The following is a 56847-nucleotide window of genomic DNA, read 5'->3' on the forward strand; positions in this document are numbered from 1 at the left end:
TGTCTTGCTCTGTAGAAACGCACTGCGCCCAGCCCAGAACTGAAACCAGGCAAAGTGTAAGAGATAGGAATAGCTTTTTCATAAGGACAGGTTTTCTCTAAAGTAGCAGATTTGCAGAAAGGGTTGCACGCTCACTTTGAAATCCAGGCGAAGGCTGGGAGCCACATATCTGTTTTTGGCCTATTTCCTGGAAAAGAGGCCGAAAACGAAGGCATGCCTTCCGAAGTCCGCTCTTGCGTTTCTACTTGCTTTGCGCTGCGGAATTGGCGTATTGGTAGGGCTTCCCGATGAGTTGCACCTCAAACTCGGTGCGCACGCCTTTTAGGCTGAGCATGGCGCTGTCAAGAGAGTATGGCGGGTTCTTGAGCAGACTGTAGGCCCGCTGTGAAATCACGAAGCTGTTGTTCACTTCCTTGGTGGCGGCTTGCAAACGGGCGGCAATGTTCACGGGGTAGCCCATCACAGTGAGGTTGTTGTTCAGCCCTATGCCCACGTTCCCATAGATGACCTTGCCCACGTGCACGCCAATGCCCACCTCAAAGTTGTGGTTGAAGTAGGGGCGCATATAGGTGTTGTTGAAGATTTTGACGTCTTCCAGAATCTTGAGGCCCGCCAACACCGCAGACTCGGTGGCTTTTCTGATTTTAGTTTCCATCCCGAAGACCGCGTACAAACCGTCGCCGGCGGTGTCAATGATTCTGCCGTCATACTGTTCAATGGCGTTGCGCGTAAGGCTGAACATACGGCGCATGATGTGGATGACGTCAAACGGCAAATGAGCTTCTATGAAGGGCGTGAAATTGCGGATGTCAATAAAGAATAAGGCCATCTTGCGGCGCTCGCCGGTGACTTCGGTGATGTTTTCTTGCTCTCCGTTGAGGAAGATGAAGCGGTCTGCATCGTCTTTGATGAGACGTTGCACCTGCACGTCTGGCCCTATGACCTGCGCCTGACACGCCAAGCGCACGTTGCCGGGGAAATGGCGGACTGCCCTAATGGTTTTCTCGGCATGGGTTTCTGGAGTGAGGTGTTCTTGGCCGGTCAGCACCCGCACCCTACAGGTGGTGCACTTCCCTTTCCCGCCGCAGGCATGGTAGTGCGGAATGCCTGCCTTTAGGGACGCATCTAATAAAGTCTGCCCTTCGGCCACCAGCACCAACTGCTCTCCTTTGAAATCAACGTGACAGGCCATACCAGACGGGTTAAGGTTACAACCTTGTTTTACGGCTTTACTAGATATTGGTACTCGGGGTGCTTTTTGAGATAAGCCGCCATGTACGGGCACAACGGCACCAGCTTGAGGTTCTCTTTGGCGATGTAGTCTAACACGTGCTTGGTCATGGCGCCAGCAATGCCCCGGCCTTCCAGCTCTTTGGGCACAATGGTGTGCAGAACGGTCATCACGCCGGGTTTTAATTTATACTCAATATGCGCGGTATGGCCCTCCACTTCGGTTTCAAACCGATGGGTAGCCTCATTGTTGGTGATGGTCAAGTCCATGAGAATTAGCTGACTGTAGCCGGTGACAGAATTTCTTTGGCTAGGTTAATCTCTTCTTGCAGAATGGTGTGCGGACGGCCTTTGTAGATTTTCTGGGTCACCTTCGCGCCCATCTTCTCCATCATGGCCACCGTCTCCTCCACCCGGCTTACGGGCACGTGCGGGTCTGGGTCTCCGGTGGTAATCAAGACCGGCGTGCCGGCGAAGTCTTCCTGGTAGTTACTTGTCTCCAGTTGCTGGCCAATCAATCCGCCGGTAAACAAAAGCAACCCGCCGTAGCGCTTGGCATGACGGGTGGCGTATTCTGAGGAAAGACAGGCGCCTTGGGAGAAGCCAAGCAGGTAGATGTTCTCGCTCTTCACGCCTTGAGCAAGCAGACTGTTCACCAAGTCATCTAGTTGCTCCAAGGCAGAGTCTAAAGCCGGCTGGTTCTGGTCAGCGGGGGCCATGAAACTGTAGGGATACCAGCTGTGCTGAGCGGCCTGCGGGGCGAACAAAGCGAACCCCTCTACCGGCAGATGGTTGGCCAGTTCCAGAATGCTTTGGGCCGTAGCGCCCCGGCCATGGACCATGACCAACACTTTGCTGTCTGGGGTCAAAGGCTGGCCGGCAGTGATGACGTTCTTCTGATGCGTGTACATAGCAGTGTGATGTAATAGATGTTAAAGCTAATCTTTCAAGGTGACAAATATGGAATGCCGGACGTGGGGCAACAGGTTCCTGGTCTTGTGGCCTTTGCCAGTGGTGTCTTCCATGAGCAGAATCTCGCCGGCTTTGAATTGCCTTTTCTCGCCCAGGGAGGTTTCTATCTCAATCTCGCCGTTCAAAAGAATGATGTACTGCCGGGCCGGCGCGGTATGGAAATCATAATCATAGCCCGGCACCACTTTCCTGAAACTGATGGTCTCTACCTGCTCGGGCTCGGACAGGAAGCCAATGTCACCCGCGTGGCGCAAGGGCTTGGACACCTCGGCAAACCGACTGTCTCCGTTTTGGTCTGCGTACACGCGGGTGATTTTAAAGTCTTCCATCTTAGTCTAATTTAGGCAACACGGCCTCAATTTTTGCCCGGCTGGCTTCGTACTGCGGAGGCAACAGCAGGCTGGAACCTAGTTTATCCCACTCCTCGTCAATGCCAAAACCCGGGTTGTCAGTGGCTATCTCAAACAACACCCCGCCCGGCTCTCTGAAGTAAAGCGAATAGAAGTAGTTGCGGTCAATCTTCTCAGTGATGTTATGCCCGGCGCTGGCTACCTTCTTTCTAAATTCCATCAAGGTGGCCTCGTCCTTCACCCGGAACGCGATGTGGTGGTTGGTCCCAGCCCCGCCGATGCCTCTGGCTTCATTGGGCAGTTCTACCAAGTCAATGATGGCGGCGTGCTCCACGGCGTCCGTAATGTAACGGTAGCGGTTACCGCTTTTCTCCTGCAAGGTGTAACCGAAGATGTCCGTCAAAATAGCGGCGGTCGCTTTGATGTCCTTCAAGGTCAGGGTCACGCTGTGGAAGCCTCTGGTGGCCACGTCGGCGCTCACTTCATCTGTAACCCAGGGGGTGCGGTTGTCCTGGTTTTTAGGGATAACCAGTTCCAGCTTGAGGCCGTCTGGGTCCAGGAACGTCAAATACTTCTCCCCGAACTTCTCCGAAGGCTTGTTGTAAATGACGTTGTGGTCCTCGAAGCGCTTCATCCAGAAGTCAAAGCTTCCCTCGGGCACCGAGTAGCCGATGTTGGTGGCCATGCCGATGCCGGCGCTTCCACGGCGGGAACCCTCATACGGGAAGAACGTGAGAATGGTGCCTGCGCTTCCTTTTTCATCACCGTAGTACAAGTGGTACGTACCGGGGTCATCAAAATTGACGGTCTTTTTGAGCAGGCGCAAGCCTAGAATTTTGGTGTAGAAATCAAGGTTGTTTTTGGCCTTGTCGGCGATGGCCGTGATGTGGTGCAGGCCTAATATTCTGTTTTCCATAGTAGTAAATGCTTAAAGCATATTTACATTACTGTTTTGCAGGCGAAAAAGGCCAGAGTAAGGTTCTGAGGAAGCGTTTTTTGAGAAGCGTAGCAGGGCTACGGGCCGATAAAAATGCGAACTCAGGTTCTTGCTATGGAATTTTGTAGCGCAAAAGAGTAATGTAAACATGCTGTTAATGGTTGATAGGTGTTTCTATGAGCAGAAACCTGCTCTCTTGGGTGAAGGCAAACTCCAGTTGCGCGGTGTCCCAGATGCCCAGGGCCTCGCGGTTGGTGAGTGGCTCACCGTTCACCTCCAGCGTTCCGCTGATGTTAAAGATGAACACCGCTTTGTTCACCGGGTTGAAGGCATAGCTAGCCGTTTGACCGGCCTCAAAGTAGCCCAGCGACAGCTTCGCGTTTTGGTTAATCCAGCAGTGGCCGGCGCCTTCCTCCTGGCTCACGATGGTGACCAGTTGGTTTTCGCGCTCTGCCTCCGGGAAGTGCCGGCGCTGGTAGCGGGGTGTGATGTTCTGCAGTTTGGGCTCAATCCAGATTTGCAGGAAATTGACCTGGTCTGCGCCCACGTTGTGCTCCTCATGGCGCATGCCACTACCGGCGCTCATAATCTGCACCCAGTCCTTATGCACCGTCTCTTTGTAACCCAGTGAGTCAATGTGGCTCATGGACCCGGCCAGCATCACAGAGATAATCTCCATGTTGGCGTGCGGGTGCAGCCCGAAGCCGTTTCCTGGCTGGACAAAGTCATCATTGAACGCCCGCAACAAGCCAAACCCAGCCCTTACCGGATTCTGGTAGCCAGAGAAGCTGAACACAAAATTGCTCTTCAGCCAGCCCAGGTCTTTAACGCCTCTATCAGAGGGGTTGAATCTTTCTACTTGCATACGGTTGCTGTTTGGATGGTTGTACGGACGCAGGTTTGGTCTGATGTTCAGGCTTTTCCGTTTTTGGCCTGTTTTCTCTGAAACAGGCCAAAAACGAAGCCCGCTTGGTCTTAGGCCTGCTTCACCAATTGGATTTCAGCTTGCAGTTTAATCTCATCGCTCACTACTACGCTACCGGCCTCTGTGACGGCGTTCCAAGTCAGACCGAACTCCTTGCGGCTGATTTTGCCAGTCACGGTAAAGCCGGCTTTGGTCTGGCCGTACGGGTCCACCACAATACCACCAAACTCTACGTTCACGGTCACGGGCTTGGTGATGCCTTTGATGGTCAGGTCGCCGTGCAACAGGTAATCATCGTCGCTCACGCGCTCGTAGGTAGTGCCTTCAAATTTGATTTGGCCGTGGGTTTCGGCGTCAAAGAAATCAGCGGACTTCAAGTGCGTGTCACGTTGCTCGTTGTTGGTGCTGATGGAGTTCACGTCTGCTGTGAAGGTCACTTTGCTGGCGCTGGTGAAGGTTTCATCTGCGGTCTCGGCCTCCACGTTAAAGGTTTGGAAATAACCGGTCACGGTGGTAATCATGAGGTGTTTCACTTTGAACTGAACCTCTGAGTGCATTGGGTCTACTGCCCATTTTGTAGTTGCCATAGTCGTGTGTTTTTATGTAGTTTTAAAAATCTCTTGTTGCTTTCGTCCTTCGAAATAATAAACAAATGTATGTACATTTATTGTATATACAAATATTAGCTTTTAAAAGTTTCAAAAGATTTCATTTTGGCTTTCAATTAGGGAGCACCTTGCTTAAACTGACCTCTCACATTAGCCATAAACACAACCCAACAACAACTATATCTTTTGTCATCCTGAAAGGACCTTGTGGGCGAACTAGACAGGCTGCTGCTATGAAACAACCAGAATTCTCTTGAAGGATAGATTCTATCTTCTCTCTTAGCAACTGATGTTACAACTTGCCCACAAGGTCCTTTCAGTATGACAATGGAGAGAAAATGACAAAAGAGGAATGATGACACAAAACGGAGGTGACATTAGAGTGAAAGTGATTGGAGAGGAAAGGTGACAGAAAAGTCAATGGGTAGTGCCTATTACCTTTTCAATTGAGTAGCTTATCTCAATAGACAAGACCCAAAAAGACCTCCCTCCGTTTTTGGCCTACTTCTCAGAAAACAAGCCGAAAACGGTTTTCTTAGCTGTTCAATTGACCGGTGATGTGTTCAGGCGTGAACGTGAGAGTGTCCGCTGGCGCACACCCTAACAAAATGCACCTGCGTTTTCCGTTGAATTTCAGTGGTTTACAAAAATGGCACAGCTATTGGATAAAAGAGAGTGACCCCTATTAGTCAACCCAAGTACCATGGACCGCATCATTGAGAAAAAACGCTGGACACCCAAGAAAATAGCCTTGCTCACCTTGGCCGTGGGCGTGATAGCTTTCTTGACCTACTACCTGGCCATCGCCGACAACAGCTCCAAGCTGAACGTGGAGAGCCAGAAGATTACCATGGCCACCGTGAGCCAAGGCTCCTTTCAGGAGTTTATTCCCATTGACGGCACCGTGCACCCCATCAAAACCATTGTGATACCAGCGGTAGAGGGCGGCACCGTAGAGGAGAAATACCTGGAGGGCGGCAAGCCCGTGAACCAAGGCGACCCCATCCTGAAGCTCAACAACAACCGCCTGGTCCTGGACTTCATGAACCAGGAGACACTCATGAACGACCTCATCAACAACCTGCAGAACTCCAAGCTGAGCTTACAGCAGAACAAGTTCAACCTACGCAGAAGATTGGCCACGCTGGCCGCGCAGGTAGACGCCGCCAAGGACCTGTACCAACGCAACATCTCTTTGTATGAGGCCAAGGCCGTGTCTCAGCAGGAGTTCTTCAACTACAAGAGAGACTACGAGCGCCTCAAAGCCGAGTACCAGATTGAACAGGAAAGCCAGAAGTTTGAGGAGAACAATGCCCGCCAGCAGATAGCGCAATTGGAGACCACCATCTCGCGCACTAGCCGCAACCTGCGCATGATGGAGGACAACCTCAAGAACCTGTACATCAAAGCGCCTATCTCGGGGCAATTGTCTTCCATTCAGGTGGAATTGGGAACGCCGGTGCAGGCGGGGCAAATCATCGGGCAGATAGACGACCTGAGCGGTTTCAAGGTGAAGGCAGAACTGGACCAGCACTACGTAAGCCGCGTGTTTGCCGGCCAGCGCGGGGAGTTCACCTACAACGGCCAGAGCTACCCATTGGAGATTTCTCTGGTGTACTCAGAAGTGACCAACGGCAAGTTCCCCGTGGACATGAAGTTCATAGGTAAGGTGCCCGAAGGCATCCGAAGAGGCCAGACCTTACAGATACGGCTACAGCTTTCTGACCCGGCGCCAGCGGTGCTGTTGTCACGGGGCGGCTTCTACCAAAGCACCGGCGGGGCCTGGGTGTACGTGCTGGATGAGTCGGGTAAGTTTGCCACCAAGCGGGACATCAGGTTAGGGCGCCAGAACCCAGAATACTACGAGGTCTTGGATGGCCTGAAGCCCGGCGAGCAAGTGGTTATTTCCTCTTATGACGCATACAACAATACAGATAGACTGGAGCTGAAGTAGGTTCGTTTTTGGCCTGTTTTGGTCAAAACAGGCCAAAAACGAACCTACTTCAGCTCCCAATTAAAAATTAGAAATTAAGAATTAGAAATTGTTCACGCATTTCGTCCCCCTTTGAAGGGGGTAAGGGATGACAAGGCAGTATCAAACTTGAAAAGACTTTCATTTGAAGCGGTTTAAAAAAAAGTAAAACGAATTTCTTAGCAAGAGTAATCATCCCCTACCCCCTTCAAAGGGGGACGAAAAAGAGAAAATATATCGTGCTACTTGATGCACGATACGCACTACCGAATAACAATTAGCAATCAACAATTAGCAATAGATAAAAGCTATGTTAAGAACTGTAAACCTTCAGAAAAAATACACCACGGATGAGGTAGAGACCACGGCGCTGGTCAACGTAAACTTGCACGTACGCAAAGGCGAGTTTGTGGCCATCATGGGGCCATCGGGTTGCGGCAAATCTACGTTGTTGAACATCATTGGCCTCTTGGATAATCCCAGCAGTGGCGAGTTCTACTTTCTGGACCAGGAAATCTCCAAGTGCAATGAGCGCCAGCGGGCCAACCTGCGCAAAAAGCACATCGGGTTTGTGTTCCAGAGCTTCAATTTGATTGACGAATTAACGGTGTATGAAAACGTAGAACTGCCCTTGATCTACCTCAAGATTGGCAACGCCGAGCGCAAGCAGCGCGTGGAGCAGGCCCTGGAGCAGATGCAGATTGCCCACCGCCGGAACCACTTCCCGCAACAGCTGTCGGGTGGTCAGCAGCAGCGGGTGGCTATTGCCCGCGCCGTCATTTCCAAACCAGAACTACTATTAGCGGATGAGCCGACGGGTAACCTGGACTCGGCGCACGGCCAGGAAGTGATGCAACTCTTGAGCGGCTTGAACGAGCAGGGCACTACCATTGTGATGGTGACCCACTCCCCCTCAGACGCAGATTATGCCCACCGCATCGTGAACCTGTTTGACGGACAGATCATCTCTGAGAACGTGAAGGAACTGGCTATTCTTTAAACCCTACCAGACATGTTAAAAAACTACTTTTTAGTGGCGGTGCGCACGTTGCGCCGGCACCTTGGGTATACTATGCTCAACGTGGTTGGGCTGGCGCTGGGCATTACCTGTAGTCTGCTCATCTTTTTGGTGGTGCGCCATGAGCTGAGCTTCAACGCCAACCACAGCAAAGCAGACCGCATCTACCGCATCAACGTGGACAAGATGGACCAGACCGGCCCAACTCACTCCTCAGGAACGCCTTCGCCCATGCTGGCTACGTTCAAGACCACTTTGCCGGAGTTTACGCCCGCCACGCACATCTACCGCGAGGAAGGTGGTACGTTCGCCATTGAGCCCACCACGGCCCAAGGTGCCGTGAAACGGTTTAGAGAAGAAGAGCCTCTTTTGTTTGTAGAGCCCGCCTTTTTTGAGTTGTTTGACATTGAGACAGACGGGGTAAATGCCAAAGAAGCCATCAAGGACTTGAACACGGTGTTGCTGACCAAAAGCATCGCAGAGAAGTTCTTTCCGGAGCAGAACGCGGTGGGCAAGACCCTGCGCATGAACAACCTCATCACGCTCAAGGTGACGGGCGTCATCCCAGATGCGCCCACCACCACAGACTTGCCTTACAGCATGCTGGTGGACTATGAGTCGTCTAAGAAGATTAACACCTTCATGAACGACTCCTGGAACAGTACCAGCAGTAACCAGCAAATCTACTTTGCCGCCCCAGAAGGCGCCTCTTTAAAACAAGCCGAAGACCGGTTAAACGAGGTGGCCGCCAAGTACCGGGCCCGCGCTCCGGGAGAAAAAGAACGTTTTGTGTTTCAGCCGCTGTCTGAGCTTCATTTTGACGAGCGCTACAGTACTTTCTCTGATCGTACCGTAAGCAAGACCATCCTCTGGGGCCTGGCCTTGATTGGCATGTTCCTGGTGCTGGTAGCGTCTATCAATTTCGTGAACCTGGCCACGGCCCAGGCCTTGCGCAGAGCCAAGGAAGTGGGCATGCGCAAAGTGCTGGGCGCCAGCAAAACCCAGCTAATGACCCAGTTTTTAGGCGAAACGGGCTTGATAACCTTACTGGCCGTCTTGTTGTCTGTGGTGCTGGCAGAACTGCTTCTCCCCTACCTGAACCAACTGCTGGAAGTAGAGATAAAGCTCTATGTGCTTCAGCGCCCAGACGTGCTGCTGTTCTTGGTTATACTACTGGTGACGGTGACGTTCTTTGCCGGTTTCTACCCTGCCTTGGTGCTGTCTGGCTTCCAGCCTATCTCGGCGCTTAAAAGCAAGGTGGCTACGGCGCGCACGGCAGGCCTTTCTTTGCGACAAGTATTAGTGGTATTGCAGTTCACCATTTGCCAGGCCTTGATCATCTGCACCATCATAGTGCACAACCAGATGGAGTACTTCAGGACCGCGGAGCTGGGTTTTGACAAAGAAGCCATTGTGACCATGCCTATGCCCGCGGGCCGGGCCAGTGAGTTGATGGCCCTGCGCTCAGAGTTAGAGGCGCACCCAGCCATTAAATCTACTTCGTTTGCCCTCACGCCGCCGTCTTACAACATGGACATGAAAATGTCACTGCGCTATGATGACTTCTCCATTGTGCGCAATTTTGACGTGAACGTGAAGGTGGCAGATGAGCATTACCTTAAGACATTTAACATTCCGCTCATTGCCGGGCGCATGTATGAGAAAGGTGACACGCTCCGTGACTTTGTGGTGAACGAGACCTTCCTGAAACGCGTAGGCGAAACCAATCCGCAGAACGCCCTGGGCAAGAAGATCCAGATCAATGGAGGCCAGACCGTGGGCACCATTGTAGGCGTGATTAAAGACTTCCACCTAACCTCACTAAGAGAGGAGATTGAACCGGTCTTGATGGGCACGTTCACGCGGTTTTACTTCTTCGCCAACGCCAAGATTGAGGCCAAAAACAGCAAAGCGGCATTAGCCCACTTACAGAAAGTATGGTCTACGGCTTACCCAGATGACGTCTTTGACTATGAGTTTCTGGATGACACCGTAGCCAGGTTTTATGAAGAAGAGGCGCGCCAGTCTTACCTGTTCAAGGTCTTTTCTGTGATTGCCATCTTGATTGGATGCCTGGGCTTGTATGGCCTGGTGTCTTTTATGGTGACGCAGCGCACCAAAGAAGTGGGTGTGCGCAAAGTGCTGGGCGCGTCTTCTGCCAGCATTGTAGGGCTGTTCTCCAAGGACTTTACCAAGCTGGTGCTGGTGGCCTTTGTGATTGCCGCACCAGTTTCTTACTACTTCATGGAGAAATGGCTGCAGGACTTTACCTACCGTATTGACATCTCTTACTGGGTCTTCTTAGCGGCCGGTGCCCTTACCTTATTAATTGCCTTGGCTACGGTGAGCGTGCAGGCCTTGCGGGCCGCCCTCTCTAATCCGGTGCATGCGTTAAAGACAGAGTAACTGGTTTTCTTGCCTCCCTATAAACTCCCTTTCAGAGCACCTGAAAGGGAGTTTTGCGTTTAAGGCAATCTACGTCAATAATCAAATCGTAAACATTGGCATTTACCCCCTTTTTTCTCTTTAAACTTCTTACTTTTACGCTAACTCTTATAGGGTCGTTTTTGGCCTGATTCCTGAAAAAGAGCCTAAAAACGAATTGCTCCATCAGCATTTATATTCATCTCTATGAACAAAGAAACCGCTACCTATTTAAAAGGTAAGAAAAAGCAACTGTTGGAAGCCTGGATGGGCAGCCAGATCAAAGACGCCGCCTTAAGAGATGACCTCATGAGCGTGTCTGAGCTACAACAACAATCAGACGAGTTGCTTACCTCCCTTTTGAAGGCATTTACTAGTACACAGGCAGACAACGTAGACTCTGAAGGGTATGAAAACACCCAGGACTTAATCAATGAGATTTCTATCTCCAGAGCGCGTCAGGGCTTTTCGCCGCGTGAAACCACCGCGTACATCTTAAGCTTGAAGGAGATATTGAGCAACGCCTTGGTAGAGCAGTTCTCCTCTAACCCAACGGTACTGTACCAAGAGATCATCTCTATGAACAAAATCATGGACAGCCTGAGCATTGTGTCCATGGAAACCTACATCAAGGGCCGCGAAGAAGTAATCATGCGCCAGACCAATGAGATGAGCGAAATCTCTACGCCGGTGATTCGTGTGTGGGAAGGCATCCTGGCTTTGCCTATCATTGGTACCCTGGACAGCGCCCGCACCCAGGTGGTGATGGAAGCCTTGCTGGAGGAGATTGTTGCCACAGGCAGCCGCATTGCCATTCTGGATATTTCTGGCGTACCCACGGTAGACTCCCTGGTGGCCCAGCATTTGATTAAGACCGTAAGCGCGGCCCGCTTAATGGGTGCCGAGTGTATCATTAGTGGCATTAGAGCAGAGATTGCCCAGACCATTGTGCACCTGGGCATTGACTTGACCAACATCTACACCAAAGCCTCTTTGGCCAGCGCCTTGAAAATGTCCTTCTCCATGTTGAACATACAGGTGACGCGCGGTGCCCAAGGCACGCAGATAGGCAACAAAGGTTTCGGGTTTTAACAGTACGCCTTTATGGAGAGAATTCCTATTTTAAAGATGGGCCCCTTTCTGCTGGTCACTATTCAAGTAGACCTGTATGATAGGCTGGCCCTCACACTGGAGAACGACCTCATCAACATGGTGAGCAAGACAGAAGCCAAAGGTGTATTGATTGACATTTCGGCAGTGAGTATTGTGGACTCTTTCATGGGCCGCATACTGGGCAACATTGCGTCTATGTCTAAGATCATGGACGCCGCCACGGTGGTGGTGGGCATGCAGCCGGCGGTTGCCATTACGCTGGTAGAACTGGGGCTTACGCTTTCTGGCGTACACACCGCCCTGGACGTAGAGCAGGGCATGGAACTGTTAAGAACCAAAATAGGCCAGCAGGATGCAGATGAAGAGGGCCTCTATGATAGTTTTATCTAAGGAGAAGATCCCAATCCAGAAAGAACAGGATGTGATTCTGTTCAGGAACCGCATCAAAGAAGTAGCCACCAAGATTGGCATGAGCCTGGTCAACCAAACCAAACTCATGACGGCTGCCAGTGAGCTGGTGCGTAACATGCTGCGCTACGGTGGCGGCGGCATTACGCACCTAGAGGTAGTGAGTCGTAACAGTATACCTGGTGTTAAGTTGTCCTTCATTGATGAGGGACCCGGCATCCAGGACATAACCTTAGCCATGAAAGATGGTTACTCTACTGGCAAGAGCTTAGGCTTGGGGTTACCAGGCGCCAAACGTCTGGTCAATGAATTTGACATTAAGAGCGAACCCGGCAAAGGCACCACTGTCACCATAATTCGGTGGAAAAATGGACTTTAATTTTAGCGCACATCAACACTTCCCGCTGTCAGACAGAAGCTTTCTAAACATTGTCAGGAGAGATATTGGCAAGGTGGCAGAAACTGCTGGTTTCACTGAGGTGGAGATTGGCCGGGTAAACCTAGTGGTCACTGAGATGGCTACCAACTTACTAAAGCACGCCGGGGCAAAGGGCGGCGAGCTCTTGGTCAAACCCATGCAGGAAGAGGACGGTCAAACCAGCGGCCTGGAAATCATCTGCCTGGACAACGGCCCAGGCATGTCTGACCCTCAGCGCATGATGGAAGACGGCGTCTCTACCTATGGCAGCATGGGGCAAGGCTTGGGTGCCATTAAGCGGCAGTCAGACTTTTTTGACATTTACTCTAAACGAGAACTGGGCACCGTTCTGTTATCACGCATTTACCGCAAAGGCAAAGCCCCCAAATCAGCGGCCAGGGCTGCGCACAGATTTCAGATGGGCGTAGTGATGGTTCCCAAACCGGGTGAGAAAGTGAGCGGCGACGGTTACTGCCTGCGTCTTTCACAGGAGGGTGCCTACGTACTAATCTTAGACGGATTGGGCCACGGAGAAAATGCGCATGAGGCGTCTAACCAAGGCATTAAGGTGTTTCTGCAACAGCCCAAAGAATCGCCGTCTACCATGCTGCGGGAGATTCATGCCCAAATAAAGAAGACGCGCGGGGCGGTGGGCGCCATTGCGCATTGGAACGCAGAGTCGGGCCAGTTGTTTTTTTGCGGTGTGGGCAATATAAGCGGGCGCTTGTTTCAGCCGGGCGTCACCAAGAACCTGCTTTCTTACAACGGTACGCTGGGCATGGCGGTCCCCAACACCATCCATGACCACCAGCACAACTGGAGCGGCCAGACCATGCTGGTGCTCCACTCAGACGGACTAAAAACCCGCTGGGATTTCACCAAATATCCAGAACTTACCCGGCATGACCCAACCATGGTGGCGGCCGTGTTGTATAAAGACAATACCCGCACTTTAGATGACACGCTGGTGATAGTAGTCAGGGCTACGGCATAACACACGCATGAACCAATCCATCATCACCATTAAACTGCAGAATGAACTGGACGTAGTGCTGGCGTACAATCGCGCCATGCAGTTGTCACAGTTTACGGGTTTGCCGGTGGCAGGCCAGACCAAGTTTGCCACCGCAGTGTCAGAGATCTGCCGCAACGTGCTGGAGCACGTGGGCGAGGGCAACATTAGGTTTAGCGTGCTGGAAAGCCGGGGCATTTTGTACCTGGAGGCATATGTGACGGACCGAGGCCGGGGCATACCCAACCTCTCAGAGATTCTGGACCGGCGCTTTATGCCCACGGGCAGCAAAGGGCATGGCATTCACAGTTCACGCAAACTGGTGGACGTCTTTCAGATTGAGAGTGATTTTGAGAAAGGCACCCGCGTACGCCTGCAAAAACAGATACCAGCCAACCATCCGCCCATCAACCCGGCTATCTTGAAAGGTTGGTCAGACTATTTTAACCTGGAGCCTGAGATCTCTCCGTACGCAGAGATCAAGCGCCAGAACATGCAGCTCATTGAGGTGATGGAGCAGCTGCGCGTACGCACCATTGAGGCCGAGTACCAGTTGCAGCAGATTCAGCACCTGAACGATGAACTGCAGACCTCTAACCATGAGATCAACGCCCTCTTACAGGAACGGGAACGGAACAACCTGCAGCTGCAACGCGTGAACAAGACCCTGGATGAGTTTGCCCACACCATCACCCATGACTTAAAGGCGCCGCTGCAAAACCTGATTGGCCTGACAGAGGCCATGTCAGATTTCCTGGCCGAAGAATCTAAGGACGAGGCAGAGGCCATCCTGCCCATGGTGCAACTGCAGATCACGCGCATGGACCACCTCATACGGGACGTACTGGAGTACTCCCTGACGGGCATGCAGCAGATACCCGTTAAACAAATCAACGTCCGTGAACTGGTAGACAGCGTTTTGGACGGCTTGGTAGTGCCGGCAGGTTTCAAGGTAAAAGTAGCCGAAGACCTGCCAGTAGTGGAGGCCGAGGAGATTTACCTTCGCCAGATCTTTGGCAACCTGGTAAGCAACGCCATTAAGTACCATGACAAAGAAACTGGCAATCTTACCATCACTGCCAAAGAGCAACCCTCTTGCTGGGAGTTTGTAGTGGCAGATGACGGCCCCGGCATTTTGCAAGAAGACCAGGAGAAGGTCTTTAACATGTTTGAGACCACCAGTGACGTGAACCACCCGGGCAGCACCGGTATTGGCCTGGCCATTGTCAAGAAGATAGTGCAGGAGAAGGAAGGCAGCGTATGGGTAGAGTCCCAGGGCCGTGGCACTGCCATGCATTTTACCTGGCCTCTGAGCAAAGAAGCCTAGTTGCTTACTTATGTCCCTTAAAACGAGAAAGCCGCAGAGGGTATCTGCGGCTTTCTCGTTTTAACAACTACCTTGGTTAGCGGTTGTAGTATTGAGACATGATGTCTTTGATGTCGTTTTCTGTAAGGGCTTTGGAGAAGTGCTTTTTCACGTGCTCATAATGCTTAAGGCGCTCCAGGTCATAGAAGCTAGCCGAAGACGTGAGCATTAAGATGATCATGCCCTTGCGGCGCTCCTGCTTGTGGTACTCGTCCAGAAACTTAAAGCCGTCCATCACGGGCATCTTAAGGTCCAGGAAGATCATGTCTGGATACGGATTCTTAGATCCCTCTTCTTCTGCTTCGCGCAGGTACTCTAGCGCCTCAACGCCATTCTTCTTCACCAGAATCTCCTTGGCAACCCCTAATTTTACTAGCAGACGCTTGTTCACAAAGTTGGTAGTGTCATCGTCGTCCACCAACATGACTAAATCCAACGGCTCGTATTGACTATTCATAGCAAATTTGTGTCTAGGGAAAATGAATGCCCACGTGTTATAGTGCAAATATAAGAAACTTATATGGGCTTTCTAAGTGCCCGCGCTTCTTGATAAAAAGATGCGTGACCGTTGCATTGTCTTGCAGGCTGGACCGCGTCTTTCTCATGCCTGCTCTTCTGGATTGATGATGATCCGCCATTTTTGGCTTACTTTCCAGAAAACAGGCCAAAAACGGATTCCATCATGTGACACGCCAGCGCGCATGAGCGTGGTGGCTGAATATAGCTACTTTAACATAGAACGGGCCATTTGCGTATGTACACAAAGGAACGGCCATGCACGCTGGTGGCAACAGGCCGTTTATGCTCCTACCTTAACCGCATAACGCCATGGCCATAAATTTACAGCAGATAAGCGCCCGTCTCAATTTTTACATGCGCATTAAAGAACTGGACGTGTACCAGTTAAGCGTGATGACGCAAACGCCGCCGGCCATGGTAGGCTGCATTGTGCAGGGTGAAGAATACTGCATGGATGATCTGCTGGCGTTTCTTAAACAGTTGCCAGACCTTAACTCGCGGTGGGTCATCTATGGCGAGGGAAATGTGTTTAAAGGCGAAGGCGATGCCCACCCAGAAGCGCACCTCAAGAAGGACCGCACCGCTTACCTTTCAGAGATGCAGAACCTACTGCACCAATTGGAAGAAATTGAGAAACACCAACAAGAGCAGACCCACCTGGACCAGCTCAGAAACCGCATCAGAGAGCTCACCAAACATATTTAGTTTTCACCTGTTTTCCTTAAAACGGGCCAAAAACGGTTGCCCTTACTCTTGCACGGGCGTGGTGGTGCGCAGACGGCTCTTGTCTTGACCGGTTAGGTCTTGGTAAAGCTGGAAACCAAAAAGACCCAATGCCAGTACAATAAACCCAAGCATGGCATACTGCCGGGGCGTTTTAACGGTGCGCTGCTCACCAGGAATTCTTTTCTCTGAGAGCATGACCGCAACGGCAAGACTGCCCCATGCGGCGGCGGCCAGGTAATCTTGGGTGAAGGCGAACTGCCCCGTTACCACCAGTAACAAGGCAACCGCAAGGATCCGTCCTATTTTAGTATTCATTTTAGTTTTGAAGGCGCGTTTGCCGGTCTTGTACCAGTATGTAGAACACCGGGCAGGCGTGAGTGTGCAAGTAAGGAAAAAATAGCCTACCGCGTAGGGGTGGCGCTATGGAATTTCCGTCTAACTAATACGGAGGACCTTTTTATGAAACACCGAAAACTTAAATTACCAATAGAGTTGCAGTACTGCAACCGGAATAAGTGGGGTTTTGTGGCAGGAGACAATCCGCCGTTGGTGTTGCAACAGACGTTGCCGCCGGTAGCCCCGCTAGCCGAGATCTATAATTTCTGCGGCTACACGTTTTCTGAGAACTAATGAAAGGGCCCAGCGGCAATAGCTGCTGGGCCCTTTACTTTTACAGATTCCTTTTCACACAGCATCTACGTCTATAAATGCTCTTACGCAGGAAGACCCTGCCTCCTTGTTCAAGATTGGCCAGAGGAACCTGTATCATAGAAAAGCCCCATCTGCCGTACACGTTACGCGCAAGGCAGATGGGGCTTTTAAAATTTTACGCTCTTAGTTAGAAGCTTGCATGTTCACACTGGTGCCGGCGTCGCCTTTCTGCACTTTTAGGCTAAGGTACTTTTGCTGGTTGCTGCCTCTGGAGATGACGGTATACTCGCCTTTCTTATAGATGGTCTGCTTTACGTCAGAGGCCATCAGTTTTTCTTGGCGGGTGAGTTTAAGAGCGGCGGCTTTTATGCTCTTCTGGATGTTGGCAATAAGCCCCGGCCTGAAGACGCTGTACTCCACGGCCTGCTGCCCGGCGGCATCCACTTCTAGGTACACAATAGCGGCTAGTCCTTCACCTTTGTCTGCGGCGTTAAAGCAGTAGCGTTTTACGTCACCGCTGCCGCAGTTGCCGTCATAAACCCAACCCTTTTTCTCTAGCGTGCCCTTGACCTCTTCCAGAGGCTTTGACTGCAGGTTTACCAAGTCTGTCACGGTTAGCGTTTGCGCGGTGGCCGCCTGTCCTATCAATAAGGTTAACACTAGAGTAGCCAACACTTTTACTACGTATTTGTACAAAGTTTTCATATAACTCAAATTAAAGTAGGTTCTAGGGGCTTATACGGCTAAAACCTAAGTAAGATTATAACTGGCGCACCCAAAACGCCTACACTGGTTGTCTATAGGCAGGTTACGTCTAGAACCTATTCTTGCCAACTGAACATTACCTGAACGACTCAATAAGCCCCATTTTACCACAATCATATATATAGAAATTCAACTACATTCAATTAATACAATTTCATTCTTTTATTATTACCGTAACACTCCCCCCTGCTTCTTAGTATAAAGACCATGTGAAGCATCTTGGAAATTTGATGTCACACAGAAGCATGATGGAGAGATTAAGAAGGATACGCTTAGAATTATTTAATTTAAAGACGAAGGCTAGAAAAATCTTCTCTAGGGCTTATGAAGATTTGACTATGCTTATCTATTACCATGACCTTAAGAAGAAGTTTCAATTACTGATAGTGGCCAGCAACAATCTTTTACTGGCAGACAGAGAGATTTCTAGAGAAGAGGCGTTTAGAATCATGAATACCAGAGCCAACTAAAAGCAGCTGTGTACCCTTTCATAGGGCTGTATATAGATCCGGTGCAAACCACATTTACCCCCAACAGGACTGGCATTAAGCCAGTCCTTCTTTTTTGCCTATTATTTTCTACCTGCACACTATCACCTCAGCGCAAACGTTTCCCTTCAAAAGCGCATATAGCTTTAACAGTATATAGAAGATTCCATTATTCAATTTATATACCTTAAACCCAATAGTAACATCTTATGAAAAAATTAACCCTTCTTATTACATTCTGCAGTCTAACTATACTGAGTTACGCTCAAGACTTTGGAAGAACCTTGGTTTCTGGTTCATTCTCTTATAGCTCAGGCGAGAGTGAAGCTGACCCAAGTAGTGAAGGTCATTCTTTTGGGCTTTCACCTAAAGTAGGCTGGTTTGTCAATCCCCGATTAGCAGTGGGTGCCCAGATGGGATATACCAATTCAAAATCAAAACTCACCTATTCTTTTGAGCCCTATGAAATGGAATCTAAGTTTAACAGTTTCTCTACAGGTCCTTTTGTTAGGGCATACCAACCGGTAGGAGAGCAATTTTCATTCTTCGCTGAAGCCTCTGCCTCTTATTCACAAGGAAAAGGCACCTCTTTTTCTAGCTCTAGAAACGAAGAGTACACGAGCAAAACAAAGGGAGGAAATGTAAGCTTATCACCTGGGATTGTCTTTTTCCCTAGCAACCAGATTGGTTTGGAGCTCGTGTTTGGGAGGCTAGGATATTCAAAATCAAAAGCAGAGTATGAAGGATCAGATGTCACTAATAAATACAGCGAATTTTCTGCCAACTTCGGACTAAGCAATACCTCTGTTGGCATTTCCTTCTACCTGGGCCGTGGTGCAAGTGAGCAACAATAGTAATTAAAATCACCCAGAAAAGAAGCCAGCGCTAAACCGCTGGCTTCTTTTCTTACCATCACCTTGAGCGCATCACTTTCATCCTGCTTGCCGTACGCCTGCCTATGACGCACTTGCACCGCCCTCTGTCCAGAAGCATCTGGCTTTTTCTGCTCACGCTACTTTCCTGCGCTACTGCAGACAACAACCAACCGACCAAGCACTCTTTTGCCCCAGCCAATGCCCAGACGCCATTAACCACGCTGGCTTTGGGCTCCTGCAGCTCTACAGAAAGGGAACAGCCCCTCTGGAAGGAGATTCTCAAGAACAACCCACAGCTCTGGATCTGGCTAGGCGACAACATCTACGGCGACACGGATGACATGCGCGTGCTCCAAGCCAAATACAACAAACAAAAGCAGCAGCCAGACTACCAAACGCTCTCCCAGCAGCTACCCGTCATTGGCGTTTGGGACGACCATGATTACGGTAGAAACAACGCCGGCAAAGAATATGCCTTTAAAGCCCAGAGCGCCCGCCTGTTCTGGGACTTTTTAGATGAGCCCGCTACCAGTCCCAACAGAAAGCACAAAGGCGTTTACAGCTCGCATACCTACGGCCCAGTTGGCAAGCAAGTGAAGGTTTTGCTTTTAGACGGGCGTTATAACAGAGACTCTTTAATAGGCAGAGAACCTGCGTACCATGAAAACCCAAAAGGAGATGTATTAGGCGAGGCGCAATGGCGCTGGCTGGAACGCGAGCTACGCAACAGCAAGGCACAGTTTCATTTGATTGGCACCGGCCTGCAGATTATTCCCAATGACCATGGCTATGAGCGCTGGGGCAACTTCCCCAAAGCCCGCACCCGGCTCTTCAACCTTATTGCCAAAACCAAGGCCGCCAATGTGATCTTGCTCTCTGGTGACCGGCACTTTGCTGAACTATCCCGTATGTCCTGGCCAGGAATCCCTTATCCCATCTATGAATTCACCTCCAGCGGACTTACGCATTACTGGATGGGCGGCATGGTCAATGAGTTCAACCGGTACCGCGTGGGCCAGATGCAGGACCGGCTCAACTTTGGCATCATGCGCTTCCATTGGGACAGTACGCCCATGGTGGTGGACTTTGAGATACGCGGTAGGAGTAATGAATTGCACCAGCTGGTCAAGGTGGAATATGCCAAGACAACCAACTTGCCCAAAGGAACCAATGCCAACTCTAAAAATTAAAGGCTTACCAGCCGAACCCAGCCCAATAATCTATGTTCTGGAATACCCCAAGCGTATGATATATTAGGAATAATTTCCCTGAAAAGAGTTACGGAAACAACAAGCCTAGTACTGCCCATCCGTTTTTAGGCTGATTTTCAAAAAACAGGCTAAAAACGAAAAGAGCGACCTTATGCGGGCCGCTCTTTTCGTTTTTTGGGTAAGCGCTTGCTTACTCTAAGCCAATCTGGATGATGGCAGATTCTTTACTGGGGTAGCGCTCTACAAAGTAGTTCTTCACCTTCAGGTTATTCTCCTCAGCGTAGTCAAACAGGGCTTCGTAGATTTTCTTGGGGGCAATCATCTGGCTGGCATTCAAGGTTCCCTGCAAGACCGGCTCACCCGCTTTCACCACGCGTATCTTATATCCCGCCGGCAAAGCCACGGTTGTATCTACAATGGCCACGCCAATAAAAGCGCGCAAGGTTTGACTCTGTTTCTCTGGGTTGTTGTAGTAAATGCCGGCCGCCTCGCCGTCTAGCTTCTTCTGCTCCACCAACTGCCCAACTTCCTGGAACAATGCTCCCAACTCTTCGGCATCGGCTTTTCCCTCATATAATTTACCGGCAATGAAAACCTGGCTTGAAGTGGTTTTGGTGATTTCTACCTGCTTAAAACCGCCCACATACGCATACACCGCCACCATGACGGCTACCACTATGCCCATGTAAATCAAGAAACGCTTGTTCATTTTAATATTGAGTGAATGAGAGAATGTGGTTAATGTGCTAATGGTTTAATGTGCTGATGCGCTAGTTGAGAATCTAAGAGGTAAGATTTTTGTTTTTAGCCTGATTTCCGGAAAACAGGCCAAAAACGCTCTTATACGAAGTTCTTGTACTGCATCTCATGCAACTGCGCGTAGTAACCGCCAGATTGCAGAAGCTGTTCATGGGTGCCGCTTTCCTTTATTTCGCCGTGGTCCAGGACAATGATCTTATCTGCCTTTTGGATGGTAGACAGGCGGTGCGCGATCACAATAGAAGTACGGCCCTGCATCAATTGGGCAATGGCAAACTGAATCAACTCCTCTGTCTCTGAGTCTACGCTAGAGGTGGCCTCGTCCAGGATGATGATTTTAGGGTCATACACCATGGCGCGCACAAATGAAATCAACTGACGCTGTCCCACTGATAGCGTTGCCCCGCGTTCCATTACGTTGTACTGCAAACCACCCGGCAAACGCTCAATGAACTTGTCGGCGCCCACTAAGCGGGCGGCTTCCCAAATCTGGCTTTCAGTGATGTTCTTGTTGCCCAGCGTGATGTTCTCTTGGATGGTGCCCGAGAACAGGAACACGTCCTGCAAGACCACGCCAATGTGCCGGCGCAACACGTCTAGGTCATATTCTTTGATGTCATGACCGTCTACCTTAATCACGCCTTTGTTGATTTCATAGAAGCGGCTGAGCAGGTTGATGATGGACGTTTTACCAGCCCCAGTGGCACCTACCAAGGCCACCGTCTGACCTGGTTGTACCTGGAACGAAATGCCGCGCAACACCCAGTCCTCGTCATTATAAGCGAACCAAACCTGCTCAAAGTCTACGCCGCCTTTGATGGTCTCCGGCCGGTATTCGCCTGTGTCTGAAATCAACTCTTTGCTTTCCAGCAGTTTCATGATACGCTCAGAACTCACCACGCCCAACTGCAAGGTGTTGAACCTATCGGCAATCTGGCGGATGGGCCTGAAGAACATGGCAATGTACATGATAAAGGCGATGAGCGTGCCCAGCGTGACATGGTCCTGCACCACGCCCTTCGCGCCGTACCAAACCAAGAGGCCCGTACCGGCCGCGCCAATCACCTCAGCCACCGGGAAGTACACCGAGTAATACAGCACGGACTTGACGTTGGCGCGGGTATGCTCCTTGTTGATGGCCTCAAACTTCTTCATCTCGCGGGCCTCATTGTTGAAAATCTGCACCACCATCATCCCCGTGATATGCTCCTGCACAAAGGCATTCAGCTTAGCCACGGCCCCACGCACTTCTTGGAAAGACGCCTTCACTTTCTCCTTGAACACATAGGTACTCAGAATTAACAGCGGGAACATGGAAAGGCTCACCAAGGTCAGTTCCCAGTCCAGCCAGAACATGTAGGCCAGGATGAAGACCAGTTGCAGGACGTCGCCAATCATGGCGGCCAGGCCTTCAGAGAAGACGTCAGAGAGGGTTTCCACGTCGCTCACGTTACGCGTCACCAGCGTCCCGATGGGCGTGCGGTCATAGAACTTGAGTCTTAGCTTAAGGATGTGCTCATAGAGTTTTACCCTGATGTCGCGCACCACGTACTGCCCCAGCCAACCCGCAAAATACGTGTGCAGGTAGGATACCAGCGTGTGCAGAATCAGGAGTACCACCAGCCAGATGAACATGCGGTTCACGCCAGCCCAGTTGTATTGCAGAATCTGCTTGTCCACCATCTCCTGAATCAGGAAGGGGCGCACCGTGGCCAGCACGGCGGAGGCCACCGTCAGGAAAATCACGAAATAAAACACCTTGTTGTAGGGCTTCACAAACCGGAAAATCTTCCTGAGCACCTCCCAGTCAAAGGCACTTCCTGTCTTACTGCCGCCTATTTCACTCATGTGGTCTTGTGCTTAATTTGATGGGCTCCTGAGAACGTGGTACGGAAAACAAACCTTTGCAGGTACCTGATAGTTTTGCGCCGCTTCCGTTTTTGGCCTGATTCCCGGAAAACAAGCCAAAAATGCCTATGCCTGAGCCTCAGGCAAAAGTACTCAATATTGCTTAATCATAAGCGGTCCTGAGTCGCGAGTCTTGGGTCCTGAGTGAGGAATGCGTTTTTGGGCTACTTTCTAGGAATCAGGCCAAAAACAGTTATTCCTCTTGATTGGGCGAAGATTTCATAGCTTGCAGGCGTTTCGCCTCTTGCTTGAACAAGATTTGCTGTTGCTCAAAATAGCCTGTGGGGTAGTCTACGCGGTGCAGAAAAAGGCCTTCTGAGGGAGCGGCCCCGCTGGACGAGCTTCTATCCTGCTTCTCAATGATTTCACGGAACCGATTAACGCTCAACTTCCCTTTGCCCACATCCAGCAACGTGCCCACAATCAGGCGCACCATGCCGCGCAGAAAGCGGTTGGCCTGAACAGTGAAGACAAGCTTGTTATCCCTTTCTTGCCAAAAGGCTTGGGTAATGGTACAGCGGTAGTGCTTGGTGTCTCCTTTTACTTTGGAGAACGTGGTGAAGTCCTCCAGTTCTAACAGCGCCTGCGCCGCCAAGTTCATCTGCTCCACATTTGGTCTGCGCGACAGGAAATAGGCATGCCTCACCAGAAATGGATTCTTCTCCAGTGTGATGTAGTACTCATATGTGCGTGAGATGGCGTCAAAGCGTGTATGCGCCTCTGGCCCTACTTGCTTGGCGTGCCGCACGGCAATGTCTGGGGGCAGAAGGCGGTTGAGTTTGTAGACTATCTCTTCTGGCGTGATCACCTGCGGCAAGTCAACGTGTACCCACTGCTGGCCCGCGTGCACGCCAGTATCGGTTCGGCCACTGCCAATACTATCTACCTGCGGCACCCTGAACACCTTAGAAATGGCATCATCCAACACCTCCTGCACCGTAAGGGCATTGGGTTGCGTCTGCCAGCCATGGAACCGCGTGCCGTCATAGGCCACCTCTAAGAAATACCGCATGCCGCAAAGATAGCAAATTGAGTTCTGAGTCTTGCCTCGCGAGTCTTGAGTCATAATAGAATCCCGCCCGCAGGGCGATGAAGGCATTGCAACACCTCTGTCATCAACTCGCCAGCCCTTGACCGAAGGTGAAGAGACTGGTCAATTTAAGTCTCTTCACCTGAGGGAGAAAGTAATGGATTGTCACTTGGCAGTGACATAAGTTTACTATGAAACAAAACCGGTGCACGGTGCACCTTTGTGAGCCCCCGCCCTGTCCGAGCGGTCAGCGAGTTCGGGGGCTCTTGATTCTTTTGGTTACTTTTCTCATCAAGGAGAAAAGTGACAAACGCCCGAACGGAGCGACAAGAGATAAAATTTAAGATGAAGGAGTTGGGAGGCAGAGGCGGAAATCAAGAATCAGATAAAGCATGTCATCCCCCTAACCCCTTCAAAGGGGGACGAAGAAGCTCCTTTCTTCAGAACATCGTTTTCAGCCTCATTCCCAGAAAACAGGTCAAAACCGACATCACGGGCACAAAAAAACGGCCTCCCTCTGGGAAGCCGCCTTTTCACCTTAACCTAATCAAAAACCAATATTCACATTCACTATCTATTGAAAGAAATCAAAGACATGTTGCCTCTGGACGCTTCCCAGTTCTGCTGGCGATTGTCACGGTCCTGCTCATAGCGGGCCTGCAAGGCGTCTTTTTCTCTTTCATAATTCGCTTTCATACGCGCCTTCTCCTGCTCATAGTCTGTTCTGGACAAACTGTTCTCATCTGCCCGGTAACGGTCGCGCAGCTCATGCTGACGGCGGTTGTATTCGTCTTTGAGGCGATCTTTGTCTCTGTTGTATTGTGTCTTGGCGCGAGCCATCTCTTGTTGGTAAGAAGACTCATCACCACGCTTGCTTTTCTTAACGTCTTTTTTGGCAGCCTTCTCAAACGCTTTGCGGTTTTGCTCAGCGGCTTTTTGCTGTTGCTTGTCTTTCTTGGCATCGGTCACGCCAGCGGCCATCGCCATATTCCCGAAAGACAAAACACTAATCATTGCGAGTAAAAAGTACCGTTTCATATCCGTGATTTTTAAGTTCTGACTGGTAGAATGCAACGTCCGTGCCAGAATCGTTTTGTTTTCGGACTAACTCTCAGGATACAGGCCAAAAACAGCTTCAACCCGCTCAAAATCAGGCATAAAAAAATAATCCCACCTCTGAATACTAGAAGCGGGATTATTCTGATACAAATCAAATGGCTAGGCTATTCGCATTTTTCATAGAGGACGGCCAGGCCTTGCCCCACGCCAATGCACATGGTCGCTAACCCGTACTTGGCCTCTGGACGGCGTTTCATCTCGTGCAGCAAGGTAGCCGTAACGCGGGTACCGCTGGCGCCCAGCGGGTGCCCGATGGCAATAGAACCGCCGTTCACGTTCACCTTGGCCGGGTCCAGACCCAGTTCCTGCGAGCAGGCCAAGGCTTGCGACGCGAAGGCCTCGTTGAGCTCCACCAAGTCCAGGTCTTCCACTTTCAGTCCGGCACGCTCCAAAACTTTGCGGGTAGCCGGCACCGGGCCGATGCCCATGTGCGCAGGGTCCACGCCCGCCACGGCGGCACCTACAATTCTGGCCATGGGCTTGAGGTTGTGCTTGCGCATGTAGTCACCGCTCACAATTAAAGCCGCAGCGGCACCGTCATTGATGCCCGAGGCGTTTCCGGCGGTCACCGAGCCGCCTTCTTTGACGAAGGCAGGCTTCAGTTCGGCTAATTTCTCCAGAGGGGAAAGGCGTGGGTGCTCATCGGTGTCAAACACCAGGGCCTCGCCTTTCTTCTGCGGAATGGTCACGGGCACAATCTCATCTTTGAACTTACCGGCCTTGGCGGCTTCCTGGTAACGGGTCTGCGACTGCACAGCAAAGGTATCCTGGTCTTCACGCGAGATGTTCCACTGCTTGGCCACGTTCTCCGCGGTCTCGCCCATGGAATATGGGTGGTACAGCTTGGACAGTGCCGGGTTCACGAAGCGCCAGCCAATGGTCGTGTCATGAATCTCAGGGGTACGGCTCCAGGCCGAGTCTGCTTTGGCCATCACGAACGGCGCACGGGTCATGCTCTCCACACCGCCGGCAATGTAAACCTCACCCTCGCCGGCTTTAATGGCGCGGCTCGCGTCTGCAATGGACTGCAAGCCCGAGGCGCACAGTCTGTTCACCGTCACGCCGCCCACCTCTTGCGGCAAGCCTGCCAACAGCCCAGACATGCGGGCTACGTTGCGATTATCCTCGCCGGCCTGGTTGGCCGCGCCAAAAATAACGTCTTCAATGTCTTTGGGTGACACGGCTGGGTTGCGGGCCATCAGTTCTTTGATAACCATTGCGCCCAGGTCGTCGGGCCGAACGGTGCTCAACGAGCCGCCAAATTTGCCTACCGGCGTCCGGATGATGTCTATGATATAAGCGTCTTGAGCCATGATTGACAAGTTTTATGTAGCTTTGTGTTACTGACTGCAAGTTAACTAACCCTGTTATGATACAAAGAATTCAAAGCGTGTTTCTGTTCCTTATTGTGATTGCCATGGTGGGCCTTTTCATTTTCCCTATCTGGGCGAAGACCAATCCTGCCACCGGCGTAGAATATGTATTGGATGCCTACAAATTAGGCCCTGAAACCGCCACCGACGGAGCCACTTCTCAAAGCACCATTTACATTGCTATCTTGGCCGCCGCCGCCGCCCTCATTGCGCTTTATGAGATTTTCCAATACAAAAGCCGTCTCACTCAAATGAAACTAGGCTTATTGAACTCTCTGATTCTGGCCGCTCTGGTAGGCGTGGTGTTCTACTTCTCTTCATATGTGGGCGAAGACCTGGTTGCCACCAAAGAACGCGGCGAATACCTTTCTGGCTTCTACTTTCCTTTCATTGCCATGCTCATGAACGTGCTGGCCAACCGCTTCATCAAACGCGATGAGGACTTGGTGCGGTCCATGGACAGACTGCGCTAAGCGCTATAGCCTTAGACATAAGACACAAGACGTAAGATTCAAGAGTTTCTTGAGGTTTGCCTGGCCTTTCGGTTTTAGCTTGGTTTGATGAAAACAGGCCAAAAACGGAAGGCCTTATTTCTTTAGGTCTCTGGCCTGCTTTAGTAATCCCTTCACTTTGTCTCTCCCTTGTCAACTTTCCTGTTGGTAACTCTCCCTCTTTGTCATCCTGAAAGGATCTTGTGGGCAAGCTGTAATAGCGTTTGCTAAGAGAGAATACCTCTATTGGTTATGAATAGACGAGGGGTGTTTCATTGTAACTGCCTGCCTAGTTCGCCACCAAGATCCTTTCAGGATGACAAAGAGGGGGTGAATAGATATTAGTGTTAGAAGAAAAACATTAGAACCAACAGAAGAGCCTCTGCATTGTGCAGAGGCTCTTCTGTTTTATAGGCTTTAGTTCGATTCAAAATCAAGTCTTGAATCTTATGTCTTGCGTCTTGTGTCTAACCAACTACTGCTTGTAAATAAAATCCTGCATCTCGCGCTTGTTGCTACTAAACTCTAAAGCATCTAGCACTCTAGGGAAGTTGCGGGTGTCGCACACGAAGGTGTAGGCGTATTTGGCTAGTTTTACTTTGCGGTCTTCAAAAGTGAGGGCGTCCATGAGGGCCATCAGGTCTTCGGTCATAATACCACCGGCTAGTTTTATCTCGCCTTTGGCAATCTCCAATTTACGGTCGTCCATGCCTTCTTCTTTCATGAATCGAAGCGCGCGTTCCAGTTCCCGCTCTTGCATGGCGTTCCGGCACACTACATCGTCCTGATCATAGGTATTGTCTGGTCTTGGGTTGGGTCTGGGAGTTGGTCTTGGGTCAGGACGGCGGCGCATGGGCTCCTCGCCTACTTTGCGCAGAAATAAGGCATTGCCTCTAGGTCCGCGGGCCAGTTCATAGATGCTTTCATAGCCTTCCTGCAAGAAGACTTCGGCGCGGATGTTCTGGGCCCGGCCTCTTCTGAGTATCCTTATGTCCAGCCAATACCGCCCCGCTGGCAAATCGCCTACGTCCACTCTGTTTGTAGGGGTACGGTTAATGACTCTGCCGCCAACGGTCAGGTAGAACAGTTCGCCGCGCACGCTGGCGATAGAGAGGGCCGCTTCTTGTCTGGGTCTGGCCTCTACCTGTGGCAGGGCTAGCAGCAAGCATAAAATCACGAAGGCGTACAAAGGTTTCATGGCTGATAATAGTTAGGTAAAACTCATGCAAAGCCTTATCCAAGTATTGTGCCAATTCTATATTTAAAGCAAGCGTGGGTGCTGTTTTTAGGCTGTTTTCATGAAAACAGCCTAAAAACAGCACCCACGCTTGAAGACGTTAGTAGTTAGACGCTAGATATTAGACTCTTATTTAAAATTAGTTACTCCAAAAGTCTAGCATCTAATATCTAGCGTCTAACGTCTAATCATAATAAAACTCACCGTACGGGCTCTTAATCGTTAATTCATTCCTCTCACTCGCTTCTACGCGGCCAATGATTTGGGCGTCAATGTTGAAGGACTTTCCAATGTTCACCAGGTCTTCAGCAATCTCCTGTGGCACGTACAGTTCCAGGCGATGGCCCATGTTGAAGACCTTGTACATCTCTTGCCAGCTGGTGTTGCTTTGCTCTTGAATGAGCCTGAACAGCGGCGGCACCGGCAAAAGGTTGTCTTTGATGATATGGACCTTCTCTGTGAAGTGCAACACCTTGGTCTGCGCCCCGCCACTGCAATGCACCATGCCATGTAGTTGGCTTCGGTAGTCTTTCAAGATGGCCTGCACCAAAGGCGCGTAGGTTCTGGTGGGTGACAAGACCAGTTTACCCACGGTCAGGCCGGTTTCTTCATTCACATCGGTGAGTTTGCAAGAGCCGGAATACACCAAATCTGAAGGCACTGCGGGGTCAAAGCTTTCTGGGTAGGCTTGGGCCAAGTAATGCCCAAAGACGTCATGACGGGCGCTGGTAAGGCCGTTGCTCCCCATGCCGCCGTTATACTCGCTCTCATAGGTAGCCTGGCCATACGACGCGAAACCTACAATCACATCGCCGGGCTGGATAGTGTGGTTAGAGATGACCTCAGAGCGTTTCATGCGGGCGGTCACGGTGCTGTCCACAATGATGGTGCGTACCAGGTCGCCTACGTCTGCAGTTTCGCCGCCGGTGCTGTAAATGCCAATACCGTTGTCCCGGAGCATCTGCAACACTTCCTCGGTGCCGTTGATGATGGCGGCAATCACCTCGCCGGGCATTAGGTTCTTGTTGCGCCCAATGGTAGAGGACAGCAAGATGTTCTCCGTGGCACCCACGCATAGCAGGTCATCGGTGTTCATGACAATGGCGTCCTGGGCAATGCCTTTCCAGACGGAGAGGTCGCCAGTTTCTTTCCAGTACAGGTACGCCAGAGCAGATTTGGTGCCGGCGCCATCGGCGTGCATGATGTTGCAGTACTCGGGGTCGCCTACCAGCAGGTCTGGGATGATTTTGCAGAAAGCCTTCGGGAAGAGGCCTTTGTCAATGTTCTGGATGGCGTTGTGCACATCTTCTTTGGAGGCAGACACGCCGCGTTGCAGGTACCGGTTTTCCATGTTGGGCTTCTCTGGAATGGTGGAAAGAAATGAACGCCTTTTTAGCGCTATTTTGACAGAAACAGGCCAAAAACGCGGCCGTGCCTTTGCTGAGGTAAAAATAAGAAAGCCTTCTGGGTTTGAAGGCTTTTATTCTGGTTGCTTTGAAAATAATCCTGCAAAGCCCTCGGCCAATGGATTATTCTATAAGCGTCTTACTAAAAGAAAGCTTAGGAGAAGCCGAGCATTTAAGCCGAGCTCTTCCGGATTTGCAATCCGGAAGCACCTAAAGGGGGATTTGTAATCCCCGTGTGGGCTTGAGTGAATGCACCTCTCCGCAGGCGGATTGCAAATCCGCTTCTCACTAGTTCGGGATTGCAAATCCCGAACAGCCACCGTTTGTATTCTCGCAAGCGGCAATTCCTTAGCTACTCTTACAACACCTTACTGAATGAAAGCTTAGGATAGGCCGTACAGCCAATGCTTTCCTTGAAGTCACACAGGCCGTAGTTGGGCACGCTGTCCTCGGTGGAATACCCCACGTCTATCACCTGTACACCTTTGTCCAAGTAGTATTTTACCAATTGGAAAGACAGGTAGTTCATGGTTCTGTTGCTGGACAACTCGGGCAAATCTCCCCAGTAGATAATCTGTACTATGTCTTTGGCTACCTGAAAAACGATGGCCGCTGCTACGGGCTCTCCCACTAATCGCACCAAAAAGAAATCAGAAGAAATAAGCTTAACCGTCTGCATCAACTGCTCGAACGGCATGCGTAGAGGTTTATTTCTAACAGTTCTGTTCTGCTGAATGATGGCGTAGGCTAACTGCTTTCCCGCCTCCGTTTCGCAAACCTCAAAAGTGAAGTCTTTCGCCAATGTGATGGCCAGGTTTTTCTGGGCGTTTCTTCTAAAGGTTTGTTGATAGCTTTCTAACGTGTGGCCTGCCAAATGAAGGGAATGATTCAACTCTAGCTGTGTCACCGCAAAGCCGTGACTGTACAACGAGTTATAGACCTTGCTGACAAAGCTGGGACTATAGAACAGCGGCGGAAGCGTGAATTCTATTTTTGAAACATCTTTCGCTGAGCAATACTCCTGCAATGCGTCCAGTGCCTGGTCCAGATGCTGGATGCGCACATCGTCCTTCACAAAAGAGAAACCGCCGAAGGGTGCTGAGAAAGGTGATTTAAAGACACCATCCTGCACAACTCCCAACAGACCCAGCCTATACTTCTTGGTTTTGAACGCGAGGCAGTGTAACTCCAGCCCCAGTCTATCGGCGTTGAACTGGTTGAAGGCCACGGAATTGTAGACATGGTAAGGCGCCGGAAAAATATCTGCGTATGCGTCTGCGCTTAGCCTTTGTAGCTCCATGGGCACTCTTAAAAACGTTTTCGGCCTGTTTTCTGGAAAACAGGCCGAAAACGACATCTTATCAAATCAATTGAAAAATGGGTGAAAGCTTACTCGTCAATGCGAGTCACCTTGAACTCCGTGCGGCGGTTGCGTTGGTGCTCGGCCTCGGTTTTGGCGTTCTTCACCACCGGTCTTGACTCGCCGTAGCCTTTGGCCGTGATGCGGTTCTTGTCAATGCCTTTGGAGATGATGTAATCTACCGCTGACTGCGCCCTGCGCTGTGACAAATCCTGGTTGTACAAATCGTTACCGCGGCTATCTGTATGCGAGCTCAGCTCAATGGTAATTTTAGGATTGTCCACCAAGGTCTGCACCAGTTTGTCTAGTTCAATGGCCGCGTCTGGCCGAATGTTGGCTTTGTCAAAGTCATAGAAGATGTTCTCCACCACAATGGCCTTGTTCTTCACAATCTTGGTGAGGGTGAGCGTGGTGGTGAGTCTAATCTCGGTGAGCGGTTGGGTCAGTTGGCTCTGCGGCGGCGTTTTGCCCTGCGTAATCACCGATTGGCGGGCGGCAAAATAGCCTTCGCGCTCTGCCAGCACAGAATACACGCTGGCCGTATCTAGTTTAAAAGTGAAAGCTCCGCCAGCGGTGGAGACCGTTTCAGCTACCTTCTGGCCCTGCTCGTTCTGCAAGGTCACGCGAATGTTGCCCATGGCCGTGGTGGCGTTGGTTTTGTCATTGCGCTCTACCACGCGGCCGTCCACGAAGAAGTTGACCAACTTAGGCTGGCGCTTCTCGAAACCATATATATCATCGCCGCCCATGCCACCGGCACGGTTAGAAGAGAAGTAGCCTTTCTGAGTATCAAGATTATATTCATTAAAACCATCAGAATGCGGCCCAACTGCTCTTTCTGTAAAGAAAATAGCAAAATCATCACCTACGGAATTCAAAGGAGTGCCTAGGTTGATGATAGAGTCTCCTTTGATTCTGAACAAGTCCAAACCACCCAAACCCGGATGCCCGTCTGAGGCGATGTACAAGGTACCATCTGGGGCTACGTGCGGGAAGGACTCATTGCCGGGTGTGTTGATGGGAGCTCCCAGATTGACGGGGCGCGAGAAACGACCGCCTTCATCTAAAGTAGTGCTCCAGATGTCATTGCCTCCCTGGCCGCCGCGACGGTCAGAAGAGAAGTACAAGGTCTTGCCGTCTGGCGAGAAGGCCGGCGTGGCATCCCAAGCGGCATCATCGTTGAAGCTCAACAAAGTAGGCTCAGACCATTTGCCAGTCTTAAACTGAGACACAAACAAATCCACGTCCTGGCGGCCGTTCTTCTTGCCGCTGTTACTTCGGGCGAAAATCATGGTGCGGCCTTCATTGGTGAACGTGGGCGTGGCTTCATGTATGCCGACCGAGTTCACCGGCTCTCCCAAAGAAACCGCACTGCCGGTGGTGTCATTCTGAGTCATCACATATAAGTCCTGGAAGCCTTCGCCGTTGCCTTTGTACACTTGAGATTCACGGGTAGAGGCAAAGATCAACTGCCCTTGGTGCACTACCGGCCCGAAGTCTGAGGCTGGAGAGTTGGCGGCTTTTAAAGGCTCTATGACTTGGTAAGTTGCGGTGTTTAGGATGGCCGGCACCTGCTTGAGGTTCTCTACCTCGCGGCTGGCAATGGCAATAAAGGTTTTGTTGGCGGCTACAGATAAGTACTGCTGGAGTTGCGCGGCGGCCTCATCGTATTTACCCACAGCTTTCAGGGCCATGCCATAGCGGAACAAGGTTTCCTCATTCTTCTGTCCAGCGTCAATGGCGGCTTTGTAGAAAGGTTCGGCCTGCGGAAGTCGGTTGGACAGGCGATAGGCCTCGGCTAGTTTAAAGTTGGCCGTTCTGGCATTGCGACTGTTCTTTAAAGCGGCTTGGTAGTGCTCAATGGCCAGTTGGTATTCTCCCTGCTTAAAATCTTTATCGCCTTTAGACAAAGACGATTTAAACGGGCCGCACCCGTTGAGAGCAACTAGAAGGGCCAGCGCCCCAAGCGTTTTGTAGTGTCGCATCATATGGTAAAGATGTTAGGACACAGGCTGAAAATAACGCGCCAGCCAGGTATCTTTTGCGGGAACGGGCCATTGCTGTTGCAGGCCGCCCACGGTAGAAACTAAGGTATCAAAATACAATGAGTCCGGCGACAGGGTGCCTTTCTCCACTTCGGCTTTTATCTGCGCCATGGGCACCAACTTCACGTCTCCGTTTTGCTGAAACGCCAGTTGCGTCCTGTCAAATAATTGAACGCGAAACTCCTGTTCTACTTTTCTCAGAAAGTTTACAGACTTGTCAATGGAACAACCACTAGCCGAGGCCACTTGTTCATTGGTCGCCAACACTACAAACTGCTTTTCCTTTATTTGGAAAGACGCTTGCAGGTCATTGCCGTGACTGCTCCACTCGGTTACAAATTCCTCCAGCTTTTGCTCCATGGCTTTTTCTTCCTGGTCAGAAAGCGGCCGGTCCAGCTGGTAAATCCAGAGGCGGCTATGTGGAGGCAACTGATGAAACGGAACGTACATTTGGTTAATGTGCTAATTTTTTAATGTGCTGATGTGCTAATGAAAGACACAGGACACAAGATGTAAGACGCAAGACTATTCGTTTTTGGCTTGTTTTCTGGAAATCAGCCTAAAAACGAAGCTCACTTTCTACCGCAAGCTTGTAGCTTATGGTTGTTGTTATGGTGGAAGTTTTCAACTTCCGCTACTGTCAAGTACTGTCATTTCAGCACCTCGCTCTCGTTCCTCGTATTAGAAATCTTCTCACTTCGCTCTTTCGGATTCTTCGCTCTTTCGGATTTCCTAATCCGAAAGTACTCTGTCGGGGATTTATAAATCCTCGGCTCACTGCACTATTTATAACGGGGATTCAGAAATCCCCTACAGAGTGGTTCGGGATTGGTAAATCCCGAACAGCTATTGAAACCCCGAACAGCAAAAGACTTATAAACTTCCGCCTCTCTACAATCTCAAAATGCAAGTTGAAAATTTGCCATATAGTCAGCTCCAAGTTAGAAACTTGAAGCAGGTTTTTAACTTACCGTTTTCGGCCTGTTTTCCAGAAAACAAGTCAAAAACGGCTTAGGTTTATTTCAGTCTTGCTACCTGATACGTGCTACTTGATACGCAGAACGCTAGGCATTCAAACCTTCGGCTTGAGCAATCAATTCTGCAATATCAAATACTTGTACGTTATCTTCTTGGTTTTGGCTTTTTACGCCATCAGACATCATGGTCATACAGAATGGACAAGCACTGGCAATGATGGTGGCACCGGTGCCTAAGGCCTCTTCAGCGCGCTCTACATTGATGTCTTTCTTTCCTGGCTCTGGCTCTTTCCACATCTGGGCACCACCGGCTCCGCAGCACAAACCGTTGGCGCGGCTACGCTTCATCTCTACCAGGTCGGCATCCAGCGCGGCCAGCACTTCACGCGGAGCTTCATAGATGTCATTGGCGCGGCCCAGGTAGCACGAGTCATGGAACGTGATGCGCTTGCCTTTGAACTCGCCGCCTCCCTGAATCTTTACTTTGCCCTCATTGATAAGGTTCTGCAAGAAAGTGGAGTGGTGAATGACTTCGTAGTTTCCGCCTAGGGCTGGGTACTCATTCTTAATGGTGTTGAAGCAATGCGGACAAGCCGTCACAATGGTCTTTATGCCGTAGCCGTCCAGTGTGGCAATGTTGGTCATGGCCTGCATCTGGAACAGGAACTCGTTTCCGGCGCGCTTGGCCGGGTCGCCGGTGCAGGATTCTTCCATACCCAACACGGCGTATTTAGTGCCCACGTGCTCTAAGATGCGCACAAAGGCACGGGTCACGTTCTTGTAACGGTCATCAAAAGCGCCGGCACAGCCTACCCAAAACAATACTTCCGGAGATTCGCCGCGAGCGGCCAGGTCTGCCATTACCGGTACTTCTATCTGTCTTTTCTCTGACATTCTTTTAATGTGCTAATGTTGTAATGTGCTGATGAGCTATTTCTAGAAGTTCAGCAGAGGTTATTTTCCTTCTCCCTAAATCAGGAAGTTATTAGTTTTTGGATGCCACGAACAGGTTGTCTGCCCAGTTGACGCGGTCGCTTGCTGAGAAGGCCCACGGCGCACCGTTGTTCTCAATGTTGTTGAACATGGTGTTCAAAGAAGCCGGCGCTGCCGATTCTTCCAGCACCAGGTAGCGGCGCATGTCCATGATAGAAGACAGCTGGTCAATGTTCACCGGGCAAGACTCTACGCAGGCGTTGCAGGTGGTACAGGCCCAAAGCTCTTCTGGGGTCACGTAGCCGCGTAGCAAGGTTTTTTCTTCGGTTACCTTCACGCGCTCAGACTCGGTTTTGTAATTGGCCGGGTCAAAGATGAGCGGCGATTCGCCTTTCTCCTCCATGCGGTCACGGGTGTCCATCACAATCTTGCGCGGCGATAACAGCTTGCCCGTCAGGTTAGCTGGGCACACGCTGGTGCAACGGCCGCACTCGGTACAAGAGTAAGAATCCAACAACTGTTTCCAGCTTAGGTCTTCCACGTCCTTCACCCCGAACTTCTGCGGCTCAGCACCTTCTGGTAAAGCTGGCACCTGATAGCTTGGGTCCATCATAGCTTTTATTTCATGCGTGATGCTCTCTACATTGCTGAACTGGCCCTTCGGCTCAACTTTGCTGTAGTACACGTTAGGGAACGCGGTCACAATGTGCAAGTGCTTGGAACTGGGCAGGTAGTTCATGAACGCCAGGATACCGATGATGTGGAACCACCAGCCGGTGCGCTCAATCACATGTAGCGAATCTGGGTTGTTCCCGAACAAATCCACCAAAGGACCGGTGATGGGGAACGCGCCCGCCAGCTCGGCGCCGCGCAGTTGGTGCAGTTTCTGGTCAGCAATGTTAAAGACAAACAAGGCCACCATCAAGACAATCTCAATCATCAGAATGATGTTGGCGTCCATCTTGGGCCAGGCGCGCATCTCTGGGCTGGTGGTAAGGCGAGGTACTTTGGTGATGTTGCGGCGCGCCAGAAAAATAACGCAGGCAATGATTACCAAGAACGCCAGAATCTCATTGAAGCCAATCAAGGCGTCATACACCGGCCCCATAAAGCCCAGCACACGGTGCGTCCCGAAGATGCCGTCAATGAAAATCTCCAGCACTTCAATGTTAATCACCAGGAAACCTACATAGACAAACAGGTGCAAGACGGCCGGCAAGGGGCGCTTAAACATTTTTTGTTGCCCAAAGGCAATCAATAAAAGCTTGTTGACGCGCTCTGGCGTGTTGCCCGAAATGACTTTGTCGCGGCCTAGGTTAATGTTGCGCGTGATCTTGCGGATCTGCCAGACAAACAGACCGATACCCAGCGCAGCCACCAGAATAAAGATGATAGAATTGATCACAGGAAAGGAGTTTAGCGTTGAAATCTGCTTCTACTACGAACGAATTTAGTAAACTATTCGCAAAAGCCGGTAAAAGATTTTTTTGCCAGAAGTTTTGCAAATGTGGTCTGCCTGCTTACCTTTGCATACTTTTTAACGGGAACGGCAGTAACAGACTGCTTAACCAGTTAAGAAACAGTGCTGGTGATGTAGCTCAGTCGGTAGAGCAAAGGACTGAAAATCCTTGTGTCGTTGGTTCGATTCCAATCATCACCACCAGTACAAAAGAGAATCCCGCTTCAAGCAATTGGAGCGGGATTTTTGTTTTTGGGGTGTTTTGGTGAAAAGAGGCGAAAAACGAGAGCCATGGTTTGCTTCCTTAAAATTTCTAAATTGATTGTTTAATTTAACCTCTTATGATGGCCTCTGACCTTCTTCTGCTCCCGCCTACTACAGAACTAGAAACCAAAGCAGTGCTTAAGCAGGCAGCATTGGCCCATAGGTACTTAGCAGAACTCAAAGGAATTGCCAGTACTATTCCCAATGAACACATTCTCATTAACACCCTTACCCTCCAAGAAGCCCGAGACAGTTCTGCTATAGAAAATATAATTACCACCCAAGATGAACTCTTTAAAGCTGAGCTCCAGGAAAGTCTGGCACTTTCTGCCGCTACTAAAGAAGTTCAGAACTATGCACACGCGCTTAGGAAAGGATTTCAAATAGCCCGTCAAAACAAATTACTTACGTTTAACCATATCCTATCTATTCAACAAGAATTAGAGCAGAATAATGCGGGTTTGCGTAAGTTACCAGGCACGGCACTTAAAAATGCACAAACCGGAGAGACTGTGTATACGCCACCACAAGGTTATGACAAGGTATATGCCCTCATGCAGAACTTGGTAGAGTACATTAATGACGATGATATGAGCAATGTAGACCCGTTAGTGAAAATGGCGGTTATACATCATCAATTTGAAAGTATTCACCCGTTTTACGATGGCAACGGCCGAACCGGTCGCATCATCAATATCTTGTACTTAGTCATCAAAGACTTGTTGAATCTGCCCATCTTATATCTTAGCCGTTACATTATTGAAGAGAAGCAAGAATACTATAGGTTGTTGCAAAAGGTGCGTGATACAGGCTCTTGGGAAGAATGGCTACTTTATGTATTAAAGGGTGTTGAAATCACGGCTCTGCAAACTATTGAGTTAGTAAAAGGTATTAAACAAGTGATGCAGGAGCATAAGCAGTTAATCAGGGCAGAGCTACCCAAACTTTATTCACAGGACTTAATAAACAACCTTTTCCGTCACCCTTACACTAAAATAGAGTTTTTAGAAAAGGACTTGATGATTACACGCAAGACTGCCGCAAAGTACCTTGAACAATTAGTAGAGATTGGTATTCTACATAAGGAACGAATAGGCAAGTCAAACTTCTATCTAAACCCAAGTTTGGTCCACGTAATCATGCATAATGGAAACCCTCAAGAAAACTTGAATCCTTCGTGAATAACTACTCCCATTCAGAAACGAAAGTAAACGTGGGTAAATTTTTAGATTTTTTACCCATAAGAATGTAAACGTGGGTAAACTTTGGACTTTTTTACCCATGACTCGTCTATAAGCTATCTAATCTATAACCATTTGCTTTCTAAGAGCTAAACTAGAGCCCCACTCCAATTACTTGAAGCGGGGCTCTAGTTTTTGGCCTGCTTTGGTGAAAAGAGGCAAAAAACGGGAATACTATAAAATGGTCATGTACCACCGTGGTACACGCCTTGGTATTCATGTATCACTTTTCGCTGTTTTTGTCCCATGACAGTCATATAGAAAATTGCATATATGGTAATTCATCAATACCTTCAATTTCTATTTAATCTTAAAACCTTATCTACTATACCCTTATGAAAAAATTATTAACCGTTGTGGCGCTTCTTTCCTTTATGTCTTGCTCAGATATGAAAAAGGGCACTGAGGCAGAAACCGCCGAAACCACCACTACTGACACGACTACTGTTACTACTACAGACACCACCACCGTAGCAGCAGATACCACCAAAGACGTTTCCATCACCTCAGACACCTTGACGCTGGGCGCTGGCAACTAATTGATAGGATTTCATATATGCAAGAACATCCCTTGGCGCTTGTAGTCATGGGATGTTTTCGTTTTTGGCCTGTTTTGCAGAAAAGAAGCCAAAAACGACATGATTGCCTTGAAAGGTTTCTTTAACTTGAGCCCAAGCCAGCAAAACTGTATGCCCTCGCTCCCAGACGCTCTCCAGAAATATCTTCACAAATTCACTCACCTAAGGCAGGGAGTCACAAAATATGGGGCAGCGCCCCATAAACCCATGCTGCTTTTGAGCCTGATAGAGCTGTTTGAAAAAGGCGAGGTCTTGGAAAACAAGGTTTTCATCACCCCAGAACTGGTAGGCACGTTCAAAGAGAATTTCACTCTACTGGTCACCACTGGGCACAACCCAGATTTCTACCTTCCCTTTTATCACTTGGCCGGCGAAGGCTTCTGGTTTATCAAGACCTGGCCCGGCAAGGAATTGAACTCGGTGATTAAGAATTTCACGGTGCTGAATGGCTTGGTAGAGTATGCCTTCTTCTCAGAGGATTTGTTCACGCTTCTGCATTCCTCAGAGACCAGGACCATCTTAAAGTCTGCCGTCTTAAACAGATATTTCCCGGAGAGCACCCAGTTGTATCTTCAGGCAAAAAACAGCAGCGGCTATTTACAGGATTTGAAGCAGTATCTTTTAAATGAGAGCGCCGCTACGTACACCATCACCCAGACCGCGCCTGACGAAGAACAGCTGTTTGTAAGAGGCGGCTTGTTCAAAAAGCTGGTGCCACAGGTTTACAATTTCTCTTGTTGCATCTCGGGCATGCGCCTCAGCTCCCTACATGGCTTCTCCATGGTGGACGCGTGCCACATAGTGCCTTTCAGCCTAAGCAAAGACGACAAAGTAACCAATGGATTGGCGTTGTGCCCCAATCTGCACAGGGCCTTTGACCGGGGGCTAATCTCTGTAGATGTTCAGTTGAAAGTACTGGTCTCCTCCTCCATCGCCGAAGACGAGAACAATACCTATGCCTTGAAAAAGCTAGAGGGCAAACGTCTCAATCTCCCTTTCGGTGCCATTCATTATCCCGCGCAAGAGAATTTGTCTTGGCATAGGGAAGTAATGTTTAAGGGGTAATGGCTTATACTGTTTTTATTAAATCCATTTCCCACCTAATTCCCAGAAAACAGCCCAAAAACGCCTTCTACAACAACAAGGCATCCACTCTATGCGCATGGACCCTGTTCTCACACGGGGACCAGCTGAAGATGGTGAAGCGGCCGTCTTGCGAGGCCACCAGCGCCAGGGCGTCTTGTTGGTCATAGACAAACTGGGCGGCAGAGAGGTGCCGGGTACCGCCGCTCTGCGACGGAGACACCACCATGGCCTCGCCGCCAATGACGGGTTCTGTGAAGGTCATCTCCTCCACTTGGGCGCTGTCAGTGGCGCGCACAATCTTCGCCCCGAACGCCAGCAACTCATACTGGTCTGTGATGACGGTGGCCCCGTCAATGGCCGTGAGGCCGGCAATGTTGTCTATGGCCTGCACCAGGGCGGTCTGCCATTTGCTGCGGCTGCGCACCGACACGTCCTGGCGCATGAGGTCGGCTAGTTCAGAGAAGGCGGGGGCAATGGCGTATTGGATGGGGTGCATGATGGAGCCGCGCCAGTCTTCTTTGCCAGAGGGCACCACCAGCAGAGTGCCGCCGCGGCCGTGGGCGCGCATGGACACCGCCATCTGCACCAGCACGTTCACAGAGTCGTTCCAGGAAGAGGCCGCCGCAAAGCCCAGCAAAGAGGAAAGCACCGCCGGGCAGTCTGGCAGAGAGGCGCTGGTCTCATCCACCACCTTCACCTGGTCGCCTTTGAGCACGGCCACGTTGTTGAACTTGCCAAACCCACCCAAGCGCCGATGCTTGATCACCAGCAGACCCGGCTCAGAGACATCCAGCACGAAGCAGAAATTGGTAATCTCATGCATAGTGCCCCAGATGTAGAGGTTTTCGCCCTCATACCACACGCCCAGGTGAATACCTGCCCGCTCTACGCCCGGCGCCAGCTTGGTCAGGATAAAAGAAGAAAGCGGCAGGCGTTGTTCAAACACCAGGGGGCGCTGGGCTTTCTCAGGGGGCAGGAACGCCAGAGATATCTTAGGCGAATGCCCCTCTTCCTTTCTAAGGCTGGCCCAGAACGCAGTGTCTATCATGGCGGCAATGACCTTGGCATGGGGCTCGGGGGCCAGGCCTTTCTCGCCGCGGGCGCGGGCCTCCCTAAGGTGTTGCACAAAATGGGTTTCTATGGTCTCTGCCACCGCCAGGGCCGCCTGGTAGGTTATTTCACGGTTCATGGTATAAGGTTTTGCTCAAGCAAGGCGCCCGTTAAAACGGCTTCGCTCAATGAAGCTTCAACTTACGGCAATTCAGGCAGAATTTTCTCATAAGCAGACGCGCTCCAAAAGATTGTTTTTGAAATGAAGGCGAGAAGAGAAAGATGAAAGGAAGAAGAAAGTCGTTTTTAGGCTGTTTCCTGGAAAAGAGGCCAAAAACGACAGAAGCCGCCATTAGGCCATAGGCCGGTAGCCGTACGTTTATTCTGAGGAGGTGAGTTGCTTGAGCACGTTCTCCATACAAGTGGTTTGCAGGTAGGGGTCCAGTTGTTTCTGGGCCGTGAACGTGCGCACCAGCGCTATGCTTCCGCAGTGCTCCAAGAGCCAGACCTCGGCGTAAAAAGAGCCCATGGCGTACAGACTGATGTGGCACCAGCCCTTCAGGCGCGAGTGCAGGTAGCGGCCTTGGTCCTGCACCTGCTTTATCTGCTCTACCAGCGGCAACTCCACAAACTCCTTTACTTGCATATCCTTCCTCTCTTGGCTGTTTCTAAAATACGCTTTAGCCCTTATGTTTAGTACGTTCACAGGGTAATTTATTACTCTTTTCCAGATATCCTGTTGCGGGCGCAGGCCATTTCCCCGCAAGAACACCATCATCTTCTTGGTCTTGTCTGGTTTTGCCGGCCCTCTACTTGCCAGCAGCAAACCTTCAAGCATCTTTTAACAAAAGCGATCACGCACGTAGCTTGTCCTGGCTCTTGCAACCCTGTTGTAAAGGCCCCGTTTGCAGAGAGCGTCCTTGCTAACCACATATGCCATGAAAAAATTCGCGATTGCCATCCATGCCGGTGCTGAGAATATGAAAAAGAGCGAAGTAAGCCCCGAAAAGGAAAAAGCCTACCGCCAGGGCCTCTCTGAGGCGCTCAACGCGGGCTGGCGTGTGCTAAAAAAAGGCGGCACCGCCGTAGACGCGGTAGAAACAGCGGTCAGGTTTTTAGAAGACAACCCCTTGTTCAATGCCGGCAAAGGCGCGGCGCTCACAGAACTAGGCGAAAACAAAATGGATGCTGCCATCATGGACGGCAAAGACATGAACGCGGGCGCCTGTAGCAACGTGCAGCAGGTTAAAAACCCCATCTCCCTGGCGCGCGCCATCATGGAGAAGACCAAGCACGTGTACCTGACCAGCGACGGCGCCATGGACTTTGCCCGCGAGCAGGAACTCACCCTCAAGCCCATCCCCTACTTTCAGGAGGAGGAACGCATCAAGGAGTGGGAGAAACAGCACGAAAAAGAAAAGAAGAAGCCAGAGGCCCGCGCCAAACTACGGGTAGACACCGTGGGCGCCGTTGCCCTTGACCAGGACGGCAACCTGGCCGCTGCCACCTCTACCGGCGGCCTCACCAACCAGATGAACGGCCGCGTAGGCGACAGTCCCATCATTGGCGCCGGCACCTACGCCAACAGTGAGGTGGTAGCCGTTTCCTGCACCGGCGAAGGCGAGGAAATCATGCGCTCCGTGCTGGCCCATGAGGTGTACGCGCTCATGAAGTACAAAGGCCTTTCTGTGCAGGAAGCCGTAGACGAGGCCGTGGACCTATACAAGAAAAAGATTGGCGGCGACAAGGGCATCATTGCCATGGACCCCAACGGCGAAGTGGGCATGGTCTACAACTGCAACCTCATGTTCAGGGGCTTCAGGCAGGGCGGCGATGACCCGGTGGTACGCATCTGGGAAGACTAATCTCTTACTGCAACCTATCGGCCTCCAGGGCGGCTTCTGAGAACCCCAGGTCTGCCGCTTTTTTAAAAGACTGGTACGCGCCCGGCACATTCTTCTGGGCTTTGAACACCTGCGCCTGCACGTAGTGCGCCCGGGCGTTCAATGAGTCCAGTTCAATGGCCTGGGCTACGTCTTTACTGGCTTGCTCTAGCTTGTTTAACTTAAAATACGCGAAGCCCCGGTACAGCCACGCGTCTGCCAGCCTTCTATCCTCAGAGGGTTTCTCTAGAAACTGAGAAAGGTCTTTCACCGCCATACCCAAGTCTTCTTCCAGGTGTAAGCGGGCAACGCCCCGGTCAAAATAGACAGAGGTGGTGGTAGCGCCCAACTTTACGCTTTTGTTTAAGTCATGCAAAGCCTGCGGGTACTTTTTGAGTTGCAGAAAAGCGTTGGCCCGCTCCTGCCATAACTGCGGATTGGGATTACTGCCTCGGTCTAACAATACAGAGTAGTCGGCAACGGCGCCTTGCGCATCCTGTAGTTTCTCCATCCGCATTCGGGCTCTTTTCAGGCGCACATCGGCTTGGTCTGCGTCATATTCCAACACCGTTGAGAAGGCGGCCTCGGCCTCGGCCCAGTGTTTCTGCGTCTCGGCTTGGATGCCCTGCTGGTAGGCCCGCTGACCGGCAAAACTGTCCCAGGTGAGTTTAATGGTGGCCAGCAGAACAACCACCAGGGTGATGATACCCAAGGCAATGAGACGGTCTTTCTTAGAGAAGTGGCTGTGTTTTTTGGGGCGCTGCCGGTAGTGCCGCTCCTGAAAACCAGCGGGCTGGCGGGTGTGGTGGTAGCGGGGGTTGCTGTACGCCTGCGCCTGGTTGTAGTTTTTCTCATACTGCCGCTTTAGGTCATAGCTGGTTTTGCGGCGCGGGTCAGAGAGCGTCTGGTAGGCTTCATTGACCAACTTGAACTGGTCCTCAGCGCGGTCATTGAGCGGGTTGCGGTCTGGGTGGTACTTGAGGGCCAGGCGCTTATAGGCGGCCTTTATCTCAGAGGCGCTGGCGTTGGGGCTTATGCCCAGTATATGGTAATAGTTTTTGGTCAAGGTATGTCTACGGCGGAGCGGCCGCTACAAAAGTACGTGGTTTTTAATGGCGGGGTGTTTGCCGACTTCTGTTTTTGGCCTGTTTTCTGAGAATTAGCACAAAAACGAGCAACAGCACAATTTTTACTTGGGTTAGCCATAGCTCCCAGATTTACGTATGCGGTTTTGACGGGAAACAATTTTGGAATATTTTCATCACATGTTCCCGTATATCCTCAAAAAAAACCTTTACCAGAAAGAAACAAATGGCGCAAGACGAGAAAAGCAAGACAGATAGCATCATTGGCAACATGATGGGGTACATAGACACCCGCATAGACCTGCTTAAGCTAGACATGCAAACCAAACTGAAGAGCGCCTTTGTGAGCACTATTCACGGGGTGTTGCTGGGCCTGGTGGGATTGATGGTTTTGCTTTTCCTCAACATCTTTCTGGCCTTGCTGTTAAATGACTTATTAGACAGCCGTTTCTGGGGTTTCGGGATCATTACACTTTTTTACCTTATTTTGCTGATAGTTCTGTTTGTTGGCTTAGATAAGAAAGTGTTTCAAGGCATGGCCGACAAGGCCTTCAGAAATACCATTTACAAAGCAGACGAATCTGAACAAACCAATTAACCTCATTTATACCCATGAGCGAGTTGAACAATCCCCTTTTTGAAGACCAGCGCGAACTACTGGAACGCCAGAAAGAAGAATATAAAAACGCGTTGCTCAGCGACGTAGCCGAGTTGAAAACCCAGTCTACCCAGGTGGGCAAGAACGTCTTGATGGCCGGCGGCCTCTTGGTAGGCATGTACCTGCTGGGCAAAGCCTTTGGCGGCAAGAGCAACGGCGACAAGCCCAAGAAAAAAAAAGGCAATAAGCTAAAGAAGTCTGCCTCTTTTAAAGGCGCCGAAGACCGTGCTTGGATAGCCAACATTCCAGACGTGGAGGATGACGAGCCTTTGTATAGCGCCATTGAGCGCACGTACCCGGCCGTCTATCACCCCAACACGGGCACGCTGTTTACGCCGGGCAGACACAAAAGAGAAAGCGGGTTCATGACGGCGGCCAAGTCGTTTCTACAGTCAGATTTATTTAAGGCGGTAGAGCACCAACTGGCGGCCATGCTGATGGTGTACCTCTCTAAGATCATTGAGGAGCGCTTTCATGTAACCGCCGCCCTTACCTCTCATACCCATGAGGAGCCAGAAACCACAGACGTGGTCTATCACTTACAGACTGACGAGGACACTCATGCCCACAGACCAGCACCGCAGATCTAACTTACTTTCTACATCAGATGCTACTTCGCCAGCCAGCCGCCACAAGCGGTTGGCTGTGCTGTTAGATCCAGACCACCTCACCGTTGCCCGCTGCCAGGAGATTCTGGCCTTGAGCCACAAGCATGGGGTGGATTTCTTTTTCATGGGCGGCAGTCTCATCTCTAACCCAGACCAGACATCCTTTGTCTCCTTCATCAAGCAGCACAGTTCCATTCCGGTCATCCTGTTCCCTAGCAGTGGCCTGTACATAGACGCCAAGGCAGACGGGCTTTTGCTGTTGTCCCTTATCTCTGGCCGCAACCCAGATTTCTTGATTGGACAGCACGTGGCGGCGGCGCCTTTGCTCAAGTCCAGCGGCTTACCTTTATACGCTACCGGCTACATGCTCATTGACTCGGGCAGGCAGACCACGGCCTCCTACATGAGCGGTACCACGCCTATTCCGCATGACAAGCCTTCCATTGCCGCCTGCACGGCGTTGGCTGGTGAGATGCTGGGCCTGCAGCACATCTACCTGGACGGCGGAAGCGGCGCCATGTACCCCGTGAGCCCTGCCATGATCCAAGCCGTGCGCCAGGCCGTGGACGTTCCTGTGATTGTAGGCGGCGGCGTGAACACGGCAGAAAAGGCAGAAACTGCCTGGAAAGCCGGCGCCGATGTGCTGGTGGTAGGTAACCACATTGAGAAAAGCCCGCAGTTCATTGCAGAGGTTAGTGAGGTGAAGCACCGCTTTAACATGGTCCTGCCCCAAACCCAGGAAGCCTAACCGCCTGCGGTTGCTTACCAGTAAAAGAAGGGGTATCTTTGAGTATAATAGTAATCAAGCACTTGTATCCTTACAAAGACATACCCACTACCGCTTTGCAGCCTTTCATGGGCTTGGTAGCAGCGTCTCATCATGCCTCCCTGCGTGATGTCCTGAACGGGTATTGCCTTTCCTTTTTTACCTCTCCCAAAGACTTTAACAAGTAGGCCGGGAGCATATCCGGCCCTGCCATCCTATTGCCATGCCTTGTATTAGCTGAAGTTGCCTTAAAGCAGTTTCTGCTAATGCGCTGCATGGCGTTTTCTTTTTCCGGCTTCCTTCCTAATCAGCATTCTACTTAGCCCCAGCACCCATGTTAGGGGCCTGTCTGCTGTTATAAAAACCGGAGCCAGAGAAAGCAAAGCCTTTGGGAGATTCTCTCTTTCCTGAATTTCCACTTAATCTCAAATTTGTATGAATCCTATTTTTTTAACCGAGAAGGATTACGAACGCCTGTTGTCTCTGGTACAGACCCATCGTTCCATTACTAACGCCGCCGTAGTAGAAGGCTTGTGCAGAGAACTGCGCACCGCTACCATTATTCCCGCCCATCAAGTGCCCGTAAACGTGGTGACCATGCACTCCCTGGTGCGCCTGCGGCAGAAGAAAAGCGGCATGGTGATGGACTTGTCCTTGGTCTACCCTAAAGAAGCAGATGTAGCCAGCCGTAAGATCTCTGTCCTGGCGCCGGTGGGCTCTGCCATCTTGGGCCGCAAAGTGGGCGAAGAGATAGAATGCCCTGCCCCCGGCGGCACGCTGTTGTATGAGATTGAAGAAGTCATGTACCAACCAGAAGCCGCCGGCGATTTTCATTTGTAGCCTTCGCAGTAAGCCTTGGGCTTGAATGTTCGTTTTTAGCTTGTTTTCCAGGAAATAGGCCAAAAACGAAATATTCTTATGCCCATTGCGCAAGAAAATTGACATGCTTTAAAACGTCTAAGCAAGGCAGCGTAACGTCTGTCTTGCCCAGATGCTTTTACCCTTTAAACCCTATGTGACATGAAAAGAGAACTTGTAAATGCTTTCGGGAATGTGTTTCTCACCATCACGCTGGACCATGAGAACAGATGGATTACGGCCAAGTGGCAAGGCTACTCTACAGAGGAGGCTATCAAGACCGGTCTAGAGGCCTACACTAAGGCACTGGAGTCAGCAGATTTTCATTCCATGCTCATAGACACTCGCGCCATGGTGGGCTCCTGGCACCACTCCCTGGATTGGATGCTAGAAGAATGGGCACCGCAGGCGGCCCGCGACGGTCTGCAATACTACGCCATGGTGGTAGAGCCAGAGTCCTTCGCAGAAGCCTCTGCAGATAAATTTTATGAGCAGGTGCGCTACTTTAAGGCCAAAGTGTTTGAAGACCTGGAGTCAGCTGAGAACTGGCTCATGCGCCGCGCCAACTGGTTTCAAAGCAGAGCCTATTAACAGTAACCTATAGGAAGTCGTTTTTGGCCTGATTTCCAGAAAATAGCCTAAAAACAGAAAGGCCCGCAATTGCGGGCCTTTCCTATAAAAAGTCACTAGTCTGTCTACACGTTCATGGAAGACTCTCTGCGGCGCATCTTGCCCGCCGGAATCCCGAACATCATCTTAAAGCGACGGCAGAAATACGCGGTGTCTTTGTAGCCCACGTCTTTGCCAATCTCTCTGATGCTCTTTTTGGTAGTACGCAGCAAGAACACGGCGCGCTCCATACGCTGGTACTCAATATAATCCTGTGGGTTGATGCCGGTCAGCATTTTAAAGTACTGGCCTACGTAGTCCTCAGAAACGTTGGCCACGTTGCTCAGCACTTTGTTAGACAAGTCACCGCCCAGGTTCTCTTTAATGTAGTTGAACAGGTCTATGAGGCGTGGATCCTTAAAGTACGTGCTGTTGGTGGCCAGTTGCTCCACAAACATCTTGTTCTTTAAGATATAACGGATCAGCTCCACTACCATCTGCTCTGTGTACAGGCTGATGATGCGCTCTTTGCCCGGCAAGTCCTGCATGCTTTCCTCTACAATCTTGATGATGAGCGTAGCCAGCTTGTTGCTGGTGATCACAAACGCCGGTACCTCCAGAGAGGTGAAGAAGTTCACAGAGTCAAATACCTTGGCCTCAAAGCTAACGTGGCTGTGGCTGTCGTCTGCCTCGCCAATCAGGTCCAGGTCTGTGTTGCTTCTAAAGAATTTGTCTTTGGTGGTGATGTAGTCATCATTTGAGATGACGCGGCTCTCGGTGTCGCCGTAGTAGATCTTGGTGCTTCGGCCGCCTGGTATAAAGAGCAACTGCCCTTCTTCTACCATTTGTTTGTCATCCCCGAAAGCGATAATTCCGTTGTGCACTAAGATGAGGTTGTTGCCAACGTCATAGTAGTTACGCACTGTGAGCGGCTGTTGCAACACCAGGTTTTTGGCCTTGATGTAGCGAACCTTCAGCGACTCAATTATTTTATTGTAATCTTCCATGGAGGGGTACTAGATAAAGGGTTCTGAAATTTGTTGTTTTTCAAGATTGTCTGTCGCCCTAAAACTAGTACTTATCTTTGACTTTGTCAAATTACTTGGACAAATAATTATATACCCTCTATCACTATCTTGCTATCAATCAAGCGATAGAGGGCATACAAAACCTCCTTATTTTAATATTTCACGGGATATCACAATCTTCTGAATCTCAGAAGTACCCTCATAAATTTGGGTGATTTTGGCGTCGCGCATTAAACGCTCAACATGGTATTCTTTCACAAACCCGTAGCCGCCGTGCACTTGCACCGCCTCAACGGTAGTGTCCATAGCCACTTTAGAGGCGAACAGCTTGGCCATTGCGCCGGTTTTTGAATAATCCCGATGTGCGTCCTTGTCGGCGGCCGCCTGCAGGCAAAGAAGGCGCGCTGCGTCAATGTTGGTAGCCATGTCTGCCAGCTTGAACTGGATGCCCTGGTGCTGCGAAATTGGAACACCAAATGCTTTACGCTCTTTTGAATACTTAAGCGCCAACTCATACGCGCCAGAGGCGATGCCCAAAGCCTGAGAAGCGATACCAATACGACCACCGTTCAAGGTAGACATGGCAAACTTAAACCCGAAGCCATCCTCACCGATACGGTTCTCTTTAGGTACCTTCACGTCTGTGAACATCAAAGAGTGCGTGTCTGAGCCTCTAATGCCCAGTTTGTTCTCCTTAGGCCCAATCTCAAAACCTGGCATTCCTTTCTCCACAATAAAGGCGTTGATGCCCTTGTGACGCAACTCTGGGTTGGTCTGCGCGATTACTAAGTACACAGAAGCGGTGCTACCGTTGGTGATCCAGTTTTTGGTACCGTTCAACAGGTAATGGTCACCCATGTCTACCGCCGTAGTGCGCTGCATGGTAGCGTCAGAACCGGCTTCTGGCTCAGAAAGACAGAAGGCGCCAATGATCTCACCAGTGGCCAGACGAGTCAGGTATTTCTGCTTTTGCTCTTCGTTGCCGTATTTCTCCAATCCCCAGCAAACCAGAGAGTTGTTTACAGACATCACTACTGAGGCAGAGGCGTCAATTTTAGAGATTTCTTCCATGGCCAGCACGTAAGAAACGGTGTCCATTCCGCCGCCGCCGTACTTAGGGTCTACCATCATGCCCAGAAAGCCCAGCTCTCCCAGCTTCTTCATCTGCTCCGTTGGGAACTTCTGCAGCTCATCGCGCTCAATGACGCCCGGCAATAATTCTGTTTGTGCAAAGTCACGCGCAGCCGCCTGCACTGCTAACTGCTCTTCGGTAAATTGGAATTCCATATCAAAAAGGTGTTATAAATTCTTGTGTACTCTATCTATAGCCGTAGCAGGAAATTACTAGTAGAAATGACTTCCGGGGCTATGGCTATATAAACAGGCAAGCTAACATTTGTTTTGCTCTTATCCATCAGTTTAAGGCAAAAATTGCGCTATCGCAGAGGGCATTACATAAAAAAAGGGCCTCCTGAGGAAGGCCCTTTTCTCAAATCAGTCTTAAAAAGATTACTCTCTCCTGCCAAACAGCATAGAAGCATAGTACAACAACGTGGCCAGTGAGCCAATGGCAGCTACCACGTAGGTCATGGCGGCCCACTTAAGTGCGTCCTTGGCCATGCCGTGCTCCTGCGGCGTCACAATGCCTCTGGTATCCATCCAGGCCAAAGCGCGCTTGCTGGCGTCAAACTCTACCGGCAGGGTGATAAAACTGAACAGCGTGGTCAAGGCAAACAGTGCTACTCCAATGGCCAAAGGCAATAAGGTAGTCTGAATCATTAGGACCCCAATCAACAGAATCCATTGCATGTAACGGCTGGCTACGCTTAACGCCGGCACCATGGCCGAACGGAACTTAAGGAACGCGTACGCTTTAGCGTGTTGCACGGCGTGTCCTACCTCATGGGCGGCTACGGCGGCGGCGGCGGCGCTTCTGCCTTCATACACGTACTCGCTCAGGTTCACGGTCTTGTCTGCCGGGTTGTAATGGTCTGTCAGTTTACCCGGGGTAGAAATCACGCGCACGTCAGTAATGCCGTTATCTGCCAGCATCATCTCGGCGGCCTCACGACCACTAATGCCTGACTGCAAGCCTATCTTTGAGTATTTCTCAAACTTGCTCTTTAACATCCAGCTGACCGCCGCAGAGGCCAGCATGGTCACAATTACTATTAAATAAATGCCTCCCATGGTCTTGTTTTTTTATTGGTTGCGGTGCTACGAGCCAAGGATCCTGGCCACCACCTGTGAGGTTGAATACCCCTTTACCAGCGGAATGGTTTTTACCTCTCCTCCTCTCTCTAATACGAGGTCATGGCCCACAATGGTGTCAATGGTGTAATCATCGCCTTTCACCAGCACGTCTGGCTGCACGGCTTTGATCAACTCATAGGGCGTTTCCTGGTCAAATAGCACTACTGCATCTACAAACCAAAATGATGCCATGACCCGCTGGCGTGACATTTCGTCCTGCAACGGCCTACTTGGCCCCTTTAACCTACTGACAGACTGGTCAGTATTCAGCCCAAGGATAAGCTTGTCGCCTAGTAGTCTGGCCCTTTCCAAGTAGTCCACGTGGCCTATGTGCACAATGTCAAAGCACCCGTTGGTGAAGACTATTTTTTGGCCCTTGGCTCGCCATTCGGTTATCTTATCTAACAGTTCTGGGAGCGTGCAAATTTTAGCCTGGGAAGGAAGCATATATTTTTATACTAATGAATGAGGAAAAGCAATCAGCCGTTTTTGGCCTGATTTGAAGAAAATAACCCAAAAACGAGCGAACTAGGCCGGCTGTTCAACCAGAACCGCTTCTTTTTTTTTGGATGCCAGACTGGCTATCAGGCTTATGACGCCCAACACTACCACCAAGATGGCGCCCGTAGCATGCACAATCAACGCATAGGCCATGCCTTTGTCTAGCGGCACCGCATAAAGCAACAAGGCCGTGCGCACCAAGATATGGTATACGCCAATACCACCCTGCACCGGTGCCGACATGCCAATGCCGCCCATGACAAAAATGGTCATACCCGCCTGCCAGGACAATTGTGACGTACCCGGCAACACAAAGAACGCTAGGTAACTAGTGAGGTAATAAGACAACCAGATAAAGACCGTATGCAACAAGAACTGCCCTTTCTGATCCATTCTCCTTATGCTGAAGATGCCCTGCCACAGCCCTATCACAAAGAGACTCACCTTCTGGAAATGGCGGTTGTGCTGTAGCCTGCTTATGTTCTTGTAGATGTACCACACCACAAACAGCGTTCCCAGCAATACCACCCCCACCAATAGATAGAGCGTCTGCAGGTTCTGTTGCAAGCCCTGGTATTTGTCTGAAAAGATCTTTAGAAAGAACTCGTTGAGGCGGTCAAACTCTATAAGAAAGGTAGCGCCAATGCAGGAAACCAGGATTACCAGATCCAGAATGCGCTCCGTGATGACGGTGCCCAGAGAAACATTAACCGGAACGCCGGCCGTGCGCCGCAAGATGGTACACCTGATGACCTCACCGGCCCTGGGCAGTACTACATTGGCCAGATAGCCCACCATTTGCGCATGGTATACCTGCCAGAAAGAGGGCTGGTAGCCTACCGGCGCATACTGCATTCGCCACCTTATGGCGCGGCTTACATAGCCTGCCACAGACAGCAGCAAGGTTACGCTAATCCAGAAAAAGTTGGCTTGACTAAGCTCTGTTTTTACCGCCGCAAAGTTGATGCTCCTGAGGGCGTACACCATCAGAAACACAGATACCGCCAAAAGCAGCAAGTACTTGACAATGTTGGCGGTTTTCTTCATCCTCACCTGAAAGACTTATACCAGCCTGTTGTGCTGGTCTGGGAAGATCACGGTTGGCTCATGGGCACGAGCGTCTTGAAAGGGGATCAAGGCATAGGAGATGATGATGATCACATCGCCTACCTGCACTTTGCGGGCCGCGGGACCATTGAGGCAAATCATGCCACTGCCGCGCTCGCCTTTGATGATATAGGTTTCAAACCGCTCACCGTTGTTCACGTTGACAATGGTCACCTTCTCATGGGGCACCATGTTGGCGGCATCCAATAGATCCTCGTCTATGGTAATGCTCCCCACGTAATGTAATTCTGCCTGTGTTACCTTAGCCCGGTGAATCTTGGATTTTAATACTTCAATCTGCATCAGAAAAATCTAAAAAGCCCGCAAAGTTACCAATAATTTACGAGACCCGTCTACCTGGCATTCTTAGAATACCATCAAGACGCGTTATGGGCATAACCAATATTCTTCGGGAATGATTTCATGGAGTCTACCCGCCTACAGGCCAATTTCCTTCGGCTCCAATAGCAGGTTGTCAATCAGTCTCACTTCACCTAGAAAAGCAGCCAGACAGACGGCTACTTTTTCAACCTCCTGCACGCTAGAAATGGGCTGAAGCGTGTTGGCATCTATCACTTCCAGATATTCTAGCTTAATTTGAGGATAGGCCGCGAGAAAGTCAATGGCAGCCTGCTTGGCTTCTTCTATACACACCTGCGCCAATTGCCTTTCCAGCAATTGCAGAGCCTCATATAGCTTGGGGGCCATCTGGCGTTGCTCAGGAGTGAGCCTTCTGTTTCTGGAAGACATGGCCAGCCCGTCTTCTTCTCTGATGATGGGATAGCATACCAATTCCAAGTCAAAGCTCAAATCCTGCACCAACTGTTGCACTATGGCAAACTGCTGCAAATCCTTCTGACCAAAGAATGCTTGGTGCGGACGCACCAGATGAAAGAGCTTGCTTACCACTGTCGCCACGCCGTTAAAGTGACCCGGCCTATGCGCGCCCTCCATTACGTTCTCCAGACTCCCGAAGTCAAAGGTCAGCTTGCCCGTCTGCTTGTACATCTCTGTGGCCACCGGGGCAAACAACACATCACAGCCTACTTGGGCCAGCAACTGGGCGTCTTGCTCTAAAAGTCTGGGATACAACTTGTAGTCCTCTGCATTATTGAACTGGGTGGGATTCACAAACACGCTGCAGACTACTACGTCGTTCTGGGCTTTGGCGGCCTTGAGCAGGGACAGGTGGCCTTCATGCAGGGCGCCCATGGTGGGCACAAACCCTATTCTGAGGCCTTGGCAACGTACTTGTTCACAATGTTGGCGAATATCTGAGAGCGCTGAAAGCTGCAACATGGCAGAGAACTGAGTTAAAGCAGGATTTGTTAAAGGGGGTAAAGGTATGGTTTTCGTCAAATAAATTGAAAATCAGCTAAGAAATGCGTAATTTTGCACCTCGCGATTCCTATTGCCTAATTCAAAGTCTAATTACTTCCAACTTATGTCCAAATTGAGAATCTTATACGCGGCCACCGAGATTGACCCTTTTCTGCAGACCACAAAAGTAGCGGAATTTTTGAGGATGTTGCCACAGGCCATGCAGGAGCGTGGGATGGAAGTTCGTATTTTCGTTCCTCGTTTTGGCTTGATCAATGAGCGTAAAAACCGTTTGCATGAGGTGGTTCGCCTTTCGGGCATCAACATTGCGGTAGGCGAAGAAGAGAAACCTCTGATTATCAAGGTGGCTTCCATCCCTAATGCCAAGCTGCAGGTATATTTTATTGACAATGAAGACTATTTCCACCGCAAGTCCGTTCTGGTGGACAAGGATAACAAATTCCACGCAGACAATGATGAGCGTGCTATCTTCTTCTGCAAAGGCGTTTTGGAAACCGTGAAAAAACTAGGCTGGGCCCCAGACATTGTGCATTGCAACGACTGGATGACCAGCTTAATGCCGCTTTATTTGAAGACTACATATAAAAACGACCCTATCTTTAAGGCGTCAAAGTCTGTGTTTAGCGTCTACAACAATGAGTTTGCCCACAAGTTTGAAGGCGACCTGTTGGAGAAGGCCAAGATGCTGGACATTGAGGATGACATGCTGCAGCACCTGAAGACCGCAGATTTTGGTGCGTTCATCAAGATGGGCATGCAATATGCTGACATGGTCCTTAAGTCTAATGAGGACTTCAGCGACAACTTAAACGCATTGTTTACAGAGTACAACAACACCAAGCGCATTGGGATGATTGCCTCTGATGACAACGTGATGGATTCTTACTTTAACCTGTACAATGAACTGGCGAATTAATAAAGCTACGGCTGCCTTCTTTCTTTCTTCTTTGTTATTTGCCTCTTGTGAAGACCCCACCGGCGTGGGTCTAGAGCTACAGGAGCCCGGGAGCCAAATAGGGACCAAGTTTACAGACACTACCGCGGTATTGGCTTCTACGGTTCTTTTAAAAGACTCCATCTTTACGCTTGGCGCTACTAATACATTGGTAGGCCAGCTGAATGATGAGAAGTTTGGCAAGATAACGGCTAGAACATTTGCAGAACTTACCTTGGTGGGGGGCAATGATACCATTACCAAAGGCTCAACACTAGACTCACTGGTATTGGCCATTGACTACGCCTATGCCTACGGTGACGCTATCTCAAAAGAAATAAACAAGCGGTCTGCCGTCACTTGGAACGTGTATCCTTTGACGCAAGGCTTTATTGACCAGACCACGTATTTCACCACCTCTGGGCTCAGCTACAACGCCAACAGCCTTCTGGCTACGTCTACTTTTGTGCCCCGGCCCACTGAAACGTATACTCTGCCAGCAGACACCTCCACCAAGATTCCTTATCTGGCCACCTTCAGGTTAGATCAGCAATCGGCGGGTAGGGCTTTGGCCACAAGCATACTTGACCAGGCAGAAACCTCTACGCTTAAAGTACAGAAAGACTTCCTTAACTTCTTTAAAGGGCTGGCCATTGTTCCAGCAGGTGCCACCAACAATATCATAGGCATTAACCCGTCTTCTACCAGAACGGCCTTTACCCTCTACTTTAAAGACAAGGATGGCAAGGCGAAGAAGTATGCGTTTAGGTTCTCTGACCGTTATTTCAATCAGATTACCGCAGACAGGTCAGGTACTGCCTTGGCAGCCTTCACCAACTATGCCCAACTTATTCCATCTGGCCAAACGGGCAATGCCACGTTCTTGCAGGCTGGTACTGGCTTGGTGACCAAGCTAACGTTGCCTAACCTAGAGAATTTTAGAAAAACCATAGACGGCAAAACCTTGGAACTGGTGGTCAACAAAGCAGAACTGGTGATTCCGGTATTGGCCTCTGCCTTGCCAGACACTATCAATACACCTTTGCCATCTATCATCACAGTACTAGAAGCCACCTCTAACAACTTGATTGCCAAGACTCAAGGATTCCCGAATGTTTTATTGGCTGAAGGTGGATCTTCTCCGGCCACTTTAACGTATGACAAGGCCCAGAAAGCATACGTAGTAAATGTTACCTCTTATGTACAGAGCGTGCTTTACAACAAAAGAAAGAACAATGGCCTTATTCTCTTACCGTCTAATGTGACTACGTCTGTGTCTACTCCCTCTAATAATGGGCAGCAGGTGAACAGAGCCGTACTAGAGGCCCAGCCTTATTCTCCTTCTGAGTCTAATACCAACAGAAGACCGCGCCTCCGGATTTATTATTCAACCGTTCAATAAACTTATCATCAATTTTATTTGTTAGCCGCTGCAGACCTAAACTTGCCGGTTAATTTAAAGAAGATCACTTACTATGTGTGGAATTGTAGCCTATGTTGGGCAGCGTGAAGCTTGCCCTATTATTCTTAAAGGTTTAAAGAGATTAGAATATCGTGGATATGACAGCGCCGGGGTGGCTCTGTTAAATGACGGCGAATTAAAGGTTTTCAAGAGAAAAGGAAAGGTAAGTGATCTAGAGGAGTTCATTGGTAACCAGGATACCACCAGCCATATTGGTATTGGTCACACCCGTTGGGCAACCCACGGCGAGCCGAATGATGCCAACGCGCACCCGCACTACTCTAGCTCCAAGAAGATTGCCATCATCCATAATGGTATCATTGAGAACTACGCTTCTTTAAAGCAGCACTTAATCAACAAAGGATACGAATTTCACAGTGACACAGACTCTGAGGTATTTGTGAACCTGATTGAGGACATCAGAGAGACTACCAAGGTAAACTTGGCTGAGGCAGTGCGTTTAGCCCTGCATGAGGTAGTAGGTGCTTATGCCATTGTGGTAATCTCTCATGACTCTCCTACTGAACTGATTGCAGCTCGTAAAGGAAGCCCGTTGGTAATTGGTATTGGTGAAGGTGAGTACTTCTTAGCCTCTGACGCTACGCCTATCATTGAATATACCAAAGATGTGGTATATCTGAATGATTTTGAAATCGCCTTGATTAAAGACGGCGTATTGGACCTTCGTACCAAAGAGGACATTGTCCAGACGCCATATATCCAGAAGTTGGAGTTGGAGTTGGAGTCTATTGAAAAAGGCGGCTACCCTCACTTCATGCTGAAGGAGATTTTTGAGCAACCACGTTCTATCATGGACAGCATGCGCGGCCGTTTAGTGGCTGAGAACACGCAGTTGACCATGTCCAGCATAAGAGAGTATGAAAACCGCTTCAAGAACGCTAACCGTATTCTTATTGTAGCGTGTGGTACTTCTTGGCACGCTGGTTTGGTAGCCGAGTACCTGATTGAAGAACTAGCCCGCATCCCGGTAGAAGTAGAATACGCTTCTGAGTTCCGCTACAGAAACCCTATCATCAATGAAGGCGACATCGTAATCGCTATCTCTCAGTCTGGTGAAACGGCAGATACGTTGGCTGCGCTTGAGTTAGCTAAGTCTAAAGGTGCACTCATCTTTGGCGTATGTAACGTAGTAGGTTCTTCTATTGCTCGCGCGACTGATGCAGGTGCTTACACTCACGCCGGTCCTGAGATTGGAGTAGCCTCTACCAAAGCCTTCACGGCGCAGGTAACGGTTCTTACTTTGATAGCCATGATGCTAGCCGAGAAACGCGGTACCATGGAAAAATCAGCCTTGCACCAATTGATGTTGGAGATGGAGCAGATTCCAGCTAAAGTGGAGAAAGCATTGCAGTTAGACAAAGAAATCCAAGCCATTGCCGAAATCTTCAAGGACTCCAGCAACTTCATCTACCTGGGACGTGGTTTGAAC

Annotated in this window: 60 protein-coding genes and 1 tRNA gene (2 of these 61 cut by a window edge); 28 read left to right on the plus strand and 33 right to left on the minus strand. The window is 50.3% G+C overall.

From position 1 onward, the window contains the following. The 8 genes from ABD880_RS12455 to ABD880_RS12490 form a co-directional block, all read right to left on the minus strand. Positions 1-82, minus strand: partial view of a nuclear transport factor 2 family protein gene (locus ABD880_RS12455; protein ID WP_345166556.1) — the beginning only. Its footprint begins 377 nt before the window's first position; the window shows 82 of its 459 coding nt (coding positions 1-82); it begins with the start codon at positions 80-82; the stop codon falls past the left edge of the window. Positions 83-241: 159 nt separating this feature from the next. Continuing rightward, positions 242-1192 carry an adenylate/guanylate cyclase domain-containing protein gene (locus tag ABD880_RS12460; RefSeq protein ID WP_345166559.1) on the minus strand — a complete coding sequence of 317 codons (951 nt, stop codon included), beginning with the start codon at positions 1190-1192 and terminating at the stop codon, positions 242-244. A 29-nt stretch (positions 1193-1221) separates the two neighbouring features. Then, positions 1222-1500, minus strand: a complete 279-nt coding sequence (locus ABD880_RS12465) for a GNAT family N-acetyltransferase (RefSeq protein WP_345166562.1) — start codon at positions 1498-1500, stop codon at positions 1222-1224. 5 nt (positions 1501-1505) lie between these two features. Further along, positions 1506-2141, minus strand: coding sequence for an alpha/beta hydrolase (locus ABD880_RS12470; protein WP_345166564.1), 636 nt, complete (start codon positions 2139-2141; stop codon positions 1506-1508). 27 nt (positions 2142-2168) lie between these two features. Then, the gene (locus ABD880_RS12475) at positions 2169-2531 is read right to left on the minus strand and encodes a cupin domain-containing protein (protein WP_345166566.1); all 363 of its coding nucleotides are present in this window, start codon (positions 2529-2531) and stop codon (positions 2169-2171) included. A gap of 1 nt (position 2532) precedes the next feature. Continuing rightward, complete coding sequence (locus tag ABD880_RS12480) at positions 2533-3468, minus strand: ring-cleaving dioxygenase (protein ID WP_345166568.1); 936 nt, start codon at positions 3466-3468, stop codon at positions 2533-2535. 175 nt (positions 3469-3643) lie between these two features. Then, a complete protein-coding gene (locus ABD880_RS12485) occupies positions 3644-4354 on the minus strand; it encodes a pirin family protein (RefSeq protein WP_345166570.1) in 711 nt (236 codons plus the stop codon). Between the two features lie 110 nt (positions 4355-4464). After that, entirely contained in the window at positions 4465-5001 is a 537-nt protein-coding gene (locus tag ABD880_RS12490) for a YceI family protein (protein WP_345166573.1), read from the minus strand. A gap of 724 nt (positions 5002-5725) precedes the next feature. Between ABD880_RS12490 and ABD880_RS12495 the strand changes: the two genes are divergently transcribed. From ABD880_RS12495 to ABD880_RS12530, 8 genes are all read left to right on the plus strand, one after another. Next, positions 5726-6976: an efflux RND transporter periplasmic adaptor subunit gene (locus ABD880_RS12495; RefSeq protein WP_345166576.1), complete on the plus strand. Its 1251-nt coding sequence runs from the start codon at positions 5726-5728 to the stop codon at positions 6974-6976. Between the two features lie 328 nt (positions 6977-7304). Further along, a complete protein-coding gene (locus ABD880_RS12500; RefSeq protein WP_345166579.1) occupies positions 7305-7994 on the plus strand; it encodes an ABC transporter ATP-binding protein in 690 nt (229 codons plus the stop codon). A gap of 12 nt (positions 7995-8006) precedes the next feature. Further along, positions 8007-10418, plus strand: coding sequence for an ABC transporter permease (locus ABD880_RS12505; RefSeq protein WP_345166581.1), 2412 nt, complete (start codon positions 8007-8009; stop codon positions 10416-10418). Between the two features lie 225 nt (positions 10419-10643). After that, a complete protein-coding gene (locus ABD880_RS12510; RefSeq protein ID WP_345166583.1) occupies positions 10644-11528 on the plus strand; it encodes an STAS domain-containing protein in 885 nt (294 codons plus the stop codon). A 12-nt stretch (positions 11529-11540) separates the two neighbouring features. After that, positions 11541-11939: an STAS domain-containing protein gene (locus ABD880_RS12515; RefSeq protein WP_345166585.1), complete on the plus strand. Its 399-nt coding sequence runs from the start codon at positions 11541-11543 to the stop codon at positions 11937-11939. After that, positions 11923-12336, plus strand: a complete 414-nt coding sequence (locus ABD880_RS12520; RefSeq protein WP_345166588.1) for an anti-sigma regulatory factor — start codon at positions 11923-11925, stop codon at positions 12334-12336. Before ABD880_RS12515 ends, ABD880_RS12520 begins: the two co-directional genes overlap by 17 nt. After that, a complete protein-coding gene (locus ABD880_RS12525; RefSeq protein WP_345166591.1) occupies positions 12326-13369 on the plus strand; it encodes an ATP-binding SpoIIE family protein phosphatase in 1044 nt (347 codons plus the stop codon). The genes ABD880_RS12520 and ABD880_RS12525 overlap by 11 nt, the downstream gene beginning before the upstream one ends. A 7-nt stretch (positions 13370-13376) precedes the next feature. Next, positions 13377-14714, plus strand: a complete 1338-nt coding sequence (locus ABD880_RS12530) for an ATP-binding protein (RefSeq protein ID WP_345166594.1) — start codon at positions 13377-13379, stop codon at positions 14712-14714. A gap of 76 nt (positions 14715-14790) precedes the next feature. Here the strand turns inward: ABD880_RS12530 and ABD880_RS12535 are convergent, their stop codons facing one another. Beyond that, complete coding sequence (locus ABD880_RS12535) at positions 14791-15210, minus strand: response regulator (RefSeq protein WP_345166596.1); 420 nt, start codon at positions 15208-15210, stop codon at positions 14791-14793. A gap of 371 nt (positions 15211-15581) precedes the next feature. On the opposite strand from ABD880_RS12535, the gene ABD880_RS12540 reads away from it, so the two are divergent. Further along, complete coding sequence (locus tag ABD880_RS12540) at positions 15582-15977, plus strand: hypothetical protein (protein ID WP_345166599.1); 396 nt, start codon at positions 15582-15584, stop codon at positions 15975-15977. 42 nt (positions 15978-16019) lie between these two features. On the opposite strand, the gene ABD880_RS12545 is transcribed toward ABD880_RS12540, so the two are convergent. Further along, the gene (locus ABD880_RS12545; RefSeq protein WP_345166601.1) at positions 16020-16313 is read right to left on the minus strand and encodes a hypothetical protein; all 294 of its coding nucleotides are present in this window, start codon (positions 16311-16313) and stop codon (positions 16020-16022) included. Between the two features lie 144 nt (positions 16314-16457). Here ABD880_RS12545 and ABD880_RS12550 point away from each other — a divergent pair, with 144 nt between their 5' ends. After that, the gene (locus ABD880_RS12550) at positions 16458-16628 is read left to right on the plus strand and encodes a hypothetical protein (protein WP_345166603.1); all 171 of its coding nucleotides are present in this window, start codon (positions 16458-16460) and stop codon (positions 16626-16628) included. Between the two features lie 204 nt (positions 16629-16832). Here ABD880_RS12550 and ABD880_RS12555 read toward each other — a convergent pair whose 3' ends face one another. Then, positions 16833-17354, minus strand: coding sequence for a hypothetical protein (locus tag ABD880_RS12555; protein WP_345166606.1), 522 nt, complete (start codon positions 17352-17354; stop codon positions 16833-16835). 305 nt (positions 17355-17659) lie between these two features. On the opposite strand from ABD880_RS12555, the gene ABD880_RS12560 reads away from it, so the two are divergent. The 3 genes from ABD880_RS12560 to ABD880_RS12570 all read left to right on the plus strand — a co-directional run bounded on the left by ABD880_RS12560 (position 17660) and on the right by ABD880_RS12570 (position 19967). Further along, the gene (locus ABD880_RS12560) at positions 17660-17884 is read left to right on the plus strand and encodes a hypothetical protein (RefSeq protein WP_345166608.1); all 225 of its coding nucleotides are present in this window, start codon (positions 17660-17662) and stop codon (positions 17882-17884) included. A 227-nt stretch (positions 17885-18111) separates the two neighbouring features. After that, positions 18112-18756 (plus strand): outer membrane beta-barrel protein, encoded by a 645-nt coding sequence (locus tag ABD880_RS12565; protein ID WP_345166610.1) that lies wholly within the window; start codon positions 18112-18114, stop codon positions 18754-18756. A gap of 104 nt (positions 18757-18860) precedes the next feature. Continuing rightward, positions 18861-19967 (plus strand): alkaline phosphatase D family protein, encoded by a 1107-nt coding sequence (locus ABD880_RS12570; protein WP_345166613.1) that lies wholly within the window; start codon positions 18861-18863, stop codon positions 19965-19967. A 211-nt stretch (positions 19968-20178) separates the two neighbouring features. On the opposite strand, the gene ABD880_RS12575 is transcribed toward ABD880_RS12570, so the two are convergent. The 5 genes from ABD880_RS12575 to ABD880_RS12595 form a co-directional block, all read right to left on the minus strand. Beyond that, a complete protein-coding gene (locus ABD880_RS12575) occupies positions 20179-20697 on the minus strand; it encodes a GyrI-like domain-containing protein (RefSeq protein WP_345166615.1) in 519 nt (172 codons plus the stop codon). Between the two features lie 131 nt (positions 20698-20828). After that, positions 20829-22595, minus strand: a complete 1767-nt coding sequence (locus ABD880_RS12580) for an ABC transporter ATP-binding protein (protein WP_345166617.1) — start codon at positions 22593-22595, stop codon at positions 20829-20831. Between the two features lie 253 nt (positions 22596-22848). Beyond that, positions 22849-23667 (minus strand): tRNA pseudouridine(38-40) synthase TruA, encoded by an 819-nt coding sequence (truA, locus tag ABD880_RS12585; RefSeq protein ID WP_345166618.1) that lies wholly within the window; start codon positions 23665-23667, stop codon positions 22849-22851. A gap of 588 nt (positions 23668-24255) precedes the next feature. After that, a complete protein-coding gene (locus ABD880_RS12590) occupies positions 24256-24723 on the minus strand; it encodes a hypothetical protein (protein ID WP_345166620.1) in 468 nt (155 codons plus the stop codon). A 185-nt stretch (positions 24724-24908) separates the two neighbouring features. Then, positions 24909-26117 carry a 3-oxoadipyl-CoA thiolase gene (locus ABD880_RS12595; RefSeq protein WP_345166623.1) on the minus strand — a complete coding sequence of 403 codons (1209 nt, stop codon included), beginning with the start codon at positions 26115-26117 and terminating at the stop codon, positions 24909-24911. Between the two features lie 56 nt (positions 26118-26173). Here ABD880_RS12595 and ABD880_RS12600 point away from each other — a divergent pair, with 56 nt between their 5' ends. Beyond that, a complete protein-coding gene (locus ABD880_RS12600) occupies positions 26174-26650 on the plus strand; it encodes a DUF4293 domain-containing protein (RefSeq protein WP_345166625.1) in 477 nt (158 codons plus the stop codon). A gap of 493 nt (positions 26651-27143) precedes the next feature. Here ABD880_RS12600 and ABD880_RS12605 read toward each other — a convergent pair whose 3' ends face one another. The 7 genes from ABD880_RS12605 to ABD880_RS12635 all read right to left on the minus strand — a co-directional run bounded on the left by ABD880_RS12605 (position 27144) and on the right by ABD880_RS12635 (position 36031). Then, positions 27144-27866, minus strand: coding sequence for a proline and serine-rich protein 1 family protein (locus ABD880_RS12605; protein WP_345166627.1), 723 nt, complete (start codon positions 27864-27866; stop codon positions 27144-27146). 223 nt (positions 27867-28089) lie between these two features. After that, a complete protein-coding gene (locus ABD880_RS12610) occupies positions 28090-29256 on the minus strand; it encodes an AIR synthase related protein (RefSeq protein WP_345166629.1) in 1167 nt (388 codons plus the stop codon). A 413-nt stretch (positions 29257-29669) separates the two neighbouring features. After that, positions 29670-30611: a hypothetical protein gene (locus ABD880_RS12615; protein WP_345166631.1), complete on the minus strand. Its 942-nt coding sequence runs from the start codon at positions 30609-30611 to the stop codon at positions 29670-29672. 89 nt (positions 30612-30700) lie between these two features. Continuing rightward, positions 30701-32659, minus strand: coding sequence for a CHU_0125 family OmpA-like outer membrane integrity protein (locus ABD880_RS12620; protein WP_345166634.1), 1959 nt, complete (start codon positions 32657-32659; stop codon positions 30701-30703). Between the two features lie 12 nt (positions 32660-32671). Then, positions 32672-33166: a hypothetical protein gene (locus ABD880_RS12625; RefSeq protein WP_345166637.1), complete on the minus strand. Its 495-nt coding sequence runs from the start codon at positions 33164-33166 to the stop codon at positions 32672-32674. 614 nt (positions 33167-33780) lie between these two features. Next, positions 33781-34554, minus strand: a complete 774-nt coding sequence (locus ABD880_RS12630) for a (Fe-S)-binding protein (protein WP_066512607.1) — start codon at positions 34552-34554, stop codon at positions 33781-33783. Positions 34555-34678: 124 nt separating this feature from the next. Continuing rightward, positions 34679-36031, minus strand: coding sequence for a 4Fe-4S dicluster domain-containing protein (locus tag ABD880_RS12635; RefSeq protein ID WP_345166640.1), 1353 nt, complete (start codon positions 36029-36031; stop codon positions 34679-34681). Positions 36032-36213: 182 nt separating this feature from the next. Here ABD880_RS12635 and ABD880_RS12640 point away from each other — a divergent pair. From ABD880_RS12640 to ABD880_RS12655, 4 genes are all read left to right on the plus strand, one after another. Further along, positions 36214-36289, plus strand: a tRNA-Phe gene (locus ABD880_RS12640). Between the two features lie 137 nt (positions 36290-36426). Continuing rightward, positions 36427-37530 (plus strand): Fic family protein, encoded by a 1104-nt coding sequence (locus tag ABD880_RS12645; RefSeq protein ID WP_345166642.1) that lies wholly within the window; start codon positions 36427-36429, stop codon positions 37528-37530. Between the two features lie 395 nt (positions 37531-37925). Then, the gene (locus tag ABD880_RS12650; protein WP_160692413.1) at positions 37926-38129 is read left to right on the plus strand and encodes an entericidin; all 204 of its coding nucleotides are present in this window, start codon (positions 37926-37928) and stop codon (positions 38127-38129) included. Between the two features lie 246 nt (positions 38130-38375). Next, entirely contained in the window at positions 38376-39233 is an 858-nt protein-coding gene (locus tag ABD880_RS12655; protein ID WP_345166646.1) for an HNH endonuclease, read from the plus strand. 67 nt (positions 39234-39300) lie between these two features. Here the strand turns inward: ABD880_RS12655 and ABD880_RS12660 are convergent, their stop codons facing one another. Together ABD880_RS12660 and ABD880_RS12665 are read right to left on the minus strand one after the other, a co-directional pair. Beyond that, positions 39301-40443: a putative sensor domain DACNV-containing protein gene (locus tag ABD880_RS12660; RefSeq protein WP_345166648.1), complete on the minus strand. Its 1143-nt coding sequence runs from the start codon at positions 40441-40443 to the stop codon at positions 39301-39303. Positions 40444-40683: 240 nt separating this feature from the next. Beyond that, on the minus strand, positions 40684-41142 hold the full coding sequence (locus ABD880_RS12665; RefSeq protein ID WP_345166651.1) for a hypothetical protein: 459 nt from the start codon (positions 41140-41142) through the stop codon (positions 40684-40686). A 100-nt stretch (positions 41143-41242) separates the two neighbouring features. On the opposite strand from ABD880_RS12665, the gene ABD880_RS12670 reads away from it, so the two are divergent. Beyond that, the gene (locus ABD880_RS12670; protein WP_345166654.1) at positions 41243-42169 is read left to right on the plus strand and encodes an isoaspartyl peptidase/L-asparaginase family protein; all 927 of its coding nucleotides are present in this window, start codon (positions 41243-41245) and stop codon (positions 42167-42169) included. A gap of 4 nt (positions 42170-42173) precedes the next feature. Here the strand turns inward: ABD880_RS12670 and ABD880_RS12675 are convergent, their stop codons facing one another. Next, the gene (locus ABD880_RS12675; protein ID WP_345166656.1) at positions 42174-43253 is read right to left on the minus strand and encodes a tetratricopeptide repeat protein; all 1080 of its coding nucleotides are present in this window, start codon (positions 43251-43253) and stop codon (positions 42174-42176) included. A 245-nt stretch (positions 43254-43498) separates the two neighbouring features. Between ABD880_RS12675 and ABD880_RS12680 the strand changes: the two genes are divergently transcribed. The 6 genes from ABD880_RS12680 (at position 43499) to ABD880_RS12705 (ending at position 46753) form a co-directional block, all read left to right on the plus strand. Next, on the plus strand, positions 43499-43870 hold the full coding sequence (locus ABD880_RS12680) for a phage holin family protein (protein ID WP_066512605.1): 372 nt from the start codon (positions 43499-43501) through the stop codon (positions 43868-43870). A gap of 14 nt (positions 43871-43884) precedes the next feature. Continuing rightward, positions 43885-44520 carry a hypothetical protein gene (locus ABD880_RS12685; RefSeq protein WP_345166661.1) on the plus strand — a complete coding sequence of 212 codons (636 nt, stop codon included), beginning with the start codon at positions 43885-43887 and terminating at the stop codon, positions 44518-44520. Continuing rightward, positions 44492-45286: a geranylgeranylglyceryl/heptaprenylglyceryl phosphate synthase gene (locus ABD880_RS12690; RefSeq protein WP_345166664.1), complete on the plus strand. Its 795-nt coding sequence runs from the start codon at positions 44492-44494 to the stop codon at positions 45284-45286. The genes ABD880_RS12685 and ABD880_RS12690 overlap by 29 nt, the downstream gene beginning before the upstream one ends. Positions 45287-45324: 38 nt before the next feature. Then, a complete protein-coding gene (locus ABD880_RS12695; RefSeq protein ID WP_345166667.1) occupies positions 45325-45492 on the plus strand; it encodes a hypothetical protein in 168 nt (55 codons plus the stop codon). Between the two features lie 247 nt (positions 45493-45739). After that, on the plus strand, positions 45740-46144 hold the full coding sequence (rnk, locus tag ABD880_RS12700) for a nucleoside diphosphate kinase regulator (protein WP_345166670.1): 405 nt from the start codon (positions 45740-45742) through the stop codon (positions 46142-46144). Between the two features lie 180 nt (positions 46145-46324). Beyond that, positions 46325-46753, plus strand: coding sequence for an STAS/SEC14 domain-containing protein (locus ABD880_RS12705; protein ID WP_345166672.1), 429 nt, complete (start codon positions 46325-46327; stop codon positions 46751-46753). 104 nt (positions 46754-46857) lie between these two features. On the opposite strand, the gene ABD880_RS12710 is transcribed toward ABD880_RS12705, so the two are convergent. The 7 genes from ABD880_RS12710 to panC all read right to left on the minus strand — a co-directional run bounded on the left by ABD880_RS12710 (position 46858) and on the right by panC (position 52959). Next, positions 46858-47778, minus strand: coding sequence for a helix-turn-helix domain-containing protein (locus ABD880_RS12710; RefSeq protein ID WP_066507624.1), 921 nt, complete (start codon positions 47776-47778; stop codon positions 46858-46860). Between the two features lie 168 nt (positions 47779-47946). After that, positions 47947-49086 (minus strand): acyl-CoA dehydrogenase, encoded by a 1140-nt coding sequence (locus ABD880_RS12715; protein ID WP_066507621.1) that lies wholly within the window; start codon positions 49084-49086, stop codon positions 47947-47949. A gap of 222 nt (positions 49087-49308) precedes the next feature. Next, complete coding sequence (locus ABD880_RS12720; protein WP_345166679.1) at positions 49309-49989, minus strand: zinc metallopeptidase; 681 nt, start codon at positions 49987-49989, stop codon at positions 49309-49311. 27 nt (positions 49990-50016) lie between these two features. After that, positions 50017-50499 (minus strand): D-glycero-beta-D-manno-heptose 1-phosphate adenylyltransferase, encoded by a 483-nt coding sequence (gene rfaE2, locus ABD880_RS12725; protein WP_345166681.1) that lies wholly within the window; start codon positions 50497-50499, stop codon positions 50017-50019. A gap of 81 nt (positions 50500-50580) precedes the next feature. Further along, on the minus strand, positions 50581-51600 hold the full coding sequence (locus tag ABD880_RS12730) for a lysylphosphatidylglycerol synthase transmembrane domain-containing protein (RefSeq protein WP_345166683.1): 1020 nt from the start codon (positions 51598-51600) through the stop codon (positions 50581-50583). Positions 51601-51615: 15 nt separating this feature from the next. Continuing rightward, positions 51616-51963 carry an aspartate 1-decarboxylase gene (gene panD / locus ABD880_RS12735; protein ID WP_066507614.1) on the minus strand — a complete coding sequence of 116 codons (348 nt, stop codon included), beginning with the start codon at positions 51961-51963 and terminating at the stop codon, positions 51616-51618. A gap of 135 nt (positions 51964-52098) precedes the next feature. After that, positions 52099-52959: a pantoate--beta-alanine ligase gene (gene panC / locus ABD880_RS12740; protein ID WP_345166687.1), complete on the minus strand. Its 861-nt coding sequence runs from the start codon at positions 52957-52959 to the stop codon at positions 52099-52101. Positions 52960-53104: 145 nt separating this feature from the next. On the opposite strand from panC, the gene ABD880_RS12745 reads away from it, so the two are divergent. The 3 genes from ABD880_RS12745 to glmS all read left to right on the plus strand — a co-directional run. Then, entirely contained in the window at positions 53105-53917 is an 813-nt protein-coding gene (locus ABD880_RS12745) for a glycogen/starch synthase (RefSeq protein ID WP_345166690.1), read from the plus strand. Next, entirely contained in the window at positions 53901-55337 is a 1437-nt protein-coding gene (locus tag ABD880_RS12750) for a DUF4270 family protein (RefSeq protein ID WP_345166693.1), read from the plus strand. Before ABD880_RS12745 ends, ABD880_RS12750 begins: the two co-directional genes overlap by 17 nt. Before the next feature lie 73 nt (positions 55338-55410). After that, on the plus strand, positions 55411-56847 hold the 5' portion of the coding sequence (gene glmS, locus ABD880_RS12755) for a glutamine--fructose-6-phosphate transaminase (isomerizing) (RefSeq protein WP_345166695.1). It continues 402 nt past the right edge of the window; only the first 1437 of its 1839 coding nucleotides appear in the window; its start codon is at positions 55411-55413; the stop codon falls past the right edge of the window.

The sequence above is a fragment of the Nibribacter koreensis genome (genome assembly GCF_039541795.1).
Classification (GTDB): Bacteria; Bacteroidota; Bacteroidia; order Cytophagales; family Hymenobacteraceae; genus Nibribacter; species Nibribacter koreensis.

Coding starts and splice junctions, on each gene's coding strand:
- ABD880_RS12460 (WP_345166559.1), bottom strand. CDS start 1,192: ATGGCCTGTCACGTTGATTTCAAAGGAGAGCAGTTGGTGCTGGTGGCC.
- ABD880_RS12465 (WP_345166562.1), bottom strand. CDS start 1,500: ATGGACTTGACCATCACCAACAATGAGGCTACCCATCGGTTTGAAACC.
- ABD880_RS12470 (WP_345166564.1), bottom strand. CDS start 2,141: ATGTACACGCATCAGAAGAACGTCATCACTGCCGGCCAGCCTTTGACC.
- ABD880_RS12475 (WP_345166566.1), bottom strand. CDS start 2,531: ATGGAAGACTTTAAAATCACCCGCGTGTACGCAGACCAAAACGGAGAC.
- ABD880_RS12480 (WP_345166568.1), bottom strand. CDS start 3,468: ATGGAAAACAGAATATTAGGCCTGCACCACATCACGGCCATCGCCGAC.
- ABD880_RS12485 (WP_345166570.1), bottom strand. CDS start 4,354: ATGCAAGTAGAAAGATTCAACCCCTCTGATAGAGGCGTTAAAGACCTG.
- ABD880_RS12490 (WP_345166573.1), bottom strand. CDS start 5,001: ATGGCAACTACAAAATGGGCAGTAGACCCAATGCACTCAGAGGTTCAG.
- ABD880_RS12495 (WP_345166576.1), top strand. CDS start 5,726: ATGGACCGCATCATTGAGAAAAAACGCTGGACACCCAAGAAAATAGCC.
- ABD880_RS12500 (WP_345166579.1), top strand. CDS start 7,305: ATGTTAAGAACTGTAAACCTTCAGAAAAAATACACCACGGATGAGGTA.
- ABD880_RS12505 (WP_345166581.1), top strand. CDS start 8,007: ATGTTAAAAAACTACTTTTTAGTGGCGGTGCGCACGTTGCGCCGGCAC.
- ABD880_RS12510 (WP_345166583.1), top strand. CDS start 10,644: ATGAACAAAGAAACCGCTACCTATTTAAAAGGTAAGAAAAAGCAACTG.
- ABD880_RS12515 (WP_345166585.1), top strand. CDS start 11,541: ATGGAGAGAATTCCTATTTTAAAGATGGGCCCCTTTCTGCTGGTCACT.
- ABD880_RS12520 (WP_345166588.1), top strand. CDS start 11,923: ATGATAGTTTTATCTAAGGAGAAGATCCCAATCCAGAAAGAACAGGAT.
- ABD880_RS12525 (WP_345166591.1), top strand. CDS start 12,326: ATGGACTTTAATTTTAGCGCACATCAACACTTCCCGCTGTCAGACAGA.
- ABD880_RS12530 (WP_345166594.1), top strand. CDS start 13,377: ATGAACCAATCCATCATCACCATTAAACTGCAGAATGAACTGGACGTA.
- ABD880_RS12535 (WP_345166596.1), bottom strand. CDS start 15,210: ATGAATAGTCAATACGAGCCGTTGGATTTAGTCATGTTGGTGGACGAC.
- ABD880_RS12540 (WP_345166599.1), top strand. CDS start 15,582: ATGGCCATAAATTTACAGCAGATAAGCGCCCGTCTCAATTTTTACATG.
- ABD880_RS12545 (WP_345166601.1), bottom strand. CDS start 16,313: ATGAATACTAAAATAGGACGGATCCTTGCGGTTGCCTTGTTACTGGTG.
- ABD880_RS12550 (WP_345166603.1), top strand. CDS start 16,458: ATGAAACACCGAAAACTTAAATTACCAATAGAGTTGCAGTACTGCAAC.
- ABD880_RS12555 (WP_345166606.1), bottom strand. CDS start 17,354: ATGAAAACTTTGTACAAATACGTAGTAAAAGTGTTGGCTACTCTAGTG.
- ABD880_RS12560 (WP_345166608.1), top strand. CDS start 17,660: ATGATGGAGAGATTAAGAAGGATACGCTTAGAATTATTTAATTTAAAG.
- ABD880_RS12565 (WP_345166610.1), top strand. CDS start 18,112: ATGAAAAAATTAACCCTTCTTATTACATTCTGCAGTCTAACTATACTG.
- ABD880_RS12570 (WP_345166613.1), top strand. CDS start 18,861: ATGACGCACTTGCACCGCCCTCTGTCCAGAAGCATCTGGCTTTTTCTG.
- ABD880_RS12575 (WP_345166615.1), bottom strand. CDS start 20,697: ATGAACAAGCGTTTCTTGATTTACATGGGCATAGTGGTAGCCGTCATG.
- ABD880_RS12580 (WP_345166617.1), bottom strand. CDS start 22,595: ATGAGTGAAATAGGCGGCAGTAAGACAGGAAGTGCCTTTGACTGGGAG.
- truA (WP_345166618.1), bottom strand. CDS start 23,667: ATGCGGTATTTCTTAGAGGTGGCCTATGACGGCACGCGGTTCCATGGC.
- ABD880_RS12590 (WP_345166620.1), bottom strand. CDS start 24,723: ATGAAACGGTACTTTTTACTCGCAATGATTAGTGTTTTGTCTTTCGGG.
- ABD880_RS12595 (WP_345166623.1), bottom strand. CDS start 26,117: ATGGCTCAAGACGCTTATATCATAGACATCATCCGGACGCCGGTAGGC.
- ABD880_RS12600 (WP_345166625.1), top strand. CDS start 26,174: ATGATACAAAGAATTCAAAGCGTGTTTCTGTTCCTTATTGTGATTGCC.
- ABD880_RS12605 (WP_345166627.1), bottom strand. CDS start 27,866: ATGAAACCTTTGTACGCCTTCGTGATTTTATGCTTGCTGCTAGCCCTG.
- ABD880_RS12610 (WP_345166629.1), bottom strand. CDS start 29,256: ATGGAAAACCGGTACCTGCAACGCGGCGTGTCTGCCTCCAAAGAAGAT.
- ABD880_RS12615 (WP_345166631.1), bottom strand. CDS start 30,611: ATGGAGCTACAAAGGCTAAGCGCAGACGCATACGCAGATATTTTTCCG.
- ABD880_RS12620 (WP_345166634.1), bottom strand. CDS start 32,659: ATGATGCGACACTACAAAACGCTTGGGGCGCTGGCCCTTCTAGTTGCT.
- ABD880_RS12625 (WP_345166637.1), bottom strand. CDS start 33,166: ATGTACGTTCCGTTTCATCAGTTGCCTCCACATAGCCGCCTCTGGATT.
- ABD880_RS12630 (WP_066512607.1), bottom strand. CDS start 34,554: ATGGCAGACCTGGCCGCTCGCGGCGAATCTCCGGAAGTATTGTTTTGG.
- ABD880_RS12645 (WP_345166642.1), top strand. CDS start 36,427: ATGATGGCCTCTGACCTTCTTCTGCTCCCGCCTACTACAGAACTAGAA.
- ABD880_RS12650 (WP_160692413.1), top strand. CDS start 37,926: ATGAAAAAATTATTAACCGTTGTGGCGCTTCTTTCCTTTATGTCTTGC.
- ABD880_RS12655 (WP_345166646.1), top strand. CDS start 38,376: ATGCTGCTTTTGAGCCTGATAGAGCTGTTTGAAAAAGGCGAGGTCTTG.
- ABD880_RS12660 (WP_345166648.1), bottom strand. CDS start 40,443: ATGAACCGTGAAATAACCTACCAGGCGGCCCTGGCGGTGGCAGAGACC.
- ABD880_RS12665 (WP_345166651.1), bottom strand. CDS start 41,142: ATGCTTGAAGGTTTGCTGCTGGCAAGTAGAGGGCCGGCAAAACCAGAC.
- ABD880_RS12670 (WP_345166654.1), top strand. CDS start 41,243: ATGAAAAAATTCGCGATTGCCATCCATGCCGGTGCTGAGAATATGAAA.
- ABD880_RS12680 (WP_066512605.1), top strand. CDS start 43,499: ATGGCGCAAGACGAGAAAAGCAAGACAGATAGCATCATTGGCAACATG.
- ABD880_RS12685 (WP_345166661.1), top strand. CDS start 43,885: ATGAGCGAGTTGAACAATCCCCTTTTTGAAGACCAGCGCGAACTACTG.
- ABD880_RS12690 (WP_345166664.1), top strand. CDS start 44,492: ATGCCCACAGACCAGCACCGCAGATCTAACTTACTTTCTACATCAGAT.
- rnk (WP_345166670.1), top strand. CDS start 45,740: ATGAATCCTATTTTTTTAACCGAGAAGGATTACGAACGCCTGTTGTCT.
- ABD880_RS12705 (WP_345166672.1), top strand. CDS start 46,325: ATGAAAAGAGAACTTGTAAATGCTTTCGGGAATGTGTTTCTCACCATC.
- ABD880_RS12710 (WP_066507624.1), bottom strand. CDS start 47,778: ATGGAAGATTACAATAAAATAATTGAGTCGCTGAAGGTTCGCTACATC.
- ABD880_RS12715 (WP_066507621.1), bottom strand. CDS start 49,086: ATGGAATTCCAATTTACCGAAGAGCAGTTAGCAGTGCAGGCGGCTGCG.
- ABD880_RS12720 (WP_345166679.1), bottom strand. CDS start 49,989: ATGGGAGGCATTTATTTAATAGTAATTGTGACCATGCTGGCCTCTGCG.
- rfaE2 (WP_345166681.1), bottom strand. CDS start 50,499: ATGCTTCCTTCCCAGGCTAAAATTTGCACGCTCCCAGAACTGTTAGAT.
- ABD880_RS12730 (WP_345166683.1), bottom strand. CDS start 51,600: ATGAAGAAAACCGCCAACATTGTCAAGTACTTGCTGCTTTTGGCGGTA.
- panD (WP_066507614.1), bottom strand. CDS start 51,963: ATGCAGATTGAAGTATTAAAATCCAAGATTCACCGGGCTAAGGTAACA.
- panC (WP_345166687.1), bottom strand. CDS start 52,959: ATGTTGCAGCTTTCAGCGCTCTCAGATATTCGCCAACATTGTGAACAA.
- ABD880_RS12745 (WP_345166690.1), top strand. CDS start 53,105: ATGTCCAAATTGAGAATCTTATACGCGGCCACCGAGATTGACCCTTTT.
- ABD880_RS12750 (WP_345166693.1), top strand. CDS start 53,901: ATGAACTGGCGAATTAATAAAGCTACGGCTGCCTTCTTTCTTTCTTCT.